Genomic DNA, 56910 nt, shown 5'->3' with positions numbered 1-56910 from the left:
CGCGCCGGCCGAAGCGACCGTGCCTGATCCGGAACCTCAGCCGATCGAGGAGCCGGCCAGAGAATCGGTCAAAGAACCGGCCAAGGCGGAGGTTGAGCAGGCGGAGGTTCAGAAGGCGGATGCTGCCGCGCCCGTCGTTGAAGAGCCGATCGATGCCGTGCCGGCTGCTGCTTCGGTCGCCGAGTCCGTGCTGCTCGACCGCTCGGTCCCCCGGCCGGCTCCCGCTCCGACGACCGGCTGGGTCGCGGAGGCAAAGGAGACCGAGACCGCCTCTCCGGGCGCTCCAGAGCCGCCCAAACCCGACGCGCCGAAGCCCTGAGGCGCAGGAGCGCGCCGCTCAGATCATTTCTCGGGTCCGGCCGCCGGCACGCGTGACCGGCTGAAGCCTCGCCGCATAGGCACTGTGGACGTCGGCAACCGCCGCGCGCCTGAGCGTGCGGGTTTGCGGCAGCTGCTCGGCGGTCGCGATCAGATGGGTCACGAAGCCGGCGTCGGGGCGTGCTGCGCGAACGATCCGCGCGCGAAGGTCATGGCTCGCATCGCTCGGCAGCAGCGTCACGGAGCGGGAGGTCTCCTCCGACCCATCCAGGCGATCGCCGTCCTGATCAATCGTTAACATTGTCCAACCACCGCCGGCGCGATTGTCACGTTCTGGGACGCCGGAGCCTTTCGCTCCTCGATCTCGCAAGAGCAATGCCGTTCCAAGCGCTCTGGAGCGCTGCATGTTCCAAACATGGTTGACGCGTCTCCGACACGCGCTCGTCGCCTCGGCATGCTCTCCGTTAACCAGAGATGCGTAGTCTGATTCGCGAACTCGGCCGCCGCCGCTCGCGCGGATGCGCGCTGGCCGTTCCCAAATCAGCGCCGGTCCTGCCGGCCTGTGCCGAAACGAGGCGACCTTGACATCCGAATTGCCACAGACCGCGATGATCCTGGCGTCCCTGGGCCAAGCTGCCTTTGTCTGGGATCTGGCGAGCGACGTGATCGTCTGGAGCGATCACGTCGGGGCGGTGTTTGCCGACGTTCCGCTGCCGCAACTCTGCAACGGCGCCGAATTCAGCAAGCTCATCGAGCCGGACCGCAGCATCCGCTCCGAGATCCTGCACCAGGCGGCGCCGCTGCATGGCGCCGCCGGCACGCCGTACCGGATCGAATATGGCGTGCGCACCCACGCCGGTGCGCCATTGATCTGGGTCGAGGAGACCGGCTGCTGGTTCGCCGGCCCCGATGGGCGGCCCTTGCGTGCCCAGGGCATTGTGCGGATCAACAACGAGCGCCACGCCCGCGAGGAGCAGCTGCTCAAGCTGTCACGGCACGATCCGCTGACCGGCGAGCTGAACCGAACGCATCTGCTGGCGACGCTTGCCGAGGTGATCGAGGAGTCGCAGCGGTTCCGCTTCTCCTGCGCCTTCATGCTGGTCGGCATCGATCATCTCGCGCGCATCAACGACGCCTTCGGCTTCGACGTCGCCGACGGCGTCGTGCTGGAGATCGCCCAGCGCATCCGGGGCCGGCTCCGCGGTGGCGACACGCTCGGGCGGTTCTCGGGCAACAAGTTCGGGCTGATCCTGAAGAACTGCACGATGGACGACATGACCACCGCGGCCGAGCGCTTTCTCGCGACCGTGCGCGACGAGGTGGTGCCGACCAAGTCAGGTCCGGTCGCCGTCACCGCGACGATCGGCGCCGTGAGCGTTCCCCGTCACGCGCGCTCGGTCGAGGAAGCGGTCAACCGCGCCCATGAGACGCTCGACGCCGCCAAGCGCCGCCGCATCGGATCGTTCTCGACCTGGCGGCCGAACGTGGAGCGCGACGCACAGCGCAAGGTCAACATCCGCGTCACCGACGAGATCGTGACCGCGCTCAATGAGCGGCGCATCGTCACAGCGTTCGAGCCCGTGGTGAATGCCAACACGCTTGCGCCCGCCTTCTATGAATGCCTGGTGCGGATGCGCCAGGATGACGGCCGGGCCTTGCTGGCGCCGGACGTCGTCCCAGTCGCCGAACGGCTCGGTTTGATCCGTCTGGTCGATCACCGCATTCTGGAGCTGGTGGTGGCGGAGCTCGCGAGCACGCCCGACGTCACCCTGAGCCTCAACATCTCGCCTGAGACCACCATGGATCCGGACTGGTGGGCCTCGATCGAGTCCATGATGCGCGCCCATCCTGGGGTCGCCGAACGGCTGATCGTCGAGATCACCGAGACGGTCGAGATCCAGGACGTCGACGATCTCCGCGGCTTCGTGACGCGGCTGAAAGATCTCGGCAGCCGAATCGCCATCGATGATTTCGGCGCCGGGCACACCTCATTCCGCAATCTGCGCAAGCTCGGCGTCGACATCGTCAAGATCGACGGCGCCTTCGTGCAGAACCTCGTGCGCTCGGCTGACGACCGCGCCTTTGTGCAGACGCTGGTCGAGCTGGCGCGACGGCTGCAGATCAAGACGGTCGCGGAATGGGTGCAGGACGAGGCGTCGGTCGCGCTGCTGCGCGACTGGGGCTGCGATTACATTCAGGGCCGGGTGATTGGCCTCGCCTCGGTCGATCGGCCGTGGATCGGTAACGGCAGGGTGGAGCTGCCGGCGGCGGGTTGATCAGCCGCCGGCCTTCGGCGTCAGCCTTGCTGCTCGTCCTTCTTCGGCTCCGACATGCGATCGAGCCGGTCCTGCATTTCCTTCATCTGACGGCGCAGCTCGTCGATGTTGTCGTCGGCGGCCGGGGCCGGCTCGGCGGCCTTCTCGTCGGCGCGCACCGGCGGCGTGAACGGCTTGAACATCGAGAACGTCTGCTGGAACAGTTCCATGTTGCGGCGCACCTGCTCCTCGAGCGGCGCGAACGGCGTCCCGCTGAAGGTGTCGGCGATCTGCTTGCGGAATTTCTCCTGCTCCCGGGTCAGGGTATCGATCGACTGCTCAAGGTACTTTGGCACCACCATCTGCATGCTGTCGCCGTAGAAGCGGATCAGCTGGCGCAGGAACGTGGTCGGCAGCAGGTTCTGACCGGCCTTGTTCTCCTGCTCGAAGATGATCTGCGCGAGGACCGACCGCGTGATGTCGTCGCCGGTCTTGGCGTCGTAGACCAGGAAATCCTCCCCGTTCTTAACCATCGAGGCAAGATCTTCGAGGGTCACGTAGGTACTCGTCCCGGTATTGTAGAGCCGCCGGTTCGCGTATTTCTTGATTGTGGTGGGTTGGTCAGATTTCGCCATGAGCTCACACATGCAAACCGAGAACAGGGAACCCGGCGGCGTCGCCGCAGGGCGAAGAGCTACGCAATGCAATAACGTAATCACTTTCGAGCGAGTTCGGCTACGGTTTTGTGCGGAACGGTTAATCCCGCAGCAGAAATCTTGCTCACGAAACGGCCAAGCATCCCAATTTGAATGCGCTGCAGCAGGAATTGCTGATGCCGCCAATTGACATGTCGCAACGACGTTAACAGGATGAAGGACGAAGGTTGCGCACTCGCCAATCCGGGGCTTGCGGAGGGCCGGCACGACCGTGAACTGAAAAGATCATTTTCATTTCAAATACCCTCGAGTCTCAAGCCCTCGCTTTCACGTCCAAGATCAAGAACCCCAGGAGATGCTCATGTCAGACGATGTCGTCATCGTCAGCGCCGCCCGCACCGCGGTTGGAAGTTTCAACGGTGCCTTCGCCAGTGTCCCGGCTCACGAATTGGGGGCGGTGGCCATCAAGGCCGCGCTGGAGCGCGCCGGCGTCGAGCCGGGCCGCGTCTCGGAGGTCATTATGGGCCAGATCCTCACTGCGGCGCAGGGCCAGAACCCGGCGCGCCAGGCTTCGATCGCCGCCGGCATTCCAGTCGAGAGCCCGGCCTGGGGCATCAACCAACTGTGCGGCTCCGGCCTGCGCTCCGTGGCGCTCGGCTACCAGGCGCTCGTCAATGGCGACTCCGATATCGTGGTCGCCGGCGGCCAGGAGTCGATGAGCATGGCGGCGCATGCGCAATATCTGCGCGCCGGTGTGAAGATGGGCTCGCTCGATCTGGTCGACACGATGATCAAGGACGGCCTGTGGGACGCCTTCAACGGCTATCACATGGGCAACACCGCCGAGAACGTTGCGAAGCAATATCAGATCACGCGCGCGCAGCAGGACGAGTTCGCGGTTGCATCGCAGAACAAGGCCGAGGCGGCTCAGAAGGCCGGCAGGTTCAAGGACGAGATCGCGCCCGTGACGGTCAAGAGCCGCAAGGGTGACACCGTGGTCGACACCGACGAATATCCGCGTCATGGCGCGACGATCGAGGCCATGGCCAAGCTGCGTGCGGCGTTCGAGAAGGACGGCACGGTCACCGCCGGCAACGCGTCGGGCATCAATGACGGCGCGGCTGCCGTGGTGCTGATGACCGCCAAGCAGGCGGCCAAGGAGGGCAAGACCCCGCTCGCGCGGATCGTGTCCTGGGGCCAGGCGGGCGTCGATCCGAAGATCATGGGCACCGGCCCGATCCCGGCGTCGCGTTCGGCGCTGAAGAAGGCCGGCTGGAACATCGCCGACCTCGACCTGATCGAAGCCAACGAGGCGTTCGCCGCGCAGGCTTGTGCGGTGAACAAGGATCTCGGCTGGGATCCGGCCAAGGTCAACGTCAACGGCGGCGCGATCGCGATCGGCCATCCGATCGGTGCGTCTGGCGCGCGCGTGCTCGTGACTCTGCTGCACGAGATGCAGAAGCGCGACGCGAAGAAGGGTCTTGCCACGCTGTGCATCGGCGGCGGCATGGGCATCGCGCTGTGCGTTGCACGCGACTAAAAAGCCGGCAGTGACTGCGAACCGTTCAGTCTTCGCAATCGCGTCCAGCTCAACTAAAGATCAACGCCCGGCGATCTCGCCGGGCGTTTTGTTCTTGATGTCCGTCAAACACGTCGCATAATCGACCACTAAAAAATGGAGTTGAGCGAGCATGGGTTGTCGTGCGGCAAGTTGATCGTCGCGCGGAGGTTCATGATCCAATAACAACGGCAAGCGCGGCGACAGCCAGAGGTTGTCCTGTGCGATCAGTCATCGAGGGAAGGATTCGACATGGCACGTGTGGCGTTGGTGACGGGGGGAACGCGCGGTATCGGAGCGGCGATCAGCAAGGCGCTGAAGGCGGCGGGATACAAGGTCGCGGCGAATTACGGCGGCAACGATGCCGCGGCGGAGAAGTTCAAGAGCGAGACCGAGATCCCCGTCTACAAATGGGACGTCAGCTCGTTCGAGGCCTGCGGCGAAGGCATCAAGAAGGTCGAAGCCGATCTCGGTCCGATCGATGTGCTGATCAACAATGCCGGCATCACCCGTGATACGGCCTTCCACAAGATGACGCTCGAGCAGTGGAGCGCGGTGATCAACACCAATCTCGGCTCGCTGTTCAACATGACCCGCCCGGTCATCGAGGGCATGCGCGCGCGCAAGTTCGGCCGCATCATCAACATCTCCTCGATCAACGGCCAGAAGGGCCAGTTCGGCCAGGTCAACTACTCCGCGGCGAAGGCCGGCGACATCGGCTTCACCAAGGCGCTCGCGCTGGAGACGGCCAAGGCCGGCATCACCGTCAACGTGATCTGCCCGGGCTACATCAACACCGAGATGGTGCAGGCGGTGCCGAAGGACGTGCTCGAGAAAGCCATCCTGCCGCTGATTCCGGTGGGGCGCCTCGGCGAGCCCGAGGAGATCGCGCGCGCCGTGGTGTTCCTCGCGGCTGATGAGGCCGGAGCCATCACCGGCTCGACGCTGTCGGTCAATGGCGGCCAGTACATGGTGTGAGCCTCGAAGGCGGCGTTGCCTCCGGCCACCATCTGCGGTTAAGGAAAACCTGATGCCCGCGCTCGCCGCGGGCATTCACGTCTTGGACGCTCCCCGCACGGACGCAGGCGTGGGTGGCCGGCATGAGCCGGCCGTGACGGAGCCTGCCGCCTGATGTCCCAGCGCAATGCGACCCTGATCGGTCTGACCGCGATCCTGATGTGGTCGCTGCTCGCCTTGTTGACGGTGGCAACTGGCACGATCCCCGCCTTCCAGCTTGCGGCGATGACCTTCGCGATCGGCGGCGCGGTCGGCCTGCTCAGTCTGGTCCGCCGACCGGACGGGCTACGGGTGCTGCGGCAGCCGCTGACGGCGTGGGCCGTGGGCGTCGGCGGGCTGTTCGGTTATCACGCGCTGTACTTCCTGGCGCTGCGCTTCGCGCCGCCGGCAGAAGCCGGGCTGCTGAACTATCTTTGGCCGCTGCTGATCGTGCTATTTTCGGCGTTTCTGCCGGGGGAGCGGCTCGCGGTTCATCACGTGACCGGCGCCGTGATCGGGCTTGTCGGCACCGCGCTGCTGTTGCTCGGCAACGGTGCGAGCTTCGCTGCGAGCCAGTTGCCGGGGCTCGCGGCCGCCTTCGTCGCGGCGTTCGTGTGGGCGATCTATTCGGTGCTCTCGCGCCGTCTGAAGGCGGTGCCGACCGATGCCGTCGCCGGCTTCTGCATGGCGACGTCCGCGCTCGCGGCCCTGGTCCATGTTGCGGTCGAGCGAACGGTCTGGCCCGACGGCCCGACGCAGTGGCTCGCTGTTGCCGGTCTCGGCATCGGCCCGGTTGGCGCCGCGTTCTATGCCTGGGACATCGGGATGAAGCGCGGAGACATTCGCGTGCTCGGTGCCGCATCCTATGCGACGCCGCTGCTGTCGACGGCTTTCCTGATCGTTGCCGGCTATGCCCGCCCGAGCGCCGCCCTGGCGGTGGCCGCACTGCTGATTGCCGGCGGCGGTCTGGTCGCGGCCAAGGACATGTTCCTCCTGCGCAAGCGCTGACCGCGTCAGGTCGAGCGACGTCAGGCGGGGCCGGCTCGCATGCGGACTGGGCACGGCGGTCCGAATCCGCCGGTTATCCTTGCTGCGCACTTAACCGTGCGCAAAACCGGCACGCCGGCCGGTAGCTTACAACCGCCGATTACAGTTTGGCGCGGTCTGCACCTAACCCGCCCTTTACCCGTGCTGAGCGATAGTCCCTGCGAAATGGTGCTGACAACGGGGCGGCAATGCCGGACGTGAGACGTTACATGGCCCGCGCAGGGGAGTTGTTTCGCGTTCCCGCCGACAGTCCCGAGCTGACGCGCGCGCAGTTCCAGGCGTTCTCCAAGCAGGTGCCGCTGCTCTATTTCATTCTCATCACCAACAGCCTGGCGCTCGCCTACACGTTCCTGCCGCTGGCGCCGACGTGGCTCACGATCTCGGTGCCGGCGTTGCTATCGACGATTACCGGCGCGCGCATGCTGTGGTGGCTGCGGCAGGGCGAGGCCGCCAGCAGCGACGCCGAGGTGCTGCGCAACCTGCGTGTCACCAACCGGATTGCCGGCCCGATCGGGGCGCTGTTCGTCGTCTGGTCCTTCGCGTTGTTCCCCTACGGCGACCCATTCGCCAAAGGGCAGGTCGCGTTCTACATGGCGGTCACGGTCATCGGCATCATCTTCTGCCTGATGCACCTGCGCTCCGCAGCCCTGATCGTGACCCTCGTGGTCATCGTGCCCTATGTCATCTTCTTCATGTCCACGGGCGTTCACGCGCTGCGGGCGATCGCGGTCAATCAGCTGCTCGTGTCCGGCGCGATGGTCACGGTGCTGTTCATCTATTATCGGGATTTCGCCGCGCTCGTCGCCAGCCGCAAATCGCTGCTCGCGGAGCAGGCGGCGACGCAAGCGCTGTCGGATGAAAACTTCCGCCTCGCCAATCTGGATTCGCTGACCGATCTGCCCAATCGCCGTCGCTTCTTCTCGGAGCTCACGCAAGCTTTCGCCGAGGCCGACCGGGACGGCACGCGGCTCGCCGTCGGCATCATCGATCTCGACGGCTTCAAGCCGATCAACGACACCTATGGGCACACGGTCGGCGACCGCGTGCTGATCGAGGCCGCGCGCCGCATCCGCGACGCCTGTGCCGGCCATGGCGGCCAGGTCCATCTCGCCCGGCTCGGCGGCGACGAGTTCGGACTGGTGGTCGCCGGCAATCCCACGGACGACGATCTGCTCAACCTCGGACGGCAGATCACCGACCTCATCAAGCTGCCCTATCAGTTCGACACGACCCATACGGGCCTGTCGTGCTCGACCGGCTTTGCGTTGTATCCGCGCTCGGCCATGGTTGCGGATGCGCTGTACGAATGCGCCGACTATGCGCTGTACCACGCCAAGCGCCGCGCCCGCGGCCAGGCCATCATCTTCTCGACCGAGCTCGAGGCGGAGATCCGCAGCCGCAGCGTGATCGAGCACCTGTTGCGCACGGCCGATTTCGACGCCGAGATGGACCTGGCGTTTCAGCCGATCATGGACGCGACGAATTCGCGCACCACCGGATTCGAGGTCCTGGCGCGCTGGCACAGCCCCAAGCTGGGTACGGTGTCGCCCGCAAGCTTCATCCCGGCCGCCGAGCGGATCGGCGTCATCCGCAGCCTGACGCGTTGTCTGCTGGTCAAGGCGCTCGCCGCCGCGCGGACCTGGCCGGACGACATTCGCGTGTCGTTCAATCTCTCCGCGCACGACATCTGTTCGCCGGATGGCGTCCTGCCGCTGCTGGCGGTCATCCATGCCAGCGGCGTGCCGCCGCGCCGCATCGAGTTCGAGATCACCGAGACCGCCGTCACCTTCGACTTCGCCCGCGCCGAGCAGTCGATCGCGGCATTGAAGGCGATCGGTTGCGGCATCTCGCTGGACGATTTCGGCACCGGCTACTCGTCGCTCAGTCACGTCCACCGGCTGCCGCTCGACAAGCTCAAGGTCGACCGCAGTTTCGTGAGCGACGTCAATGCCAACCCGATCAGCCACAAGATCATCAAGTCGCTGACCGGCCTCTGCGCCGACATGGAAATTTCGTGCGTCGTCGAGGGTGTCGAGACCAAGGAGCAGCTCGACAGCCTGCGGCGTCTGGGCGCGGACTACATCCAGGGCTACTACTTCGCGAAGCCGATGCCGGCCGACGCGATTTCCGGCTTCCTCGCCCAGGAGCGCCAGCGCTTCGCCGAGCCGGCCGCGAAGGTCGCCGGCGCGAGCGCCTGACTCAGACCTCCGGCTCCCAGCCGGGCGGCGCAAGCTCGAATCCTTCGAACATGAAGCCCGGCGCCACCGTGCAGCCGACGAGCGTCCAATCGCCGGCGCTCTCGGCGGCCTGCCAGGCATGGGCGGGCACCACCGCCTGCGGCTGCTGGCCGGCTGCGAGGTCGATGCCCAGCGTCGTCGTTTGCGGCGCCTGGCCCTCGGCGGCGATCCGCAAGGTCAGCGGCGCACCGGCATAGAAGTGCCAGGTCTCGACCGCGTCGACCCTGTGCCAATGCGAACGCTCGCCGCGCGCGAGCAGGAAATAGATCAAGGTCGATGCGGCGCGGCCGGAGGCGTCGACGGCCGGATCGCGGAAGGTCTCGCGAAAATGTCCGCCCTCCGGATGAGGCTGCAGGCCGAGCCGCGCGATGATGTCGGCAGCCGAGAGCGTGGCCATCGTCGTCCTCGCCGTTACGACTTGTTCTTGCGCTCGCGCAGCTCGCCGAACACCTGCTCGGCGCTGGCGCCCTTCATGCGCAGCCGCAGTGCGACGGCCGGATCGTCGGCGCGCAGGAACACGTTGGCGGTCTTCTCGTCGCCCAGCAGCGACGGAATGGTCGGCCGGTTGGCGGCACGCAGCCGCGTGACCTCCTCGGCGCGAGCCTTCAGCGCCGCGTTGTCGCCGTCGACGGTGAGGGCGAATTTGACGTTCGAGGCTGTGTATTCGTGGCCGCAATAGAGCCGGAAGTCGTCCGGAAGCGCGCGCAGCTTGAGAAGCGAGTCCCACATCATCGGATAGGTGCCCTCGAACACCCGGCCGCAGCCGACCGAGAACAGCGTGTCGGCCGCAAACAGCGCCTTGTCGGCATCGAACACGTAGGAGACGTGGTCGAGCGTATGGCCCGGCGTCTCCAGCACCCGCGCGAGCAACTCGCCGATCTTCACGACATCGCCATGGGCGACTCGCAGATCGACGTTGGCGATCGCCGTCGTCTTGTCGTGGGGCGCGACCACCCGGCAGCCATATTTCTGCTTGAGCTCGGCGACGCCGCCGACATGGTCGTGATGATGGTGCGTGATCAGGATGTCGGTGAGCGTCCAGCCTTCGGCGTCCAATTGCCGGACGATCGGTCCGGCCTCGGGGGCGTCGATCGAGGCAGTCGCACCGGTTGCCGGGTCATGGATCAGATAGCCGAAATTGTCGGACAGGCAGGTGAAGGCGCGGATGTCGGCGGCCATGATGTCTCCGTCGGCGGGACCGGGCGAGGCACGATGGTCGCGCTCGCGATGCCAGAAGGTCGTGGAAGCGGAGCCCGGGCGCAGCGCTGCGGGGCGGCCTCCGATGTCCCGCGCAGAGATATGGCGTTAACGCTGGAGGCGCAACGCAATATTCGGCGCGCGGCAGCGCGCGCTCGCATGATACATTGACGTCATGGACGTGATCGATCTGCGAAATTTCTATTCGGGTCGCCTCGGGATCGTCGCGCGGCTCTTGATCAACCGCGGTATCCGGGCGCGCTGGCCGAGCGCGGCCGGGCAGCGGGTGCTCGGCGTCGGCTATCCCACGCCTTATCTCGGCCTGTTCCGCGAGGATTCCGAACGCTGCATCGCCTTCATGCCGGCGGCGCAGGGGGTGCTGAAATGGCCGACGGCGCGGCCGACGCTGGCCTCGCTGGTGGACGAGTTCTCGCTGCCGCTGCCCGATGCGGCGATCGACCGCATCCTGATCGTGCATGCGCTGGAGATGTCGGACGACCCGGCCGGGCTGCTGCGCGAGATGTGGCGGGTGCTGGCGCCGGCGGGACGCATGATCATCGTGATCCCGAACCGGCGCGGCGTCTGGACGCGGACCGACAACACGCCGTTCGGCCATGGCCGGCCCTATTCGCGCTCGCAGATCACGCAACTGCTGCGGCAGACCTGGTTCACGCCGACCGGCTGGGGCGAGGCGCTGTTCATGCCTCCGGTCGGCGGCTGGTTCCTGAAATCGGCGATGGCCTGGGAGCGAGTCGGCGCGGCGCTGTCGCTGCCGTTCGCCGGTGTCCACATCGTGGAGGCGACCAAGCAGGTCTACCGGGTGATCCCGGCGCGCCGCGAGCGCATCCGACTGATCCCGCGGCTCGAACCGGTGCTGGCGCCGTCACCGTCGGCCCCCGGATCCGGTGGCGCCGGTCGCCGCGAGGTCGGTCCGCCGTCGCACGAAGCATGATCCCGGGCCGTTTTCCTGCGCGCTTCCCGCGCAAAAAAACGGGTGGGCTCAGAGCCCACCCGTTTCGTGTTTCACGACGGAGCGAAATCGCTATTCGCCCGGATTGAGGTCCTCGCTCGGCGCCGGCGCAGCAGCGGCTGCTTCAGCGCGCGGACCATGCGGACGCCGGCGGCGCCGCGGATAGCGCTCGGCAGCGCCCTCGAAGGCGGCCGGGGGATTGGCGATCTGCGGCTGCGGACCGGTGATGAAGGACGGCAGCCGATCGACGCCGCTGTCGGCGATGACGGGCTGGGGTTGCGGCTGCGGCTGGTACTGGACGGGCTGCGGCCGCTCCCGGTGCTCGCGCGGCTCCCGCTCGCGATGTTCGCGGGGTTCACGGTGTTCCCGCGGCTCGCGGTGTTCGCGCGGCTCGCGATGCTCACGCGCTTCGCGGTGCTCGCGCGGCTGCTGCTCGCGCTGATAGGGCTGGTTGTCGCCGCGCTCGCGCTGGCCGCCTTCGCGGTCGCGCATGAAGGGTTGGGGCTGAGGCTGCGGCTGGGCCGGAACGAAGCCGGGCTCCTGGCCGAAATGCGAGAAGCTCTCAGCGTCATCGTCGAGGTCGTCGACGGTCAGGTCCTCGGTGTTGCGCGGCTGCTGCGGCTGATTCTGTCGGAACTGCTCCTGCGCGGCGGCAATCAGGCGGAAATAATGCTCGGCGTGCTGGTAGTAGTTCTCGGCGGCTACGGGGTCACCCGAAGAGCGGGCGTCGCGGGCAAGCTGGACATATTTCTCGGCGACATGAGAGGCAGTGCCGCGGATCTTGATGTCCGGTCCATTGGACTCGAACACCCGGGTCAGCGGATTCTGGCCGCGCCGGTTATTGTTGTTGTTACCGCCGCTGTTCCGGTTGCGCATCCGCTTGTTGTTCTGACCGTTTCTCATGTCCTGCCTTTATTCCAACCCTGCGTTAGGAGCACCGATTGTCTGAGCACTGATTGTTATCGGAATACCGAGAGTGTATTGAAATACCTTCGCCGGGCTCGGACGCCTCGCGCGCGGTCCAAATGGTCCCATCCGACCCATGTCGGTTCCGACATGCCGGTTTGACCCATGCCGATGTGATCGACAGCCGATTCTCTCGACAAAAGCGCGTTCAAAACGCGTTCCCCACCCGCCAGCCCCTGGGACCGGCGAACCACGTCATTCAGCCAGCCAAGGCGACATGCGCCACGACCGACCCAGTTTGCTTAGCGTAAGACCTCAAGTGCAAAGTCAGGCTTTCGTTCGCTTTGCAGTCGCGGGCTGCGCAGCCATCCGGGCTCTCGCGCTCAGCAGATCTGCGTTCTGGAACCTATCGCCCGGCGCGGCTCTCTGGCATCTGACCGCGGCGGTGTTCCGTGAATACCGCTCGTCGTGGCCTGCACCGGTGCTATGGATGGAACGTAGTCGCTCCCGGGGGATATTCCAAGAGCTTTTTCTGCATTCCCCGACCTTTACCGGAGCTTTTTTAGGCCCATGACGGTTCGGGGAATACCGGCCAGATCGGCCCGGATCGTCGAGGAATCGGCCGTCAGGCCAGCCCTCACCATCAATGCAGCGACCTCGTCACTCTGGCCAAGCCCGACCTCCACGATGACAGCGCCGTCCGGCCGCAGCAGGGCCGCCGCCTGCGGGATCAGCGCGCGGTAGGCGTCGAGCCCGTCCTTGCCCCCGTCCAGGGCGCGCAGCGGATCATGAGTGCGCACCTCGACGTTGAGCGCACCGATCTCGGACGACGGGATGTAGGGCGGGTTCGACACGATCAGGTCGAAACCCGCAGACAGCGCTGCGGCGTAGGAGCAGGCGACGAAGCCGGCGCGGTCGGCCAATCCGAGCGCGCGCGCATTATCCCGCGCGGTGGTCAGCGCGGCCAAGCTGATGTCGGTACCGAGTCCAAAGGCCCCCGGCAGCTCGGACAGCAGCGCCAGCAGGATCGCGCCGGAGCCCGTGCCGAGATCGGCGATGCGCAAGCGACGCTTCAGGTCGCCGCCGGCCGCGAGATGTTCCAGTGCCAGCTCGACGACAGTCTCTGTGTCCGGCCGCGGCACCAGCGTGTCGGCCGACAATCGCAGGTCCAGGCCCCAGAACTCTTTGGTGCCGAGGATGCGGGCGACCGGTTCGCCGGCCAGCCGGCGCCGCACCAGCGTTTCCAGGCGCTGCGCGTCGTCATGGGAGAGCTGTCGTCTCCCGTGCATCACGAGCCCGGTGAGGTCGAGCTGCAGCGCATGGCCGACCAGCAGCCGCGCATCGAGCTCGGGCGAGTCGAGGCCCGCATCTGCAAAGCGCGCGGCCAGGGCACGGCGGGCGGCATCGATCGTCACGCCGGCGATGAGGCCGGTCATCGCGCAAACTCCCTCCACGCGTCATCCCCGCGAACGCGGGGAGCCATACGCCGTGCCGTGGCGGGACGGGCGGTCGGAGTTGCCTTCTGTGACAGCCACGAAGGCCGGTGGTTAGGGGTCCCTGCGTTCGCCGGGACGACACCGTTTGCGTCGGGGCAGCGTCGCATCGCCTCCTGCAATGCGCCGGTGCGCATCACGCCGCAGCACCTTGCGCGGCGAGCTGCGCGGCCTGGTGCTCGGTCGTCAGCGCGTCGATGAGTTCGCCCAGCGCTTCGCCGGCGATCACCTGCGGCAGCTTGTAGAGCGTCAGGTTGATGCGGTGGTCGGTGACGCGCCCTTGCGGAAAATTATAGGTGCGGATGCGCTCCGAGCGGTCGCCCGAGCCGACTTTCTCCTTGCGCTCGGCCGAGCGGGCCGCGTCGACCTTCTGCCGCTCGGCGTCGTAGATGCGCGAGCGCAGGATGTTCATCGCGGAGGCGCGGTTCTTGTGCTGCGAGCGGCTGTCCTGCATCATCACGACGATCCCGGTCGGGATATGGGTGATGCGGATCGCCGATTCCGTCTTGTTGACGTGCTGGCCGCCGGCGCCTTGCGCGCGCATGGTCTCGATGCGCAGGTCGTCCGGCTTGATGTCGACGTCGACATCCTCGACCTCGGGCAGCACGGCGACCGTCGCCGCGGAGGTGTGGATGCGGCCCTGCGTCTCGGTATCGGGCACGCGCTGCACGCGGTGCACGCCGGATTCGAATTTCAGCTTGGCGAACGCGCCGCGGCCCTGCACCTCGGCGATGATCTCCTTGTAGCCGCCGACGGTGCCTTCGGAGGCTGAGACCACCTCGACCTTCCAGCCCTGCAGGGCGGCGAAGCGCTCATACATCCGGAACAGGTCGCCGGCGAACAACGAGGCCTCGTCGCCGCCGGTGCCGGCGCGGATTTCGAGCACGACGTTGCGGTCGTCCATCGCATCCTTCGGCAGCAGCGCGACGCGGATCTTCTGCTCCAGCTCGCCGCGCCGCGCGATCAGTTCGTTGCGCTCGGCCTCGGCCATCGCGCGCATTTCGGCATCGGTGGCGGGATCGGCGATCAGCGCCTCGGTGTCGGCGAGCTCCTTGACGCCGGCGCGATAGGCCTTGACCGCGTCGATCAGCGGATTGAGCTCGGCCAGCTCACGGGTGATCTGCACGTAGCGGTCGGAATTGACCTGGCCGAGCAGCTCCGCCTCGAGCGAGGCGTGATGCGCAAGCAGGACATCCAGTTTGGCTTGGGGAAGCGACGACATGATGCAATCTGTTCTAGGAGCAAACGATACGAACGGAAGACGCGCAGGCCGCGACAGACCCGCTACAGCGCGAGGCCTTCGCTCTCGGCGAACTCGGTCAGCTTCTGCCGCATCGAGAAGCTGCCGGCCGGCGCGGCCAGCCATTCGGCCATCTTCGTCGCCGCCTTGCCGGCGTCGAGTTCGAGGATCATCGCCTTCACAGGGCCGTGCGCGGTGGCCGACAACGACAGCGAGCGGTAGCCGAGCGCGATCAGTGCCAATGCGCCGATCGGCTTGGAGGCCATCTCGCCGCACAGTGACACCGACCGCTTGGCGGCCTTGGCCTTATGCACGATCTGCTGCAACGCCCGCAGGATCGGCGTCGACAGCGTGTCGAAGCGCTCGGAGACCTTGGCATTGCCGCGATCGACCGCGAACAGGAACTGGAACAGGTCGTTCGAGCCGACCGAGATGAAATCGACCTTCGAAAGCAGCTCGTCGAGCTGATACAGCAGCGCCGGGACCTCGAGCATGGTGCCGACGTCGACGCGCTCCGGCAGCGTGTGACCGTGCTGGCGCAGATAGGTCAGCTCGCGCTCGACGATCGCTTTCGCCGTGTCGAACTCGGCGACTTCCGAGATCATCGGGAACATGATGCGCAGCGAGCGGCCGCCGCCGGCGCGCAGCAGCGCCCGGATCTGGCCGCGCAGCAGGCCCGGACGGTCGAGGCCGAGGCGGATCGCGCGCCAGCCGAGCGCCGGATTCTCCTCGATGACGGTCTCCATGTACGGCAGCGCCTTGTCGCCGCCGATGTCCAAGGTGCGGAACGTGACCGGCTTGTGGCCCGCGGCGTCGAGAACCGTGCGATACAGCGCCAGCTGGTCGCTCGAGCGCGGCAGGCTGGCGGACACCATGAATTGCAGCTCGGTGCGGAACAGGCCGATGCCGGCGCTGCCGGTGTCCTCGATATGCGGCAGGTCGATGACCAGGCCGGCATTGATCATCAGCTCGACCGGCTGGCCGTCCTTGGTCACGCAGGGCTTGTTGCGCAGCTCGCCATATTGCGCCTGACGGCGGGCGCGGAAGCGCACCCGCTCGGCATAGGCGGATTCGATCTCCGACGACGGGCGCACATAGATCGATCCTGAGGTGCCATCGACGATGATGGCGTCGCCGGGATCGGCGATGCCCGGCGCGTTCGGCACCTCGCCGACGGCGGGAATGCCCAGTGCGCGCGCCACGATCGCGACATGCGAATTGGCGGTGCCTTCCTCGAGCACGAGGCCGCGCAGCCGCTTGCGGTCGTAGTCGAGCAGCGCCGCCGGACCCATCGCGCGTGCGATCAGGATGGCGTTGTCCGGCAGGTGCTCGCGCCGCGGCGCGTGGTCCTGGCCGACGAGCTGACGTAGCAGCCGGTAGCCGAGATCCTCGAGGTCGTGCAGTCGCTCGCGCAGATACGGATCGGTCGAGCGCAGCATGCGGGCGCGGGTGTCCGACTGCACGCGCTCGACGGCGGCTTCCGCCGTGAGGCCGGTCGCCACCGCCTCGTGCAGCTTGTGCGACCAGCCCTGGTCGTTGGCGAACATGCGATAGGCTTCGAGCACCTCGCGGTGCTCGCCGCCATCGGCGACGTCGCCGCGCTCCAGCATGCGGTCGAGGTCGGCGCGCAGCTTGAGCAGCGCGGCGTCGAGCCGCTTGATCTCCTTGGGCAGGTCCTCGGCGATGTAGTTGTTGATGACGACGCGCGGCTCGTGCAGCACGACATGGCCGAGCGCGATGCCATCGGACAGCACCGTGCCGGTCTTGTGGATCGAGTGCCGCGCCGCCGGCTCGGCGCCGGGCTGCGCCAGCGCTGCGAGCTCGCCGGAGGCGATCATCTCGGCGAGCACCATCGCGGTGGTCTGCAGCGCCTCGACCTCTTCCTCGACATAGGTGCGCTTGGCGCGGTTCTGCACCACCAGCACGCCGAGCGTGTTGCCGGCGCGCAGGATCGGCACGCCAAGGAAGGAGTGGTAGATCTCTTCGCCGGTCTCCGGCCGATACGAGAAGGCGGGATGGCTCTGCGCGTCGTTCAGGTTGAGCGGCGTCGCTTCGCTGGCGACGAGGCCGACGAGGCCTTCATGCGCGCTCAGCACGGTCATGTGCACGGCGTCGCGGTTCAGACCTTCGGTAGCGTAGAGCTCCAGCGTGTTGTCGACGCGCAGCACATAGACCGAGCAGACCTCCGCGACCATGTTGGCCGCGATCAGCACCACGATCTTGTCGAGCCGCTCCTGTGCCGAGACCTGCTCCGCCATGGTCTCGCGAAGCCGTCTGAGCAGGACGCGGGGGCCTCCCGACGCGCTTCGCATGTGGCACAATCCCCCTTCCTGGGGCCAGCCCGGCACGCGGCCGGATCTGGCGCTAAACTCGCGGCATCGAACAGCTTTCTCGATTCGGCACTATCGCACGCTCAGAGTGCCGGCCCGAACCAGAACAACCTTCACTGGAGCACAGTTTGCGGCTGCCATCCTGCGATGGCGTATAGCGAATTAGGGCTTGTTTTGCCAAGCAAAACGCCTGCCACCGCGGGCGGCGTCAACGGCTTTCGAACGATCTCCGGCCCGTCCCGCTGTCACAGAACGGGACAGGTGTGGTCGCGGAGGAGGATTTTCTAGGCCTGGTCCAGTCCGTAGAGCGTATGCAGCGTGCGGACGGCGAGCTCGGTGTAGGCGGCGTCGATCAGCACCGAGAACTTGATCTCGGAGGTCGTGATCGCGCGAATGTTGATGTTGCGGGCGGCGAGCGCGGCAAATCCCTTGGCGGCGACGCCGGCATGGCTGCGCATGCCCGATCCGATCACCGAAACCTTGGCGACGTCGGTCGCGGTATCCAGGCGCTGATAGCCGATCCTGTCCTTGGCCGCGGTGATGGTCTCGCGCGCGCGATTGTAATCGGTGGCCGGCACCGTGAAGGTGAGATCGGTGGTCTTGCCGTCTTCGGAGACGTTCTGGACGATCATGTCGACGTTGATATTGGCATCCGCCAGTGGTCCGAAGATCGAGGCGGCGACGCCCGGCTTGTCCTCGATCTGGCGCACCGAGATCTGGGCCTCGTCCTTGGAGAAGGCGATGCCGGTCACGACGTGATTTTCCATGATTTGTTCCTCGCTGCAGATCAGCGTCCCCGGCGGCTGGTTGGCGTGCGGGTCGATATCCTCGGGCTTGTCGAATGAGGAGCGGACGAAGATCGGCATGTTGTGCACCATGCCCAGTTCCACCGAACGGACCTGCAGCACCTTGGCGCCCTGCGACGCCAGCTCCAGCATGTCCTCGAAGGCGATCTTGTCGAGCCGCTTGGCCTTCGGCACCACCCGGGGGTCGGTGGTATAGACGCCGTCGACGTCGGTATAGATGTCGCAGCGGTCGGCCTTGATGGCGGCCGCGATCGCCACCGCCGAGGTGTCCGAGCCGCCGCGGCCGAGCGTGGTGATTCGCCCGGTTTCGGCGTTGATGCCCTGGAAGCCGGCGATGACCGCGACCTCCTTGCGGTCGCGAAAGCGCTGGATCAGCTCGGAGCCGTCGATATCGACGATTCGCGCCGAGGCATGGGCATCGCTGGTCTTGATCGGGATCTGCCAGCCCTGCCACGAGCGGGCCTGGATGCCCATGCTCTGCAGCACGATCGCCAGCAGGCCGGACGTGACCTGCTCGCCCGAGGCCACGACGGCATCGTATTCACGCGCATCGTGCATCGGCGACGCCTCGGTGCACCAGGCGACCAGTTCGTTGGTCTTGCCGGACATGGCCGAGACCACGACGGCGACCTCATGACCGGCGTCGACCTCGCGCTTGACGTGGCGCGCGACGTTGCGGATGCGGTCGATGTTGGCGACGGATGTGCCGCCGAATTTCAGCACGAGGCGACCCATGACGACGCGCTCATTCCCATCAGGAGGATAAGTTGACCGGCTGGGCGCGAAACCGGAGGCGCGCCAGCCGAAACGCGCGTATACATAGCGCCGCGGCTGGGGGCAAGACGGTTCCTTGTGGTGACAGGGTCAGGTAGAGGCTTTGGAATGGCGCGTTACATCGACGAAATCCTGCAACCCGGCGAGAAGGTGCTGTATTCGACCAATGCACATTGGATGTTCTACCTGCCGGCGATCGGGGCCTGGATCGTCGTGTTTGGATTGCTCGTCCTCTCCCGCATGACCGTGAACGACAATCTGGTTCTGCTGTGCCTGGCCACCGCCGCCGTCATCGCCATTGTTGCCCTGTATTGGACGGTCCGGGCCTGGTTCCATCGCCTGACCACCGAGACGGACGTCACCAATCGCCGTGTCGTGCACAAAACCGGTTTCATCAAGCGCCGTACCTTCGAGATGGCTCTCGACAAGGTCGAGAGCGTCGACGTCAACCAGACCATCATGGGACGGGTTCTCAATTACGGCGATGTCACCATCTTGGGTGTGGGCGAGGGCAAGGAAACCATTTCGACCATCGCGGAGCCGCTGGCGTTCCGGAACGCCATCACGGCGCGTTAGCCCGGTACGGCGCCGCAGCTTCGATCATTGAGTATTCAGCGATGACAATGCCTCAGGATTCCCGCAGCACTTCTGTTCCCTCCGGCTCGACCGTCGATCCGGCCGAGATCGCGAAGTTCTCGAAACTGTCCGAGACGTGGTGGGACCCCAAGGGCAAGATGGCGCCCCTGCACAAGATCAACCCGCTGCGCCTGACCTATATCCGCGATGCCGCCTGCCGGAAATTCGAGCGCAACGCCAAGAGCCTCAACTGCCTGTCGGGGCTGCGCATGCTCGACATCGGCTGCGGCGCGGGACTGCTGTGCGAGCCGTTCACGCGGCTGGGCGCGCAGGTCGTCGGCGTCGACCCCTCGGCCAGCAACATTGCCGCCGCCAGGCTGCATGCCGAGAAGGGTCATCTGTCGATCGACTATCGCTGCACCACGATCGAGGAGATGGATCCGCGCGAGCGCTTCGACATCGTGCTGGCGATGGAGGTCGTCGAGCACGTCACCGACGTCAGCGCCTTCCTCGGCCGCTGTGCCGCGGTGCTGAAGCCGGGCGGCATGATGGTGGTCTCGACCCTCAACCGCAACTGGAAGAGCTTTGCGCTCGCCATCGTCGGCGCCGAATACGTGCTGCGCTGGCTGCCGCGCGGCACGCATGAGTGGAGCAAGTTCGTCACGCCGGACGAGCTGACCAAATACCTGCTCGACAACCGCCTGGTCATCACCGAGCAGAGCGGCGTGGTCTACAGCCCGTTCGCCGACCGCTGGAGCCTGTCGACCGACATGGACGTGAACTACATGATGGTCGCCGAGCAGATGGTTTAGCGCGCGGCCATTCATCGGCTTGACCCGTCTGCCGCTCCATAACCGGTGTCGTCCCTGCGAACGCAGGGACCCATAACCACAGGGAGGGGTTTGAGGCACGCTAGGAGATCAGGTCGCTGAGATCGCGCCATTCAAGATTGTCGCGCTCGATCAGTTCGATTTTCCAATCACGCTTCCAGCGCTTGAGCTGCTTCTCGCGGGTGATCGCTTCCGCAGCAACAGTGTAGATTTCGACGTAGACCAGCCGAAACACCCCGTACTTCTTCACGAACTCCGAGCCTTCGCCCTTGCGATGCTGCTCGAGCCGAGTCCGTAACGAGTTGGTCACACCGATGTACAGCGTACCGTGACGGCCGCTGGCGAGAATATAGACATAGTACATCGCCGCACCATCGCGTGGATGGATCGCCTAACCCAATTGAAGCCGGTGGTTATGGGTCCCTGCGTTCGCAGGGACGACACCGGATGTGTGGCGCGAGCTTACCACAAGACGCAATCCGTCCTGGCCCTTCCGGCGAGAGCTGCAATCCTGACATGCGGCTGAACCGCCTCACCGCTGTTGACCCAGCGCCCCGTGGTCGTCACGGTGCCAATCTCACTACTGCATTGTGCCGCATGCTCCCCATCACCTCGCTCTGGATTCCGTTCACGTTGGTTGCCGCCGCCGGCCAGGTCGCGCGCAATGCGATGCAGCGGTCGCTGACGGCGAAGCTCGGCACCTGGGGGGCGACCAATATCCGCTTCCTGTTCGGCTTTCCGTTCTCGCTGGTGTTCCTGACCGCGGTGCTGCTGGCCACCGGCGACCACCTGCCGTGGCCGCCGGCGGTGTTCTGGCCGTGGCTGCTGCTCGGTGCGCTCAGCCAGATCATCGCCACCGGGCTGATGCTATTGGCGATGACCGACCGCTCCTTCGTCGTCACCACGGCCTATCTGAAGACCGAAGCGATCCAGACCGCGATCTTCGGCTTCATCTTTCTCGGCGATCCGCTCTCGCTTCCAAAGATGATCGCGATCCTGATCGCCACCATCGGCGTCGTCATCACCGCGCTCAGGCCCGGCGGTGAGAAAAGCTTTGCCGAGTTGAGGCCGACCGTAACCGGCCTGGTTGCCGCGGCGTCGTTCGCCTTGTCGGCCGTCGGCTTCCGCGGCGCCATCATCACCGTCGACGGCGTGTCCTTCGTCACCGCCGCGTCGTACACGCTGGTCTGGGGCCTATTCGTGCAGACGGCGCTCCTCACCGTCTATCTGCTGGCGCGCGCGCCCGACATCCTGCGCGGAATCCTGTCGCTGTGGCGGCCATCGATGATGGCCGGCTTCGTCGGCGCCTTCGCGTCGCAGTTCTGGTTCCTGGCGTTCGCGCTGACCGCGGCCGCCAACGTCCGCACGCTCGCGCTGATCGAGGTACTGTTCGCGCAGGGCGTGTCGTACTATTCGTTCAAGCAGCCGGTTTCGCTGCGCGAGATCGGCGGCATCACGCTGATCGTCGCCGGCGTGGCGCTGCTGGTCGCCGTGTAGTCAGCCCTTGATCGCGATCAGCACGGCGCCGGTCGCGATCAGGGCGATGCCGATCCAGCCCTGCAGGCTCGGTCGTTCGCCGAGAAACACGACGCCGAACAAGGCGACCAGCACGACGCTGAGTTTGTCGATCGGCGCGACCAGCGTCGCTGGTCCGAGCTTCAGGGCGCGGAAGTAGCACAGCCACGAGGCGCCGGTGCCGAGCGCCGACAGTGTGAGGAAGACCCAGCTCTTCATCGAGATCGGGCCGGGGCTCGTCAGCTGGCCTGTCGAAAACAGGATCAGCGCTAGCGTCACCAGCACGATCGCCGTGCGGATGAGCGTAGCGAGGTCGGAGTTGAGCCCCTCGACGCCAACCTTGGCGAAGATGGCGGTGAGGGCCGCAAACAGCGCGGAGAGGAGAGCCCAGAGCTGCCAGGAGGAGGAGAGGGGGGACATCGCTATCGCTCAGACCAAGAAGGCAGTTCGAGACAAGGTATTTCAACCGTCATTGCGAGCGAAGCGAAGCAATCCAGAATCTTTGCCCGGCGCTGGATTGCTTCGCTTCGCTCGCAATGACGGAGAGGGCGTCTCTATTGCTCAATTCCGGTCGTCCGGCAGCACCGGGATCGGCGCGACCTCGATGCCTTCCTCGATCAGTTCGCGGGCCTCGTCGAGCGAGGCCTCGCCATAGATCGGCCGGTGCTCGGTCTCGCCGTAATGCATCTTGCGGGCTTCGGTCGGGAATCGTTCGCCGACATCGTCGGCGTTCTTGACGATGTGGTCGCGCAGCTCCTTGAGCTTGGCGCGCAGCTCGCGCTCCTGCGCCATCATCAGCGCGGTCGATCCCGGCGGAATCACTTCCTGCGCTGGCGTCGGTGAGGCCGGTACCGGCACGGCCTCGCGGCCCTTCTTGTTGACGATGCGCGGCGCCATGATCGCCTTCTCGACCTTGGTCGAGCCGCAGGTCGGGCATTCCACCAGCTTGCGCTTCACCTGCGAATCGTAGGCCGAGGAGCTCTGGAACCAGCTTTCGAACGTATGGTCACGCTCGCAGCGCAGCGCATAGCGGATCATGCCGAGCCCCGCACCAGGTGCAGATAGTCCGGACCCGCGTTGGGGTCGGCGATGCCGAACCGGCGGCCGTGCTGCAGCGAAGGAATGGTCTGGCGCACGCTCTCGACCCGCGACGGATCGATGCGCGCCATGATCACGCCGGGCTCGACGCCGCCCTCGGCGAGAATCTCGCCCCATGGATCGATGATCAGCGAGTGGCCGAAGGTCTCGCGCTTGTTCTCGTGCAGGCCGCACTGGGCGGCGGCGAACACGAAGCATCCCGTCTCGATGGCGCGGGCGCGCAGCAGCGTGTGCCAGTGCGCCTCGCCGGTCTTGCGGGTGAAGGCGGAGGGCACGCTGATGAAGGAGGCGCCGCTCTCGGCCAGCGCGCGATACAGCGCCGGGAAGCGCACGTCGTAGCAGATCGTCAGCCCCAGACGACCCCAGGGCAGATCCGAGATCACGGCCGTCTCGCCCGGCTGATAGTTGGCGGACTCGCGATAGCTCTCACCGCCCGGCAGGTCGATGTCGAACATGTGGATCTTGTCGTAGCTCGCCAGCACGTTGCCCTCGGGCCCGATCAGGAACGAGCGGTTCACGGCCTTGTCTGCCGAGAAGCGCAGCGCCAGCGATCCGATGTGCAGATGGATGCCCAGCTCCTTGGCGAGCGCCTGATAGGCTTTGAGAGAGGGATCGTCCGCCTCGCTCTTGAGCTGCTCGAACAGCGCCGTCCGGTTGAGCTGCATCATGTTGCTCACTTCCGGCGTCTGGACGTACTCCGCGCCCTGCGCGACCGCTTCCCGGATCAGCCTGATGCCCTGCTCGAGGCTCGGCTCGGGCAGGAGCGAGGTGCGCATCTGCACCATGGCGGCGGTAAAGCTGCGGTCGTTGCTCATGATGTCGCCTTGTCTCCCGCCAGCATGGCGTCGAGCCTGCCCTCGCGATCGAGCGCATAGAGGTCGTCGCAGCCGCCGACATGGGTGTGGCCGATGAAGATCTGCGGAAAGGTCGAGCCCGGGCCGACACGATCATACATCTTCTGCCGAATCGTCGGATCCTTGCCCGCGTCATGCTCGGTGAAGGCAACGTTCTTGCGGGTCAGAAGCGATTTGGCGGCCGTGCAGTAGCCGCACCCCGGACGGGTATAGATTTCGATCGCAGCGGTCATGTCGCGCTCAGCTGTTTCAGAACGATAGATTATATGGGAGCGCGGGGCGCATCGACAACCCGGGCGAAAACCAGCACGCTGACCTCGGCCGCCTTGGCGCGCAGCAGAGCGCGGGCGCAGGCATCCACCGTCGCGCCGGTGGTCAGCACGTCGTCGACGATCACGATGCGGCGCCCCTGCACGTCATGCAGGCGGTCTGAAGATACCTGGAATGCGCCCTGCACATTGCTGGTGCGCTGGGCGCGCGACAGCCCGACCTGCTGCTCGGTTGCCCGCACGCGGCGCAGCGCATCGCCGTGCAGTCGGACGCCGCTGGACCGGGCGATCACCCGCGCCAGCGCGCCGGACTGGTTGTAGCGGCGGCTGAAGCCGCGCCGCCAGTGCAGCGGCACGGGCACCACGAGGTCGGCCTCGGCCAGCAGCTCGCGGCCGGCGCGCGCCATCCAGCGGCCCATGATCGGCGCCAGATCAGTGCGGTCCTGATATTTCAGCTGATGCACCAGCGCGCGGGCGACCTCGTCATAGCGCACGGCGGCGCGGGCGCGGGCATAGGCCGGTGGCGCCGCGATGGCTTCCATCGACAGCAGCTCGGGGCCCGGATCGTAGACGAAGGGGATGCCGAGCTTCGGGCAATACGGCCGCTCGATGAACGACAATTTGCCCCAGCAGGCCGCACACACGCCCTCGCCGTCGACCGGCTCGCGGCAGCAGATGCACAGGGTGGGAAGCGCGACGTCGAGTGCGAGCTTCGCAACGCGCGCGAGACTGCCATGCAGCGCGCCCACGGCTGCACGAAGTCGTCCGACGCTGATTGGAGCAAACGTCACACCCATGTGTTGAGGCTAGCGCCGCAACCCACGCGGCTCAAGCGGTGCATTGCCCGGCCACCAGGATCGGCGTAACCAGCCCCCATGACTCAGCCCGTCACCGCTCCCGTTCTGTTCGATCGCAGCTTGCTCGCGCTCAGGCTGCGGCGGGCTGCGCGCGCGCCCGAGACCTTCCTGCTGGAGCGCGTCGCCGAAGATATCGCGGATCGCCTTGCCGCGGTGAACCGGTCCTTCACCGCGGCCGCCGACGTCTGGACGCCGGCCGCCGGCTTGAAGCCGTATCTTTCGGGACGCCTCTCGCAGCTCGCGCATATCGCCGCGCCCGCCACCGCGGACGAGCGGCTGCCGTTGGCCGCGCAATCGCTCGATCTCGCGCTGTCGGCGCTGGCGTTTCAATTCGTCAACGATCTGCCCGGACTGTTGGTGCAGATTCGCCGGGCCTTGCGCCCCGATGGTCTGCTGCTGGCGGCGCTGATCGGCGGCGATACGCTGACCGAGCTCCGGCAGAGCTTCGCGGCGGCCGAAGCCGAATGCGAGGGCGGCGTCTCGCCGCGTGTCGCGCCGTTCGCCGATCTGCGCGACATCGGCGGTCTGCTGCAGCGTGCCGGCTTCGCGCTACCCGTCACCGACGTCGACCGCGTCGTGGTCCGCTATGCCAGCGCGCTCGGCCTGATGCAGGATCTCCGCCGCATGGGCGCGACCAACAGCCTGGTCGAGCGCCGTCGCACGCCGACGCGCCGCGCCACCCTGCTGCGCATGGCCGAGATCTATGCCGAGCGCTTCGCCGATCCCGACAGCCGCATCCGCGCCACCTTCGACATCATCTGGATCTCCGGCTGGGCCCCGCACGAGAGCCAGCAGAAGCCGCTGAAGCCGGGCTCGGCGACGACGAGCCTCGAGGCGGCAGTGAAGCGGAGCCCGCGCGAGGAATAAAACCGCTCGTCATCGCCGGGCTTGACCCGGCGATCCATCCCTCTCGAAGAGTCCGAAATGTAGATGGATGCGCGGGCCTTCGCCGCGCCGAAGGGGCTACGGCCCCGCAGGCGGGTCAAGCCCGCGCATGACGAGTGAGCGTGAGGCTATCGCGGCGCCTCACATCAACAGATCGATCAGATGCGGCAGCAGCGGAATGTCCGCCGGGGGCATCGGGTAGTCGCGCAGCTTGTTCGGCCGCACCCAGGCCAGTTGCTGTCCCTCGCGCGCGGTGACCACGCCTTCCCAGCGCCGGCAGATGTAGAGCGGCATCAACAGATGGAACGTCTCATAGGCGTGGCTGGCAAACGTCAGCGGCGCGAGACAGGCCTCGCGCACGATGATGCCGAGCTCCTCGTCGAGCTCGCGGATCAGGCTGGCTTCGGGGCGCTCGCCGGGCTCGAGCTTGCCGCCGGGAAACTCCCAGAGTCCCGCGAGCGTCTTGCCGGGCGGCCGCTGCGCCAGCAGCACACGATTGTCGGCGTCGACGAGCGCGCAGGCGACCACGAGCGTGAGTTTCAGGTCGGGCATGGTCCGATCGGTTTGAGAGGGATGCGCCGGTACGAGAACCAAGTGCGCCTGTTGAGGGAATCTTAACCTAGGCCGTTTCGAGCCCGGTTTCCACGGTCGAAATAAGCCAACCTTAATGGCCGGCCGCGTATTTTCACGGGTGAACGCCATGGCCTCCTCATGGTTTGTTAGGCATCATTCATGCGAATTTTATCCAGCCTGCTCGGCCGCCTGCGGCGCGACGTCAGCGGCAACGTCGCGGTGACGTTCGCGATCGTCTGCGTCCCGCTGATCACCGCGGTCGGCTGCGGCGTCGACTACAGCCGCGCCAACCAGATGCGCGCCAAACTGCAGGCGGCGGTCGACGCCGCCTCGGTCGGCGCGGTGTCCCGGACCTCGCCGGCCTTCATCGCCGCAGGCACGATGACCTCGGACGGCGTGATCGCCGCCGGCAATGACGACGCGGCGAAGATCTTCAACGGCAACATGTCGGGCACCTCAGGCTATACGCTGACCAGCCTGACGCCGGAGGTGAAGAAGGCCGGCTCGGTGCTGAGCGCCACCGTGTCGTTCACGGCCACCGTGCCGATGATGTTCATGAACATCGTCGGGTTCAAGACCATGACCCTGCAGGGCTCGTCGACGGCCAAGGCCTCGATGCCGAAATACATCGACTTCTACCTGCTGCTCGACAACTCGCCGTCGATGGGCGTGGCGGCGACGCCGGCGGACGTGACCAAGATGGTCAATGCGACATCGGACGCAAGATACGGCAGCAACCGCTATTGCGCCTTTGCCTGCCACGACTACAACGATTCGAACAACTTCTATAACCTCGCGAAGAGCATCGGCGTCACCACCCGGATCGACGTGCTGCGCAGCGCCACCCAGCAGCTGATGGACAAGGCGCAGCAGACCCAGACCTATCCGAACCAGTTCCGCATGGCGATCTATGATTTCGGTGCGGCGTCGAAGACGATCGGGTTGCGGTCGCTGTTCTCGCTCTCGTCGAGCCTCTCCAGCGCCAAGAGTGCCGCCGGGAACATCGACCTGATGGGCGTGTATGGCAACAACGATTCCTATACGGCAGACAAGGATACGCCGTTCACCAGCGTGTTGCCGGCGATCAACAACGAGATTGCGACACCGGGCGACGGCACGTCGGGTTCGCCGCTGAAATACCTGTTCTTCGTCTCCGATGGCGTCGCCGACGAGAGCAATGCCGCGTGCCTGAAGCCCAAGGCCGGCGGCAACCGCTGCCAGTCGCCGATCAATCCGGCGCTGTGCACGGCGCTGAAGAGCCGCGGCATCAAGATCGCCGTGCTCTACACGACCTACCTGCAGCTGCCGACGAACAACTGGTACATGAACTGGATCGATCCGTTCAACAAGGGGCCGTTCGGCCCCTCGCCGAACAGCGAGATTGCGCAGAACATGCAGGCGTGCGCGTCCGATGGGTTCTATTTCGAGGTGTCGCCGACCCAGGGCATCTCGGATGCGATGCAGAAATTGTTCGACAGGGCGGTCGCCGACGCACGGATCGCGGGTTGAGTTGGCGCGGATTGCAATCAAAAATGGCGTTGATCGCCGTCACGACCTGAGGTGAAATCCCATCGGGTGCTCGACCCGATGGGAGGTTCGCGTGATCAAGGCTGCTGCGCTGGCATGTGTGCTGACTGTGGCGTTCTCGGCGGGGGCTTCGGCCGCCAATTGCATCGTACCGCCGTTCTCGACGCTGGAAAACCAGACGGCTCAAGGGCACATGTACGCTAAAACCGGCAAGCGCTGCAGCATCGCAGTCCTGCACTCGCGCGGACCGATTTTCGGCGTCCGCGTGCTGTCTGCTGCGAGCCACGGCGTGGTCTCCGTGCAGGGGGCGCAGATCGTGTACGTCTCGAAGCCGGGCTTCGTCGGCGAAGACCACTTTGCCTACGTCCGGCACGGGGCCGATATGCTCAATCGGCCGGTGACCAAGGGCGTCGAGGTCACCGTCCATGTCAGCCAGCAGCTCTGATCCCGGCGGCTACGAGCGGTAGTCGCCGTTGATCGCGACATACTCCTTGGTCAGGTCGCAGGTCAGCACGCGGTCGCGGCCCTTGCCGAGGCCGAGCGCCACCTTGATCTGCACCTTCTGCGCCTTCATCGCCTCGGAGACTTCCGTCTCGTCATAGGACGGATCGCGCGCGCCCTTCGATGCGACGCGGATGCCGTTGAAGGAGATCGAGAGCTTGTCGCGGTCGGCCGGCTCGCCGGCCTTGCCGACGGCCATCACGACGCGGCCCCAATTGGCGTCCTCGCCGGCGATCGCGGTCTTGACCAGCGGCGAGTTGGCGATCGACATCGCGATTCTGCGCGCCGACGGCTTGCTCTTGGCGCCCTCGACGATGATCTCGACCAGCTTGCGGGCGCCCTCGCCGTCGCGCGCGACCTGCTCGGCGAGGTCGGCCAGCACGGCATTGAACGCCTTCACGAACGCTTTCGCGCGCGGATCGCTGGCGCGGCTGATCTTCGGCGCGCCCTTCGCCGCGGCGGCCCCGGTGGCGAAGGCGAGCAGCGTGTCGGATGTCGAGGTGTCGCCGTCGATCGTCACCGCGTTGAAGGTGTCCTCGACGCCGGCCTTGAGCAGGGCCTGCAGCGCGGGGGCCGAAATCGGCGCATCGGTGAAGATGAACGACAACATCGTCGCCATGTCGGGCGCGATCATGCCGGCGCCCTTGGCCATGCCGTTGATCGTCACCTTGGCCTTTCCGAGCTTGACGGTGGCGGTGGCGACCTTGGGGAAGGTGTCGGTGGTCATGATGGCGCGCGCTGCGCCCATCCAGTCCTCGGGGGCCGCGGTGCCCGCCAACCCTTCGAGCACGCCGTCGAACTTGGTCGCATCCAGCGGCTCGCCGATCACGCCGGTCGAGGCGAGGAAGATCTCGTCCTGCTTGCAGCCGACCGCCTTGGCGGCGATCGCCGCCGTCAGGGCCGTCGACTGCTTGCCGGTCTTGCCGGTGAAGGCGTTGGCGTTGCCGGAGTTGACCACCAGCGCGCGCGCCTTGCCGCCCTTCAGCTTGGCCCGGCACCATTCGACCGGCGCCGACGGGCATTTCGACAGGGTGAACACGCCGGCCACGGTGGTGCCGGGATCGAGCAGCGCCAGCAGCACGTCGGTGCGGTTCTTGTAGCGGATGCCGGCCGCCGCAGTCGCGAGCTTGACGCCCGCAACGGCGGGCATGTCGGGGACATCGGTGGGGGCGAGCGGGGAGACGGCTGAGGACATCGGAGAGGCTTCCGGCAGGAATGAGCGGGAAGCGCTCTGTATCATCTCGGTCGTCGTTGTGGGAGTGGATGTCACTGCACCCACTGCTGTCATCCCGGCGAACGCCGGGATCCATAACCACAGGGTCCAGTTGGGAGCCCCGGTATCGGCCGCGTGCCTGTTTCAAACATCACGCGGCATGGGTCCCGGCTTTCGCCGGGACGACACCATTTATGACGCGACCATGTCCCGTCTCAAGCCAAGTAGCCGAGCCGCTTACTTCTTCGCCGGCTCGGCCGGCTTCGCGTCGGCCGGCTTCGCGTCCGCCGGCTTGGCGGCGTCGGCGGCCGGCTTGTCCAGGCGCTCGATCTTGGCGGCCTCGCGCAGCTTGCCGACGTAGTCGGCCTGGGCCTTGCGGGTGACGTAGGTCTCGATCTGGCCCTTGACCTGGTCGAACTCCGGCGGCTTGCGGCTGCGCTTTTCCTCGACCTTGATGACGTGCCAGCCGAACTGGGTCTTCACCGGATCGGAGATCTTGCCCGGCTCGAGCGAGAAGGCGACGTTGGCGAATTCCGGCACCATCTGCTCCTTGGTAAAGAAGCCGAGGTCGCCGCCGTCCGAGGCGCCAGGATCCTTGGACTTCTTCTTGGCGAGTTCGGCGAAATCGGCGCCCTTGGCGAGCTCGGCCTTGACGGCCTTGGCGTCGTCCTCGGTCTCCACCAGAATATGGCGGGCGTGGACCTCCTGCTCGCCACCGATCTGCTTGGCGGCCTCCTCATAGACCTTCTTCATCGCGTCCGGCGTGGTCGCGGCCTTGCCCTCGCTGGCCAGCAGGCTGTCCATCAGCAGCCGGTTGCGGGTGAAGGCGAGGCGCTTCTTGAACTCCTCGCTGTCGGCGACCTTCTTGTCCTCGGCCGCCTTGGCGACCAGCTTCATGTCGATCAGGAACGACAGCACGTTCTCGTCCTTGGTCGCCGGATCCATCTGCGCGAGGCTCTGTCCGAGCTCCTCCTCGGCGAGCGTCACGTCGCTCTTGCGGATCTCGGCGCCGTTCACCTTGGCCAGCACCGGGTTGGCATCGTCGGCGGCGCGTGCGGGCGCGGCAAGCAGGGACAACGCGAGACTTCCGGCGAGAGCGGTGGCAAGGCCGAGGCGCAGGCCGGTTTTCGTAACCGGGAACGACGTGGTCATGGAAAATCCTTGTTGAGAAGAGGGGGCTCGAGGGGGAGGCCTCAGGGCGGCCGGGACACTCGCCCAATCGCCGTGCCTTGGCAACGCGAAAAGTCTGTCAATTTCGTGAAATCGGCGACAGGTTGGCAACGACGGCCCCGCTGTCGGGCGCCGTTGACAACGTTCCCCCCCAGCCATATCTCTGCCCGGTCGCTTCAAGGGCGATGGCGCTTATTTTGCTGCGTTTTTGGCCGTTGAACCCTGGTTTGCCTGTCTCCCACTCATCTGGCGGGCGCCGCCCGGCGCCGAAGGTCGAGGCTGGCGCGGGTGCTGCGGTGCATCACGTCGGGAACAGCAAACCCAAACCATGAGTTACGGCTGCAACGCAGACCCATAGAGGCAGGATTTCAGCAATGATCGGCGCGCTCGCCCGTAAGCTATTCGGCTCCGCCAACGACCGTCGCGTCAAGGGTTACCAGTCCCGTGTCAATGCCATCAATGCGCTGGAGCCGGAGCTCGCCAAGCTGACCGACGAGCAGCTCAAGGCGCGCACTGAGGAGTTCAAGAAGCAGCTCGCCGACGGCAAGACGCTCGACGACATCCTGGTCCCGGCCTTCGCCACCGTCCGCGAGGCCTCCAAGCGCACCCTCGGCCAGCGCCATTTCGACGTCCAGCTGATCGGCGGCATGGTGCTGCACGAGGGCGACATCGCCGAGATGAAGACCGGCGAAGGCAAGACGCTGGTGGCGACCCTCGCGGTCTACCTCAACGCGCTCGCCGGCAAGGGCGTCCACGTCGTGACGGTGAACGACTACCTCGCCCGCCGCGACGCCGGCTGGATGAGCCAGATCTACGGCTTCCTCGGCCTGACCACAGGTGTGATCGTGCACGGCCTCGACGATGCCGAGCGCAAGGCGGCCTATGCCTGCGACATCACCTACGGCACCAACAACGAATACGGCTTCGACTATCTGCGCGACAACATGAAGTACCGGCTGGAGGACATGGTCCAGCGCGGGCACTTCTTCGCCATCGTCGACGAGGTGGACTCCATTCTCATCGATGAAGCGCGCACGCCGCTGATCATCTCCGGCCCGCTCGACGATCGCTCGGAGTTCTACAACACCATCGACACCTTCGTGCCGAAGCTCGACAAGACCGACTACGAGGTCGACGAGAAGCAGCGCACGGTGACGCTCACCGAAGCCGGCATGGAGAAGATCGAGACCCTGCTGCGCGATGCCGGCCAACTCAAGGGCGAGTCGCTCTACGACGTCGAGAACGTCTCCGTCGTGCACCACATCAACCAGGCGCTGCGCGCGCACACGCTGTTCACCCGCGACAAGGACTACATCGTCCGCGACGGCGAGGTCGTGATCATCGACGAATTCACCGGCCGCATGATGCCGGGCCGGCGCTATTCGGAAGGCCTGCACCAGGCGCTCGAGGCCAAGGAGCACCAGCCGGTGCAGCCCGAGAACCAGACGCTGGCCTCGATCACCTTCCAGAACTACTTCCGGATGTACGAGAAGCTCGCCGGCATGACCGGCACGGCGGCCACCGAGGCCGACGAGCTGTTCGACATCTACAAGCTCGAGGTGCTGGAGATCCCGACCAACCTGCCGGTCGCGCGTCTCGACGAGGACGACGAGGTCTATCGCACCCAGCAGGAGAAATACGCCGCCATCCTGGCCGAGATCGAGCGGGCGAATTCGCGCCTGCAGCCGGTGCTGGTCGGCACCGCCTCGATCGAGAAGTCCGAGGTGCTGGCCGCCTATCTCAAGCAGCACGGCTACAAGCAGATCGATTTCGGCAGCGAGCGCGCGCTCGACAAGCTCTATGCGGCGGCTCGCGCCGGCAAGCCTGCGAAACTGTTCGCGGTGCTGAATGCGCGCTTCCACGAGCAGGAAGCCTATATCGTGGCCGAAGCCGGCGTGCCCGGTGCGATCACGATCGCGACCAACATGGCCGGCCGCGGCACCGACATCAAGCTCGGCGGCTCGCTCGAGATGCGCCTGCAGCAGGAGACCGCCGGGATCACCGACGAGGCCGAGAAGGCCGCCAAGATCGAACAGATCAAGGCCGACATCGCCCGCTTCCGCGAGATCGTGCTGAAGGCCGAGGAGACGGTCGAGATCGAGCCCGCCAAGGGCTCGAAGGCGGCGAAGACCGTGACCAAGCCGGGCGGCCTCTACATCATCGGCTCCGAGCGCCACGAATCCCGCCGCATCGACAACCAGTTGCGCGGCCGCTCCGGCCGTCAGGGCGACCCCGGCCGGTCGAAATTCTTCCTGTCGCTGGAAGACGACCTGATGCGCATCTTCGGCTCCGACCGTTTGGACAGCATGCTGACCCGGCTCGGCCTGAAGGAAGGCGAGGCCATCATCCATCCCTGGATCAACAAGGCGCTGGAGAAGGCGCAGCAGAAGGTCGAGGCGCGCAACTTCGACATCCGCAAGAACCTGCTGAAGTTCGACAACGTCCAGAACGACCAGCGCAAGGTGATCTTCGACCAGCGCGTCGAGCTGATGCAGGACGAGAGCGTGGTCGAGACGATCACCGACATGCGTCACGCCTTCATCGACGATCTCGTCGCCAAGCACGTTCCCGAGCACGCCTATGCCGAGCAGTGGGACGTTGCCGGCCTGAAAGAAGAGCTGAAGCGCGTGCTCGACATCGACCTGCCGGTCGACGAATGGGCGAAGGAAGAGGGCATCGCCGACGAGGAGCTGCTCAAGCGCATCGAGACCCACGCCGACGAGCGCATGGCCGCCAAGGTCGCGCAATGGGGCCCCGACGTGATGCGCTACGTCGAGAAGACCATCCTGCTGCAGACGCTCGACCACCTCTGGCGCGAGCACCTGGTGATGCTCGACCATCTGCGCCAGGTCATCGGCCTGCGCGGCTACGGCCAGCGCGATCCGCTGCAGGAGTACAAGTCGGAAGCCTTCACGCTGTTCGAGGCGATGATCGCGCATCTGCGCGAGGCCGTCACCGCGCAGCTGATGCGGGTCGAGATCGTGCCACCGGAGGAGCAGCAGCCGGTGCTGCCGCCGATGCAGGCGCACCACGCCGATCCCAGCACCGGCGAGGACGAGATGGCCTTCGCCAACGTGTCACTCGTGCCCTCTTCGGGCGCCGCCCCGGTCCCGGCCGAAGCGCGCAACCCCAACGACCCCACCACCTGGGGCAAGATCGGCCGCAACGAGGACTGCCCCTGCGGCTCCGGCAAGAAGTACAAGCACTGCCACGGCAGGTACGCGTAAGCGCGGGCCGGGCAGTAACATTCGACGTGCTCGCGTGAAAGGAGCGAAGCGACGGATGGGTGGAAAGACCCGAATGTCGCTCCGCCGATCGAGCTAGATTTAAGAGCCGTCGAGTTCCGAAACTGCCCTTGATTCAGTCAGTTCATTTGGCAACAAAGAAATAGTCTTCGTTACCTGAGAGCGAGCCATAAGAGAACGGCTGTTGCCGGCGATTGGTCGCTAGGAGCACATCGTCTCGCACGAGATCAAACAAGCGACGGACCTCAAGACCGGCGACTTTCAGCCGGCTTGCGAGCGCTATCGCAAACGGGCTGTTGGAGCCATCTCCGTCGAGGGCAGTCTCTCCGTGCTTTGCCGAAAATATAACTAGCGATCCCGGCTCCGGCTCGACGGCAGCCAAGCCGCGCCCTAACGAGCGGGTGGCGATGGTCCGTTTCATCTGACTCAGAAACGGATTGCTGCGACAGGCATCCATGATCACCATGCGCAGCTTCCTTGCACCGTCCGCAGCAGAGATTGCCAAGGAGAGTGGAACGGTCTCAAAATCTACATCTCTGTCAGATTCGAGGTGAGCGTCGACGGGGATCATGTAGTCGGCGCCACCCACTTCGATGCCATGTCCCGAGTAGTAGATGACCGACCAGTCGGCCTCCGAAGACTTCTTCGAGAACTCCAACAACAACTTGTGTAAAGCATCGCGCGACAGGTTCTTTCCTGCGATTACCTCGTCAAACCCGATAGACTTCAGCGTTTGTGAAATGAGGTCCGTGTCTCTCACAGGATTTGGAAGCTCCGGAACGGAACTGTATTTCGAGTTGCCGATCACGAGGGCAACCCGACGGCTGGGTTTAGACCAAATAGGTAGAGAGGCGCCACCGGAAGGCCTCGTAGAGGTTTCAGAAGAAGAAGGTTGATTTAACTTTTCTGCTGTCTGAGCTGAAAGAATTCTCAGCTCTTCGGTGGCTTCTGAGCTGCTCGGTTCAATAGCGAGAGCTATTTGGTATTCCGCTCTGGCTCGATCGAGCTCACCGAGCCCAGCGAGTGATCGGGCCAGATTTAGATGGGACCAAAAGAACCGAGGCTTTAGCTCGATAGCCTTCCTCGCGGCGTTGGCAGCTTCCCCAAAATTCTTCAATCCCAGGAAAGCCGAGGACAGATTGTTGTAGGAGTACGAATAGTTCGGTCGAAGCGATATGCTTGCCCTGCAGTCTGCAACGGCCAGTTCATACAGTCCCTTGACGTGGTATGCCCAGCAGCGCCCGTCCAAAGCGTCGGCAAGCCGAGACTTAGGACGTCTACCTTGAGAGACTACTTCGCTGCAGCCGGATATCCGCTGGTCGGCATCCGACGATTGGCAGCGTTTCCAAGCATCGCTCTCGATAGGCCGCGCATGTACTGAGCATACAGCGGCCGACCACGCACATACCGCTAAGCAGATCAACAAAAATCTGGCGCTTAGACACAAGTTAATGACTCCCCCCGCTTCGATCTCGCTGGATGCTCATCGCCTTTAGTCCACGAACACGGGCATACGACCGTTTGACCAGATCCAACGGGAGCTCACGTGAGCAAGCGGCTGCTGTCAACGCGCTGTTGATCTCGCGGCCGACGTCGGACGTCTGGTCCTCGTCGCTCAGCTTGGTGAACATGATGATATCGGCGCCTGCCTTGACGGCATCGATGGCGGCGGTGGCCGGCGGCTTGGCGTCGAGAATGGCCTTCATGGCGAGGTCATCCGTCATGACCACGCCGTCATAGCCGAGCTCGCGGCGCAGAAGACGGTCGATCGCGTGCGCGCCATTCTGCGTTGCGACACCGCCCCAGCGGCGGGTATTGGCGAGATGGCCGACCATGATCGCCTCGGCCATCCCCCGCCGAATCAGGCGCCTGTACGGCTTCAGCTCCGCCGATGACCAGGTGGTCGTGACGTCGGCGATGCCGGCGTGGCTGTCGGCGGTGGACGATCCATGCCCCGGGAAATGCTTGAGCACCGTCAGGATGCCCTGCCTTCGGTGCGCCCGGATGAAGGCTGCCGCGTAGCGCGCCACCGTGTCGGCGTCGCGGCCATAGCTGCGTTGCCGCTGACCGATGATCGGGTTCGACGGGTTGGTGTTGAGATCGACCACCGGCGCGAGATTCATGTTGATGTGCAGCGTCGCGAGCTTCTCGGCGAGTGCCGCGTAAGCGCGGCGCGCCGCCGGGACGGAGCCGCGGGCGATCTCCGCGGCCGACGGCGTTTCCGCAAGGCCGACATTCGATCCGAGCCGCTCGACCGTTCCGCCTTCATCGTCGATGGCGATGAACGGAGGAGCCGCGCATTTGCAGGACCGGAGTCGATCGATCATCGCGGCGAGATCATCTGACGTTCCGACATTGCGGCCGAGGATCACGACACCGCCGATCAGCCCCTCCTCGAGATCGGACAGAATCTGCTGAAATCCGGCATCCGATGCCTTGGTCCCGAAGAAGCCGGCCATGATCATCGGGCCCACGAGCCGCGACGTTGCCGCTGTGTTGCGGCAGCCGGCGGCAAGGCCGGCGTGCCCCGAGTGCATCAGGAGTGCGAGGGCGAGGGACAGTCGGCCCAGTCGTCGCAGCATTGCGATCACGCCTCGCGGCTGTGGAGGTGACTCGCTCATATGCACGGGGTCAGATCGCCGCGAAGGCAAATCTCAGGTTGTTGACAGGCTCGCGACCGTCGCCCCCTCGGCAATGGTCCGCGGCGCGGCATTGAGCTGCTCGATGGCAAACCCTGCCGCCTTCTTGTAGCCGGCCATGAACGCGTCGCGCTCGGCCGGTGGGATGACCTCGTCAATATTGGTGAAGGTCCCGCCGCAGCGCTCGTCGACCAGATTGAGCAGGCCGAACGGGCCGGCGCCGCGGTTGCGCAGGATGACAGCCGAAATCGGGCCGCACAGTTTCTCGTCATAGGCGGCGAGCGCCGCCGGCGTCACGCCGTGCGCCAGCAGGCAGGTGCCGAGCACGCGGGCGTCGACGATCGCCTGGCTCGCGCCATTGGAGCCGGTCGGGTACATCGCATGCGCGGCGTCGCCCATCAGCGCGACCGGGCCATCGACCCAGGTCGAGACCGGATCGCGGTCGATCATAGGGTTCTCATAGGCGCCATCGGCGCCGGCGATCAGCGCGGGCACGTCGAGCCAGTCATAGGTCCAGCCGGCGAAGTGATGCGCAAACTCCTGCACCGGGACCTGGCGGAACCAGCCGGTCTGCTTCCAGCCCTCGGTGTTGTCCATCGTCACTTCCGCGATCCAGTTGATCAGCGCCAGCCCCGTCTTCGGGTCGGGATGCGAGATCGGATAGACCACGACGCGATGGCGGTGAGTACCCAGCCCGACGAAGGACGAGCCGGTGCGCATCGGCTTCGCCCAGGTGACGCCGCGCCACATCACCGCGCCGCCCCAATGGATCGGCGGCTGCGCCGGGTGCATCTGCGCGCGCACCGCCGAGTGGATGCCGTCGGCGCCGATCAGGAGCCGCCCGCGCCGCTCGGAGCGCGACCCATCGGCATGCTCGACGCGTGCGGTCACGGAGCCGTCCGCATGCTTCTCATAGCCGCTGACGCGGCTGCCGAGCCGCACGCAATCAGCGCCAGCCCGCTGTACCAGCCGGCTGTAAAGCAGCATGTGCAGCCTGCCGCGGTGAACCGCATATTGCGGCCAATTGTAGCCGGCAAGCAGCCCGCGCGGCTCGGAATAGATGTCGTTGCCGTTCAGCCCGACCAGCGCCCATTCCTTCGCGGGCACGCCGACCTGATCGAGATCGTCGGCGCCAATGCCCAGATCATACAGCTCGCGCACGGCATTGGGCTGCAGGTTGATGCCGACCCCGAGCGGCCGCATCTCGCGCACGCTCTCGTAGACGACGCAGGGCACGCCGATCTGCTGCAGGGTGAGTGCGGTCGCAAGGCCGCCGATGCCGCCGCCGGCGATGATGACAGGAAGGTCGGTCATGGGCATGGGTCCGTCGCGCCTGAACTCGGGAAACAAAGCTCGAAAGGAGGGTCGATAGGGATGCTGGCACGACGCGTGCAGCGCGCGGATCGCCTCCCTCGATCCATCCGTGGCCAGCGTTATCCGCCGGTCTGTGGCAAAGGCCTAATTCAGAAGGCCAGCCGAAACAAGGGGAATGGGCAATCCGCGCCGTCATGGTAGGCTGGTGCCATGCACCGTCCAACTCTCTCCCTCTGTGCGGCCCTGTTGCTGGCCGGCCTGGCGAGTCCCGCGACCGCCTTCGACGTCGAGGCTCATCGCGGCGGGCGGGCACTGCATCCGGAGAACACGCTGCAGGCCTTCGCCGCAGCGCTCGCGTTGGGCGTCGATACGCTGGAGCTCGATGTCGGCGCCACGGCCGACGGCGTGCTGGTCGTCTCGCACGAGCGGCGGCTCAATCCCGATCTCGCCCGCGACGCTTCCGGCAACTACGTCGCGCCGCCCGGACCGCTGCTGATCGACCTGCCGCTGGCCGAGGTGCAGTCCTACGATGTCGGCCGGATTCGCCCCGGCAGCGACTATGCCAGGCAGTTTCCGGAGCAGCAGCCGCTCGCAGGCGACGTGCCGCCGCGCATTCCGACCCTGAAGCAGCTGTTCGATCTCGTCAGGCGCTCGGGAGACGACCATGTGCGTCTCAACATCGAGACCAAGCTCGATCCGGCGTTTCCCAACGAAGCGCCTGACCCGGCGCGGTTCGTCAGCCTGCTGCTCGGCCTGATCGATGCTGAGCAGTTCGCGGATCGCGTCATGATCCAGTCGTTCGACTGGCGCACCCTGCAGTTGGTACAGCAACGCGCACCTCGGATTCCAACCGTCTATTTGTCACTGCAGCGGGGCAAGGCGCCGACGGTGTCGTTGACCGCGGCCACCCGCTGGACCGCCGGCTTCAATCCTGCCGATCACGGCGGCTCGCTGCCGCGCACGATCAAAGCGGCCGGGGGCAAGGTGTGGTCGCCCTATTTCGCCGACGTCACGCCGGAGTTGGTCGCCGAAGCGCATGCGCTCGGGCTGCAGGTCGTGGTCTGGACCGTGAACAAGCCGGAGGACATGGCGCGGCTGATCGACACCGGCGTCGATGGCATCATTTCCGATCGGCCGGATGTGCTGCGCAAGGTTGCTGCCGACAAGGGGGTGGCAAATCCAACGGGGGAGCTGCGGCTGCAATCGACGAAGCCAAGGGCGCATCCGGACTAGCGGAGCCGAGAGCTCTCACGCGTCGGAATCCGTGGCTCCTGACAGGATCATAGGCGATGAGTCGCGGCATAGACAGTCGGCTCCCTCTCCTCGTTCTGACGAGGGAGGAGGCCGGGGTGAGGCGCCGCCGCGCGGGGATACTTTGTTGTCCGACCTGTCGTCACTCCCCCTGACTGCACGTTCGATGCATCCGGACACCCAAGCACCGTTCGCGCCAGCCTGGTCAAGCCACCAGCCGTTTGGTCATGAACAGGCTGAGCGGATCGAGTCGGTAGATCCCGAACGGCCCGCAATCCTGATAGCCGGAGCTGCGATAGAGCTGGATCGCCTGCGGCTGTCTGATGCCCACTTCGAGGCTCACGCGGCCAAGCCCGCGACCTTGGGCCTCGTCTTCCAACGTCATGAGGAGCCTGCGTCCGAGCCCACAGCCGCGGGCGGTTTCGCGGACGAACAATCGCTTGATCTCGGCGTGTCCTGGACCAATGAGCCGAAGGGCGATCGACCCGAGCAGCGTCCCGTCACGACGGGCGGCAAAAAATGCGGCCCCGGGCACCGAAAGCGCGTGGGCATCGACGGGATGATTGCTTTCAGCAGGGTATAGCGTCCGCAGAAAGGCATTGGCCTCCGCGATGAGGTCGGCCACATCAGCCTGTCTGGCATCTTCGATCGCGATGGTGATGTCGGTTGGGTTCATCCGTCCCGGCCTGGCAAACGTGACGAAACGCGTCAGCATCGTGCCAGAGCACCACCGTCCCGATCAAATGCCGAGACGGCTGTCTCACCCGGAATCGCGGCTCACTCCATCACCACCTCGTGCCGGATCACGAACGGCGCCAGCAATGTGTGCACCTCGTTCTCGACCGCCTCGCGGGTCTCCGCCGGCACGTTGCGCAAGGTCACCGTCGCGATGCTGCCGTGGCTGCCGTGCGGTCCGACCTTGACGCTGCAATCGATGCCGCGGTCGGTCAGTTGCGACAACACCTTGGCGAACACCCGCGTCGCGGCGTCCCAGCGCAGTTGCGGCTTGAACACCTTGCCGACGCCGGTCACCGGCATCGGATCGATCGGGATGATCTGCACCGGCACCGCGGCGCGCTCCGGAGTGCGGGCGCGCACCCAGTCCTCCAGCTCGCCCGGTTGCACGCTCGCGCCGGGCTTGAGCTGCACATAGCCGATCGGCAGCTCGCCCGCATAGGCGTCGGGCTGACCGACCACCGCGGCGAAGCCCACGGCCGGATGCTGGAACAGGATCTCCTCGATCGGCGCCGGATCGATGTTGTGGCCGCCGCGGATCACGAGGTCCTTGGCGCGGCCAGTGATCCACAGGAAGCCGTCGGCATCGAGCCGGCCGAGATCGCCGGAATTGACCCAATGTCCCTGGACGAAGGCGCCCTTGTTGTGGGCGTCGTCGAGATAGCCGGAGAACACGCCGGGCCCGGCCATGATGACGACGCCGATCTCATCCGTTGCGCAGTCGCGCTCATAGCGCCCGTCGGCATCGAGCTTGACGATCCGCACCTTCGCGTAAGGCAGCGGCAGGCCGACCGAGCCGAGCCGGATCGGCTGGTCCGGATAGGCCATGGTGTGCACGCTCGCGGTCTCGGTCATGCCGTAGACCTCGATCACCGGCAGCTTGAGCTTGTCCATGATCGCCTGCCCCACGGCGACCGGAATCGCCGAGCCGCCGCCCGCGGCATAGCGCAGACTGGAGATGTCGGCGGCGCCTTGCGGCACCGCGAGCGTCGCCGCCAGCACCGTCGGCACGCTCGACAGCGTCTCCGGCTTGAAGCGCTGCACCAGACCCCAGATGTTGCGCACCGCATTCGGATTGCGCCAGCCGGCGCCCGACAGCACGACGAGGGACCCGCCCGCCGACAGCGTCTGCAGCGCCTGGGTCAGCGATCCCCCGACATGGAATAGCGGCATGCCGAACAGCAAGGTGCCGCCGGGCTTGGCCTTCAGGACCAGGTTGATCCCCCAGGCCTGATAGACCTGGTTGCCATGGCTGTGGCGCACCAGCTTCGGCGTGCCGGTCGTGCCGCCGGTGTGGAAATAGGCGGCGGTGTCGCTGGCCTTGATCTGCCGGCCGCTGACGAGATGGTCGCTCGGCTGCGCTCCGATCAGGTCATTGAACGCGTGAATGCCGTTGGCGGGGTCCCCGCCGCCGCCATGCACCTGCACGATCGCCTTGAGGTGCTTGAGGCCGCCGCGCACCTTCTCGACCTTCTGCCAGATGTCGGTGCCGGGCAGGGGGCCGAGCGCCACCAGCACCTTGGTCCTGGCGGCATCGAGAATCTCGGCGATCTGGTGCGGCTCGAGCAGCGGATTGACCGGGTTGGCGATGCCGGCGGCCTCGGCGCCGAACAGCGTGACGAAGGCGTCGGGCACCAAAGGCAGCATGAAGCTGACGACGTCGTCGGGGCCGACGCCGAGCGCATGAAACATGTTCGCCGCCTGCGTCACCCGGGCGATGAAGTCGCGATAGGAGATCACGACCGGCGTGTCGGCCGGATCGGCGTTGGGCAGAAACTGGATCGCCGGCGCATCCGGGTTGACCGAGGCGCCGCACTTCAACGCCTCATAGGTGCTCTGCGCGGCGATCCGTTCGCCATACGGCGTCTGCTCGAAGGCGCGGATGTCAGCGGTGCTTGCGAATGTCGGATAATTGCTGCCGATGGCGCGATCGAGCAGGTGAATGCCCATGGCCTGTCCTCCCTGTGTCGTGTCCTCGTCCGGTCGATTGCGGCCGGCGACTGCGCGCGGGCTCTATGCGGCCCGTTCGTCGCGATCGTCACAGGACAGGATGAGGGAGGATTCGTCTTGCGTCTATCCCGGCGTTGCCGGGCGGACCGCCCGATTTGCCGCAGGCGAGGAGACGAGGCGTGGTCAAGTCGTCTTGATGCGACGCGAAGACCGCTCCGATTTCCGCGTCATTGCGAGCGCAGCGAAGCAATCCAGGGTGGTGGGCGGGGCTCTGGATTGCTTCGCTGCGCTCGCAATGACGGGAGGATAGAGCTTAGCCCTGATGTCGGCCGCGCAGCGTGCCTCAGCTCGCCGCGTCGATCAGATTTTCCAAGAGCCGCTTCAGCTCGCCGGTGGCCTTGTCGCCGTAGTTCTCCAGGATGTGCGCCTCCTGGCTGGCGGCCAGCGAGTTCAGCCGCTTGCATAGCGCCTTGCCATGATCGCTGATGAACATCAGCACCTTGCGCCGGTCGTGGGCGTCCTGGCGGCGGTAGACCAGCGAGTCGGAGACCATGCGGTCGATCATCTTGGTCAGGGTCGGGTGGTTCAGCAGGACCGCGTCGGCGAGATCGCCCATCGAGTGCCCCTCGCCGTCGGAGAGCACCTTGAGGATGCGCCACTGCTCGACGGGCACGCCCTCGGTGCTCAGGCGCGACTCCAGCTGCCGGTTGATCTCCCGGTTGGCCTGCGCGAGCAGGTAGGCGAGATGTTCGGTGAGGGGGCTGTTGGGATGGGGCGGTTTGGCCACGGTGAACTTCGCTTGCGGTCCCGACTTGAATGAATGTCCGGCAGTAGCTGCCCGATCTATATGCATCCTAATTCTTGAACATTCAACATTTTCGAATAGGATATTTGCCGAACGCGTGCTGATTTTGACGGCGTATGACCGCCGGCCCACAATGGGCCAGGCACGGTTGCGGCCAAGGAGTGGGTGTGCTCTCGACAGGATCTGTCACGGCCGGGCGTCTCCGTCTGCCGCCATCCCTGCTGTTCAGGAGCCCGCCCCGGCGGGCCGGCCTTCCTGCACTCGCCCCCTTCGATCCTGACCGTATCCAGCGGCGCGGCTCCCACAACAGGCTGCGCATCGGCAACTTCCTCACCTTCTCCGGGTCACCCGGCATCTGGGGGCCGGCCGCGACCAACAGCGCGCTGCTCGCGGTGTCCGACATCAACCGCCACGGTGGCATTCTCGGGCGCGAGATCGAGTTGTCGTTCTACGATTCCGGCGGGCCGGCGGACGAGGTGGCCGAGCGCGCCAGGGACGCGCTCGAATTCGACGACATCGACGTGGTCATGGGCTCGCATATCAGCGCGGTGAGGCTGGCGCTGCGCCGGCTCACCCGCGGGCGCATCCCGTATGTGTATACGCCGGTCTATGAAGGCGGCGAGCGCACGCCCGGCGTGATGGCGATCGGCGAGACGCCGCACAGCCAGACGCGCCCCGCCATCCACTGGCTGGCGGAGAACAAGCGCGCCCGGCGCTGGTATCTGATCGGCAGCGACTATGTCTGGCCGTGGCAGTCGCACCTCCAGACCAAGACCTTCATCACCGAGGCCGGCGGCCAGGTGGTCGGCGAGGAGTTCGTGCCGGTGGGCGAGGATGACCACGAGGCGCATCTGGCGCGGATCCGCGCCGCCAGGCCCGATGTCGTGCTGATCTCGCTGATCGGCACCGACAGCATTACCTTCAATCGCGCCTTCGGCGAGTCGGGCCTCGCCGCGACCACCCTGCGTCTCGCCGGCGCGGTGGACGAAACGGTGCTGCTCGGCATCGGCGCCGACAACACCGAGAACCTGTATTCGGCCTCCGGCTATTTCAGCTGCATCGGCTCCAAGGCCAATGACGCGTTCATGAGCCGCTACACCGCGATGTTCGGCGCCGATGCGCCGCCGGTCGGATCGGTCGGCCAGTCGAACTACGAGGGCCTGCGCTTTCTCAAGGCGGCCGCCGAGCGCGCCGGCTCGCTGTCCCTGCGACCGCTCGCTGCCGCCGGCCGCAACATCGTCTATTCCGGCGCGCGCGGCGAGGTGACGATCCGGCAGGGCCGCGCCGGCATGGCGATGCATCTCGCCGCGGCCGACGGGCTCGACTTCAAGATCATCCGAACGTTCTGAGTAACGCTGCGCCGAGCTTGGCCGGGCTGCGTGCCGCGGTCACCCTCCCCTGGAGGGGAGGGTCGCCTCACGGGGCGCGAAGCGGCGCGTGAGGCGGGGTGGGGTGATCTCTCCTCTGGAGCCGGCGCGTGGAGACGTCACCCCACCCCGCTCGCCCGCTTCGCGTGCGATCGACCCTCCCCCTCCAGGGGAGGGTGAGCCATCACATTCGCGGCCGTCTGTTCAGTTCAGCCGCAAGGCAATCACGATGACAAGATCTGCCGTCACGCGGCCGCAGCCTTCTTGGCCTGTACGTCGACGGCAGCCGCCGGCGTACCTCCGACCTCACGAATCATCCGGCTGATCGCCTCCTGCGGCATCGGCTTGCCGAACAGGAAGCCCTGTACGCTGCTGCAGCCTTCCTCGCGCAGGAAGGCGAGATGCTGTTCGGTCTCGACGCCTTCGGCGAGCACCGGGATGTTGAGGCTGCGCCCGAGCAGCAGGGTCGCCTTGACGATCGCCGCGGCGTGCACGCTGGTCTCGACCGACTGGATGAAGCTCTTGTCGACCTTGATCTTGTCGAATGGAAACACCTGCAGGGTCGACAGCGACGAATAGCCGGTGCCGAAATCGTCCATCGCCACGGTGACGCCGATCGCCTTCAAGGCCTGCATCACCTGCAGCGCATGCTGGCGGTCGGCGATGATACCGGTCTCGGTCAGCTCGATCTCCAGCCGCTCCGGCGCCAATCCAGTCTCGCGCAGCACCTCGGCGACGCGCTTCGGCAGGTCGTGGTTGAGCTGCATCGGCGCGACGTTGACGGCGACCCTGAACGGCTGGCTCCAGGTCGCGGCGGTGGCGCAGGCGGTGCGCAGCACCCAGTCGCCGATGTCGACGATCAGCCCGGTCTGTTCGGCCATCGGAATGAAATCATTCGGCGGCACGCGGCCCTTCACCGGATGGTTCCAGCGCAGCAGCGCCTCGAAGCCGACGATGCCGCCGCTCTGCGTGTCGTTCTGAACTTGGTAGTGCAGCTCGAACTCGTTGCGCACCAGCGCGCGCTTGAGGTCGATCGCGAGCTCGGCGCGGCGCCGGCTGGCCTCGTCCATCGACGGCTCATAGGTGCAGATCTTGCCCTGGCCGAGACTCTTGGCGCGGTACATCGCCAGATCGGCGCGGGTAAGAAGCTCGTCCGAGGTCAGGCCGTGGTCGGGATGCAGCGCGATGCCGATGCTGCAGCCGACCGAGAGGCTGCGCTCCTCCCACTCGACGGGCGCCAGCACCAGCGCGCGCATCCGCTCGGCGAACTTCGCCGCCTCGGTGCGCGCGAAGATCTCGCTCTTGACGGCGACGAACTCGTCGCCGCCGATTCGCGCCAGGAACTCGCCCGGCTGCAGCGTCGATGCAATACGCTGTGCGATCACCGTCAGCACCGCATCGCCCGCGGCATGGCCGTGCGCGTCGTTGACGTCCTTGAAGCGATCGAGGTCGATCGCGAGCACCGCCAGATGCGCGGTCTCGTCGCCCTCGGTCAGCAGCGGCGCGAGCCGCTGGCCGAGGCCGCTGCGGTTCGGCAGGCCGGTCAGCGGGTCCTGCAGCGCCAATTGCCGATAGCCTTCGACCGCTTCCTGCGTCGCCTGCATGTCGATCATGTAGGCCGAGGCGGCCATCGCCATGATCAGGCCGATGCCGGTGACCACCGTGACCAGCATCAGGCTGTCCGACAGCGACTGCACCGGCGCGCTGCTGGCCGCCATGGGTGCCAGGGTCAACGCGAGCATGCCGGTGAAGTGCAGGCTCAGGATCGCAAGCACCATCGCGAGCGAGCTGCCATATTTGCAGAAGCGGGTGACCGGCCGCGCGATGCGGTTCGCCGCGACGGCGCCGAAGCCCATCGCGAGCGCGATCGAGAGCCACACCATCGGCACGTTCCAGGTCAGCACGCCGTCGAGCTTGAGCGCGCTCATGCCGCTGTAATGCATGGCGGCGATGCCGAAGCCGAACACCGCGCCGCCGGCCTCGATCAGCGGGCCGCGCTGGGTGCGTGTCGTGATGAAGAAGCCGAGCCACGCAAAGGCGACCGCCAGTCCGAGCGAGGCGAAGGTCATCGCCGGCTCGAACGAGCGGTATCCTGGCGTGTCGTAGCCGAGGACCGCGGCGAAGTGCGTGGTCCAGACCGTGCCACCGGCCACGAGTCCGGCCAGAAACAGCAGATGGAAGCGGCGGAGGCCGGCGTTGCGACGGACCCGCGCGAGCAGCCGCATGGACAGAATCGAGCCGAGCACGCAGACGAGCAGTGCGGCGGCGACGTAGCGCAGATCATGATCGGCGGGCAGGCAGGACAGGATCGTCAACATCGGCAATATACCCTCGCTCAGCCGAGCTACGGTCCGCGGCGGGACCGGTTTTGGCACGCGCGATTCGCGGTTAGCGAAGCGTCAACGCGGGCAGCACCTCCGCCCGCGCCGATCCACGCAAGAGGTTTGGAATCCGACCATCGAGGCGCAAGGGCCGCCCCGCTGCAGGGAACTCGGGACATCGTGACGAAACTCCCAGTGCAGGCCGCAGGGCTCGCCGGCACACGGCCTTTTGCGATCCTCCGTGGCCGGAATGGGTTGCCGCTGCATGACGGAATTAATACGATCCCATGTCGTTCACATGAAATTTGGAGTGCCCGGATGCGTGCGCAGTCGCGAGCCCTGTCGAACCCGGTCGCCCTGTGGTGGGCGATGCTGACGCTCGTCAGCCTCGCCAACATCGTGTTCTGGTTCATCCTGTACCGCCAGCTCAACGGCGGCAGCAGTTCGTCGGGTCAGGCGTCCCAGACCAGTTCGATGCTGGCGCTGTCGGCGGCCTATGTGTTCGGCTGCGCCTTCCGCTCGGTGCTGCCGCGCGCCGACGTGCAGCGTATCTGCCTGGTCGACAGCTGGCTGTCGAGCGTGTTCATCGGCCGCACCGTCGCGACCATCGCCGAGATCGCCTTCGCGGCGCAGTGGGCCATCATCCTCGCGCAGCTCGGCGCGATCGCCGATGCCGAGACCGCGGTTAACATGGCCCGCATCATCGTGCCGCTGATCGTCGTCGCGGAGATCTGTTCCTGGTACGCCGTCGTCACCCGGAATTTCCTCTACAACGCGATCGAGAACTCGCTGTGGGCGGTGGCCTTCCTGTTCGTCGGCATCGGCCTCGGCCGGCTGCTGCCGGAGTTCGACGGCCTGGTGCGCGGCCTTCTGATCGCGGGCCTCGTCGGCATCGCCTGCTATCTCGCCTTCCTGGTCGTGATCGACGTCCCGATGTATGTGAAGCGCTGGCGCATCGAGCGCGCCGCCGGCACGCCACTCCTGCATCCGCTCGCCGGTCTGCGCGACTCCGCCACGCGTTGGACCGTCACCCACGAGTTCGAGCACTGGAAGGAAGAGATCGCCTGGATGTCGCTGTATTTCAGCGCCGCCGTCTGGGGCTCGCTGGCGCTATGCGCGCTCTCGGCGATGAACGATCCCCTGCCGCGAGATCGCGCGCAGGCCACCGGTGCACCGCCGGCCATCGTCCAGCACGACGCCGATCGATCCTGACGCGACATCCCGCCGTGACGATCACGGCGGGATGCCTGCCGGCCGAGCGCGTTGCCTCAGCCATGCATCGCGAAGTGATGCGCGTCGTCCATCTGGACGATGTGGCTGTAGTCGGCGTGCGGCGCGTCGTGCACGGCCACCGGCGCGTGGTCGAAATTCGGCGGTACGATGCCGGTGTTGCCCGCATGGCCATGGTCGCCGAAATTGTCGACGATGATCGGGTTGTGCGACGAGCCCTCGCCGTGCAACGGGCCGGGGAAGCCGGGGCCGGGGCCCTGGCCGCCCTGGGCGTTGTCGGCGGACTGATGGATCGCCTGCGCGATCGAGTCCCAGAACCCGCCATGGCTGCCGCCGTCCTGTCCCGCATGAGCGATCTGGATGCTGCCGTCGCTGCGCAGGCCGTCCTGGGCCAGCTTGAAGACGTCGCCGATCGCCGCGCCGAGATCGCCATGGCTGAGGTCGTTGACCAGCGAGCCCAGGTCGTGGCCGATCGCGTCGAGCTGCTGCCCCAGAGAGTGGCTCAACTCGCCGGCGGTCTGTGCCAGCCCGTTGAGACCCTCGCCGACGAAATGGCCGACGCCATCGACGATGCCGGTGCCGACCGCATCGGCGCCGTGGGCGATGCCGGAGATCGCCTCGCCGATCGGTCCGCCGATCAGGTGGCCCGCGGCCGACGCCGTGTCGGTGACCACGCCGATGGCGCCGTCGGCCACCGCTACGCCGGCGTCGAAGCCGCCCTTCACCACGGCGCCTGCAGCGTCGAGCGCGTCCATGCCGACCTCGCCGGCCGTTCCGACGATGGTGCCGGCCATGCCGAGCGCGCCGTGGCCGACTGCGCCGGCCGCCTCCAGCCCGGCCTCGCCGAGGCCGACCGCGGTGTGTGCGAGGTCGCCGGCGACGTCGAGGGCGCCATGCGCCACGTCGCCACCGACCTTGAGCCCGCCGTCGACGATGTCGCCGCCGATATGCTTGACGTCGTTGATGACGCCGTCGATGTCGCCATGTACCAGGTGGCCGACCCCGGACGCCACGTCGCCGGCGACGTTGATCCCGGTATGGAGGACGTCGCCGCCGACATGGACCACGGTCGACGCGACGTCGCCTACGGTGTGAAGCAGGCCGCCGCCGATCGCCTCGGCACCGTGCCCGATCGCGCCGAGTACGCCGCCCACGGTATGGATGGCCTCGCCGCCGAGCGCGCCGATGCCATGCACCACGCTGCCCACGGCATGGGCCGCATCGCCGGCGACGTGCTCGACCGTATCGACCACGGCGCCCGCCGCACCGCCGACCGCACCCGCCACATCCTTCGCGACGTCCTTCACGTCGTCCACGGCGGAACTGACGGCATCTCCGATATCATCCCAAAAGCTCATGACCTGCTCCTCTCGGTTGCGTCACCTCGCCTCGGGTGACGCGCCGTTTGTCGCAGATCGCGTCCCGGCGCTCCGTGCGCGACATCACGCAGGCTGAGACGTGGCACGGCTCCGGCGCGAAGCCTGTCCGCGAGCCGCGTCATCCACCTCTTCGGGGGCCGCGGGGAGGGACATGCGTGGATGCCGGCGCAGGCCGGGCAACTAATTAGCAGGCCCTGATCGCGATCGTTCAGGGCGCATCGGTGTGATGCTCGGCGGCGGTTCAGGCGTGGCCGATCCAGCCATGCCAGGTCAGCGCTGTGAAGAATGGACGGGCATCGCGAAAGCCGCCGTCACGCAGGATGGCTTCATCCTCCCCTGGGCTCAGCATGTTGACGCTGGCATCGACGGTCGCGCGCATCGTCCTGGCCTGCTCGGGGTCTGTGCCGGACGCAACGGCATAGGCCGCGTACCGATCCAGCCACAGCGATCTCTCGACGGGCTCGTTGGGCAGGCAGCTATGGGCCACCACGAAAGGCGCTCCAGGGTGGAGCCGGTCGTGCACGGCGCGGACTGTCCGCAACCGTTCCGATGCTGCCAGAAAATGCAGCGTCAGCAGGCATGTCGCCGCGTCAAACGGGCCGGCCGGCGCATCGTCGATGGTGCCCTCGATCAGTTCGACCCGACTCGTCCGCGCGCCGAGCGTGCGTTCGGCGAGTCGCAGCATCTGCGGCGCCGGATCGACGCCGACGAAGGTCCACGATGGTTGCGCTTCCGCCAACGCGTTGAGCTCGAGCCCGCCGCCCGCGCCCAGCACGAGCACCCTCGCATGTTCGGGCGCCCGCTCGGCCAGCAGGACCGCCGTCATCCGGTGCAGCCCGTCGAGACCGGGCACGAAGCGCCGTGGACCATCCGTGTAGCGCGCGACGAATTCGGGATCGGAAAACGCGCGGATGAACTGCTGAGCGCCGTCGGCAATGTCAGCCGGCATGACAGATGTCTCCTTTGCGAGGTCGCTTGCGTCGTTCGAGGCGGTCGTGGAAATCGGCGCTCAGCGCCGCCAGCGTGATGGCGCCGAGACGGGACAGCAGCAAGGTCTCGGCGGCCCGGATGGAGCTGTCGAGCGCCGCATTGACCGCCTGCTCGACGAGGCAGTCGGGAGTCTCGCTCCGATGGCCGATGGCGAACGCCGATGGACGCCCGAGGGAATCGTAGACGTCGCGCAGGGTGACGGTCGCCAGATCGCAGGCGAGCGTCCAGCCGCCGCCATGGCCTTTCTCGGAGCGCACATAGCCGCTGTCCCGGAGGCCCGCCATGATTCTGCGGATCACGACCGGATTGGTCTGCATCATCGCTGCGAGGGCCTCGGACGTCACCGGACCGTCGTGCTCCGCCATGTGGAGCAGGACGTGCAGGATGCCGGACAACTGGCTGTTGGGTCTCATGTAACTTTTAATATGACATGATATTCCAGCCGTCAACCGGCCGGCTTGGCCATGAAGGCTTGGGCGACGACGCTGGCGCCTTCTGCCCGTCGGGCGATTCGGTCCTGCGTCCCGCATGCGGCGGGCGGGTCCATGCCTCGCAGCGATGAGAAACGCGCTGCGCGGAAAAACTGAATTTGCCCGCGCGTTCAAGCTGATTTGGGCTGTCCAGTCCCATCAGCAAAAATATGCCGCTTCCAAATTTCGGAATTTCGTGATCTATTCCGTCCGTCCCGCCTCATCGACGAGGGGCGCTGCGCGGTCGTCACGAAGCGTGGAGTGCGGGATGTGATGGGCGGGCCGGTTTGCAGCGTGATCATTCGCGCGGACGAACAACATCGGCTCGCACGGTCAAGTCGCGTGGTCCTGGCCTCCCGATGCTGAGGTCAAGCCGGCGGATGATGCCCCGCGCATCTCGCCGGTGATGGGGGCAAGACAGCCCGGTCCCCAGGGAGATCGCGAAGCAGCCGTTAAAACTATCGCGCAGGGAGGGCCGGAGGCGGATTCAATTGGTCGTCGCAACACTCGATGAGGAGGTTGCGATGGGCATTCGAAAGAAACGGTCAACGCGGGGCAAGCTGGGATCATTGGGGCGCCCACCAGTTGCGGGGCGTGCGGAACAGCAGAAATTTTGGCGTGGGATTGCCGCTGGGTTGAACAGCGAGAATGCTGCGCTGGCTGCTGGATTATCGGATGCTGTCGGCCCCCGATTATTTCGAAAAGCGGGCGGCGTGGCACCGGCAATGTTCCGACCTTCAGCGAAGCCGCTCTCCGGACGGCACCTCTCTTTTTCTGAGCGCGAAGAGATTGCGCTGCTGAATGCGCAGCGCCATTCTGTACGAGAGATAGCGCGGCGTCTCAATCGATCTCCCTCGACCATCTCCCGTGAACTCGATCGCAATGCGGCCACGCACGGCGGCAAGATGGCCTATCGGGCGACGGCCGCCCAGTGGCATGCAGATCGATCGGCCCGGCGTCCTAAGCCGAGCAAGCTTGCAAGCAACGCCGCCTTGCGCGCTTATGTTGAAGAGCGGCTTGCAGGGTTTGTCGCACCTCCAGGCGGCGTTCGGCGGAAGGCCGGTCGTGCGGGCTCTAGCCAGGATCAGGGGTGGACGAAAGCGTGGAGTCCCGAGCAGATTGCCCGGCGCTTACCGATCGACTTCCCGGATGACGAGGCGATGCGCATCAGCCACGAAGCCATTTACCAGGCGCTTTTTGTTCAGGGCCGAGGAGCGCTGAAACGCGAGTTGTCGTCCTGTTTGCGAACGGGACGTGCGCTGCGCGTGCCCCGAGCGCGTACGCGGAAGCGCAGCAAAGGCTTCATATCGCCAGAGATCATGATCAGTGAGCGTCCGGCCGAAGTCGCGGATCGAGCTGTGCCGGGACATTGGGAAGGAGATCTGATCGTCGGCTCCGCCAGCTCGGCAATCGGCACGCTGGTCGAACGCAGCACGCGGTTTACAATGCTCCTGCACCTTCCACGGCTGCCGGGGTTTGACGATGGCCCACGTACGAAGGATGGGCCTGCGCTCTCCGGACACGGAGCTGAAGCGGTACGCGATGCGATCACGCGCACCATCGTCACCTTGCCCAAAGAACTCCGCCGCTCGCTAACCTGGGATCAGGGGACCGAAATGGCTCAACACAGTGACCTCAAGATCGATACAGACCTTCAGATCTACTTCTGCGATCCAAGAAGCCCCTGGCAACGTGGCACGAACGAGAACACGAATGGCCTGCTGCGGCAGTACTTCCCGAAAGGTACCGATCTGAGCGTCTACGATGCTGACGAGATCGCCGCCGTGGCCGCAGCGCTCAATTCCCGACCGAGAAAGACGCTAGGATGGAAAACTCCAGCAGAAGCGCTTGACGAGCTGCTGTCACGAATGAAAACACTTGGTGTTGCGACCACCGCTTGAGCCCGCCGGATCGTCCGGCTGGACCTGTGGTACCTGCCGCCTGCATTTTTTTCGCAGGCGGGCCACGGGCCTCAGTCGAGGTCCGGCCTTCCCTGCACCCTCGCTTCGGAAAGAGGGTGAGATCGATGCATCACTCGGACGCCAAGCGCGCCGCGAGGATAAAAGCGCATGTCCAAAGCTGCCGTTGAGATTGTTCGCCGCGGCGCCGCTGCGAGCACGGTGCTCACCCTCCCCTGGAGGGGGAGGGTCGCCTCACGAGGAGCGAAGCGAAACGTGAGGCGGGGTGGGGTGATCTCTCCTCTGGCACCGGCGCGTATGGAGAGATCACCCCACCCCGCTCGCCCGCTTCGCGTGCGATCGACCCTCCCCCTCCAGGGGAGGGTGGCACCGCGCGTGCGGCCCGACTCTGGCGAAGCGCGGGCAACGATTCAGAACTGCCCGCCGCTGGACGAGGCTTACTTGAACCCTGCGAAGCGGCTGTCGAACGAGTTCGACTGCAGCACCGGGACGGCGCCGGAGACCAGCGCGGTCTGGGTCTGGGCCGGGGCCGAAGCGGTGGTGGCGGGCGCCTCGCTCGTGGCCGGCTTGAACGGCGGCCGCGCGGCAGCTTGCCGGGTCTCGGACGGCTTGGCGGCGACCGGCCTCGGTGCAGGCTTGGTCTCGGCGGGCTTCGCCTCTGCTGTCTTGCTCGGCGCAGGCTTGGCTGTCGCTGTGCTCTCCGCCGCCGCATTGCCGCCGATCCCGACCTTACGGGCGAGGCTCGACATGAAGCTCGGCTTCTCGGGCGCGCTGACGGCCGCCACGCGGGTCGAGGGAGCCTCCGCGGTGCTGGTCGGCATCGCGACCTCGTCGGCGCCGGGTGCGCGCGGCGGGTTGACGTGACCGGGGATCGTGCCTGGCGCGGCCTGGAAGTTGGCGAGCGACAGGCCCGGCGCCTCGCCGGCGTCGGACAGGCCGGTGGAGGCGCCCGGCACGCGGCTGGCGAAGATGGGGTTCATGCCGCCATCGATGCCGGTGTTGAGCTTGGCGACCGGCGTGCCCTTGGAGACGAGCTTGGCATATTCCGCCTCGTCCGCCTGCTGCTTGTCGCGCACGGCGGCGGTGATCTCGTCGGGCACGACGTAGGCCGGGCACTTGGCGGAGGCGTCGAACACCGGATCGTGCGTCGCGCCCGGCGGCTTCTGGGCGTCGAAGACGTACTTCTTCTCGCAGAAGTCGACCTTCGGCTCCTGCCGGGTGACTTCGAAATGGTCGTAGCCTTCCTTGATCATGCGCCAGAACGGCATGTTCGGATTGTTGCGGTGCCTGGCCATGTTCACCGGCGTCATCCGGAACGGATAGGCCTGGAACTGGAAGGCGCGCTGGCCGCCGAAGAAGGACTCGCGCCCGAGCGCATAGATCTCGGCGATCTGCTCGTCGGTCATCGCGAAGCAGCCGCGCGAGGAGCAGTCGCCATGCACCATCAGCTGCGAGCCGGTGCGGCCGAGCGCCTTGTCGAACGCGTTCGGATAGCCGGTGTTGAAGGACAGATAGTAGGCCGATTGCGGGTTCATCTGGCTCGGATTGATCGAGTAGAAGCCCTCCGGCGCCTGGCGGTCGCCCTCGCGCACCTTCGGTCCGAGATCGCCGGACCAGCGGCAGATCGGATAGGTCTTGAGCAGCGCGAACTTGCCCGAGCGGTCCTGCTTCCAGACCTCGAGCTCGGCTTCCTGCTTGAACACGCGGACCAGGATCGGCGACTGCAGATCCATGTCCTTCTCGCCCATCGTCGCGACGAGCTTCGGCGGCACCGGCTGGTTGGCCTTGGCGTTGGTGGCGAGCGCGACCTGATCGCTGTTGCAACCCGTCAGCAGCGCGCCGGCGGCCAACACCGCCGAGGTCATCAGAACCCGGACGAAAGCGCGGTTGATCAAAGCAAAGCTCCCCGCAAACCCGGCATGCCGCAACACCCCAGTCTCATCTCACGCGATCGGCCCGAAAGCTGGATAAATCACGGGTCGACCCTGCGTCATGCCGTCAAACCATTGATTAAAATTGTAGCCTTTGACCCCAAGCCTCGCAACCCGCGCTCCGGCGATGCCGAAAGGCCCCGGCCGCTTTGGTCAACAACTCCTAAACAGCAGACCCCGCCGGCGGGGCCGAAATGCGGCCAAACGGCTGGAAAGACTCACAAAACCGCGAGCGCCGGGAGCTCGGCTCCGGCCCGGTCAGCCGAGCTTGCGGCCGATCTCGATGAACTTCTGCCGGCGCTGTTTGCGGATGGCGTCGGCGTCGAGCCCCTTCAGCTCGTCGAGCGCCTGGGCGATCGCCTCGCCGGTGGCGGCGATCATCGCCGCCGGGTCGCGGTGGGCGCCGCCGACCGGCTCCTTGAGGATGGTGTCGACCACGCCGAAACGCAGCATGTCCTGGGCGGTGATCTTCATGCTGTTGGCGGCTTCCTGCGCCTTGGTGCCGTCGCGCCAGAGGATCGAGGAGGCGGCCTCCGGCGAGATCACGCTGTAGATCGCGTGCTCCAGCATCAGCACCCGGTTGGCGGTGGTCAGCGCGATGGCGCCGCCCGACATGCCCTCGCCGGTGATGATCGCGACATTCGGCACGCCGAGCGCCAGGCAGGCGTCGGTCGAGCGGGCGATGGCCTCGGCCTGGCCGCGCTCCTCGGCGCCGATGCCGGGATAGGCGCCGGCGGAATCGACCAGCGACAGCACCGGGATGCCGAACCGTTCGGCCATCTCCATCAGCCTGACAGCCTTGCGATAGCCCTCCGGGCGGGCCATGCCGAAATTGTGCTTGAGACGGGATTCGGTGGTGGCGCCCTTTTCCTGGCCCATCACGCAGATCGGCTCGCCGCGGAAGCGGCCGAAGCCGCCCAGCAACGCGGCGTCCTCGCCGAACTTGCGGTCGCCTGCGAGCGGCGTGAACTCGGTGATCAGCCCGCTGACGAAATCGGTGAAATGCGGCCGCTGCGGGTGGCGCGCGACCATCGTCTTCTGCCAGGGCGTCAGATTGGCGTAGAGCTCGGCCAGCGCCTGGCCGGCCTTCTCCTCGATCCGGCTGACCTCCTCGCCGATGTCGGTGCCGGAGGCGGCCATCGCCCGGAGTTCATCGACCTTGGAATCGAGCTCGGCAACGGGCTTTTCGAAATCGAGGTAGCTGCGCATGGGATCCGGCATGGAAGAGCTGAAGGAAGAGCGCTGGGAGACGAAATCGGTTCGGCCTTCGGACCTGAAGATGAAGGACTTCAGGAGCTTAGGGTGCGATCGGTGCGCCGCCCCCAGGCGTCGTGCCGGGAGAACGGGCAGGATGGCGCTCTTTCGGGGCAGACGGGCGCGAAGTCAAGCCGGCCGGGCGTCACGCCGGCGGATTTGGTTTCGGGAAGGTGTGAAGCGAGGTCAGGTCTCGGCCAGCGGGTGCAGGTCCCGCACCAGGCTCTTGAGCCGCTCCTCGACCACGTGGGTGTAGATCTGGGTGGTCGAGATGTCGGTGTGGCCGAGCAGGGTCTGGACGATGCGCAGGTCGGCGCCGTTGTGCAGCAGATGGCTGGCGAAGGCGTGGCGCAGCACGTGCGGCGACACCAGCCGGGCCGGCAGGCCGCTCGCCACCGCGAGCTCCTTGAGGTCGCGGGCGAAGTGCTGGCGGGTGAGGTGGCCGCTCTCGCCGAACGAGGGAAACAGCCATTTGCCGAAGGTGGCGCTGGCCTTCTTCTCGGGCTTCAGCGCATCCAGGGCGGCGAGATAGTCGGCCATCGCCTGGCGCGAGGCCTGGTTCAGCGGCACCAGCCGCTCCTTGTTGCCCTTGCCGCGCACCACGATCATGCGGGCGTCGTTGCGCGCCGCGGTGCGCGGCAGCGCCACCAGCTCGGAGACGCGCAGGCCGGTGGCGTAGAGCACCTCGAGCAGGCAATACAGGCGAAGCGCGCGCAGCCGCTGCGCCGGCGAAGCGTCCGCGCCCTCGCTCAGCTCCTTGGCGCGGGTCAGCATCCGGTCGACATCGCCGATCGACAGCACCTTGGGCAGCGGCCGGCCGCGTTTCGGGCCCGACAGGATGGCAGCGGGATCGTCGCTGCGGATGCGCTCGCTCAGCAGGAAGCGAAACAGGTGCCGCATCGCCGACAGCCGCCGCGCCACGCTGGAGGATTTGAAACCCCTGGTGTCGAGATCGGCGAGATAGTCGCGCAAGGCCTGGGTGTCGGCCGTGGCGAAGCCGTTGGCCTTGCCGCCGAGAAATTCGGAGAGATCGGTGAGGTCGCGGCGATAGGCGTCCAGCGTGTTCTGACCGGCGCCCTGCTCGGCGGCCATCATGTCGAGGAACAGGCTCATCAGCCCGGCGTCGGAGGCCTTGACCTTCATGTCGTGAAATCCGCTGCGTCCGAGGCGATCGAATCACTACGATGTATTCGTGCCGGCACGGCGAGCGGTGACTGCAAATCTGGCCGATATCGCGGCGCCCGGCCGCCTCAGACAACCGCAAAATTCTTAATCAATGCCCTGTGGCTTTTCGGTTGGTCGCAGCGCCGCCGCTCATCTCTTCTGGAACCTGTCCGGCGGGATCGTCACCGTCATCTCGCGCGGCTTCGGATTGACGAAATTCGCCAGCGCGTAGATCGCGCCATAGACCACGCCGACGATGACGGCGATGACGGTCAGGAAGCGGAACAGGCTGGGC

The 56910-nt window shown here is 66.1% G+C and carries 50 protein-coding genes (2 of these 50 cut by a window edge); 18 read left to right on the top strand and 32 right to left on the bottom strand.

Features of this window, described 5'->3' with window-relative positions:
• Window positions 1-319: the final stretch of a hypothetical protein gene (locus QW863_RS17175; protein ID WP_315715174.1), read on the top strand. 407 nt of this gene lie to the left of the window's left edge; the window shows 319 of its 726 coding nt (coding positions 408-726); its start codon lies beyond the left edge, outside the window; its stop codon occupies window positions 317-319.
• An 18-nt stretch (window positions 320-337) separates the two neighbouring features.
• Here QW863_RS17175 and QW863_RS17170 read toward each other — a convergent pair whose 3' ends face one another.
• A complete protein-coding gene (locus QW863_RS17170; protein ID WP_315715175.1) occupies window positions 338-559 on the bottom strand; it encodes a hypothetical protein in 222 nt (73 codons plus the stop codon).
• Between the two features lie 367 nt (window positions 560-926).
• On the opposite strand from QW863_RS17170, the gene QW863_RS17165 reads away from it, so the two are divergent.
• A complete protein-coding gene (locus QW863_RS17165; protein WP_315715423.1) occupies window positions 927-2594 on the top strand; it encodes an EAL domain-containing protein in 1668 nt (555 codons plus the stop codon).
• Between the two features lie 20 nt (window positions 2595-2614).
• On the opposite strand, the gene phaR is transcribed toward QW863_RS17165, so the two are convergent.
• The gene (phaR, locus tag QW863_RS17160) at window positions 2615-3208 is read right to left on the bottom strand and encodes a polyhydroxyalkanoate synthesis repressor PhaR (RefSeq protein WP_315715176.1); all 594 of its coding nucleotides are present in this window, start codon (window positions 3206-3208) and stop codon (window positions 2615-2617) included.
• 382 nt (window positions 3209-3590) lie between these two features.
• On the opposite strand from phaR, the gene QW863_RS17155 reads away from it, so the two are divergent.
• From QW863_RS17155 to QW863_RS17140, 4 genes are all read left to right on the top strand, one after another.
• Window positions 3591-4769, top strand: a complete 1179-nt coding sequence (locus tag QW863_RS17155) for an acetyl-CoA C-acetyltransferase (RefSeq protein ID WP_315715177.1) — start codon at window positions 3591-3593, stop codon at window positions 4767-4769.
• A gap of 270 nt (window positions 4770-5039) precedes the next feature.
• On the top strand, window positions 5040-5765 hold the full coding sequence (locus tag QW863_RS17150) for a beta-ketoacyl-ACP reductase (RefSeq protein ID WP_315715178.1): 726 nt from the start codon (window positions 5040-5042) through the stop codon (window positions 5763-5765).
• 153 nt (window positions 5766-5918) lie between these two features.
• Entirely contained in the window at window positions 5919-6791 is an 873-nt protein-coding gene (locus QW863_RS17145; protein WP_315715179.1) for a DMT family transporter, read from the top strand.
• 227 nt (window positions 6792-7018) lie between these two features.
• Window positions 7019-9028 (top strand): putative bifunctional diguanylate cyclase/phosphodiesterase, encoded by a 2010-nt coding sequence (locus QW863_RS17140; protein ID WP_315715180.1) that lies wholly within the window; start codon window positions 7019-7021, stop codon window positions 9026-9028.
• A 1-nt stretch (window position 9029) separates the two neighbouring features.
• Here the strand turns inward: QW863_RS17140 and QW863_RS17135 are convergent, their stop codons facing one another.
• Both QW863_RS17135 and gloB read right to left on the bottom strand, forming a co-directional pair.
• Complete coding sequence (locus tag QW863_RS17135; RefSeq protein ID WP_315715181.1) at window positions 9030-9464, bottom strand: cupin domain-containing protein; 435 nt, start codon at window positions 9462-9464, stop codon at window positions 9030-9032.
• A 14-nt stretch (window positions 9465-9478) separates the two neighbouring features.
• Window positions 9479-10246, bottom strand: a complete 768-nt coding sequence (gene gloB, locus QW863_RS17130; protein ID WP_315715182.1) for a hydroxyacylglutathione hydrolase — start codon at window positions 10244-10246, stop codon at window positions 9479-9481.
• A gap of 193 nt (window positions 10247-10439) precedes the next feature.
• Between gloB and QW863_RS17125 the strand changes: the two genes are divergently transcribed.
• Window positions 10440-11216 carry a class I SAM-dependent methyltransferase gene (locus QW863_RS17125; protein WP_315715183.1) on the top strand — a complete coding sequence of 259 codons (777 nt, stop codon included), beginning with the start codon at window positions 10440-10442 and terminating at the stop codon, window positions 11214-11216.
• A gap of 90 nt (window positions 11217-11306) precedes the next feature.
• Here QW863_RS17125 and QW863_RS17120 read toward each other — a convergent pair whose 3' ends face one another.
• From QW863_RS17120 to QW863_RS17100, 5 genes are all read right to left on the bottom strand, one after another.
• The gene (locus QW863_RS17120; RefSeq protein WP_315715184.1) at window positions 11307-12137 is read right to left on the bottom strand and encodes a DUF4167 domain-containing protein; all 831 of its coding nucleotides are present in this window, start codon (window positions 12135-12137) and stop codon (window positions 11307-11309) included.
• A gap of 551 nt (window positions 12138-12688) precedes the next feature.
• Window positions 12689-13576: a peptide chain release factor N(5)-glutamine methyltransferase gene (prmC, locus tag QW863_RS17115; RefSeq protein ID WP_315715185.1), complete on the bottom strand. Its 888-nt coding sequence runs from the start codon at window positions 13574-13576 to the stop codon at window positions 12689-12691.
• Between the two features lie 193 nt (window positions 13577-13769).
• Complete coding sequence (gene prfA / locus QW863_RS17110; protein WP_315715186.1) at window positions 13770-14855, bottom strand: peptide chain release factor 1; 1086 nt, start codon at window positions 14853-14855, stop codon at window positions 13770-13772.
• 62 nt (window positions 14856-14917) lie between these two features.
• Window positions 14918-17185, bottom strand: coding sequence for a phosphoenolpyruvate--protein phosphotransferase (gene ptsP / locus QW863_RS17105; RefSeq protein ID WP_315715187.1), 2268 nt, complete (start codon window positions 17183-17185; stop codon window positions 14918-14920).
• Between the two features lie 302 nt (window positions 17186-17487).
• Window positions 17488-18744: an aspartate kinase gene (locus QW863_RS17100; RefSeq protein ID WP_315715188.1), complete on the bottom strand. Its 1257-nt coding sequence runs from the start codon at window positions 18742-18744 to the stop codon at window positions 17488-17490.
• Window positions 18745-18891: 147 nt separating this feature from the next.
• On the opposite strand from QW863_RS17100, the gene QW863_RS17095 reads away from it, so the two are divergent.
• Window positions 18892-19359 carry a PH domain-containing protein gene (locus QW863_RS17095; protein ID WP_315715189.1) on the top strand — a complete coding sequence of 156 codons (468 nt, stop codon included), beginning with the start codon at window positions 18892-18894 and terminating at the stop codon, window positions 19357-19359.
• Window positions 19360-19406: 47 nt separating this feature from the next.
• Window positions 19407-20171, top strand: coding sequence for a bifunctional 2-polyprenyl-6-hydroxyphenol methylase/3-demethylubiquinol 3-O-methyltransferase UbiG (ubiG, locus tag QW863_RS17090; RefSeq protein WP_409977941.1), 765 nt, complete (start codon window positions 19407-19409; stop codon window positions 20169-20171).
• Between the two features lie 100 nt (window positions 20172-20271).
• Here the strand turns inward: ubiG and QW863_RS17085 are convergent, their stop codons facing one another.
• A complete protein-coding gene (locus QW863_RS17085) occupies window positions 20272-20553 on the bottom strand; it encodes a GIY-YIG nuclease family protein (protein ID WP_315715191.1) in 282 nt (93 codons plus the stop codon).
• A gap of 233 nt (window positions 20554-20786) precedes the next feature.
• Between QW863_RS17085 and QW863_RS17080 the strand changes: the two genes are divergently transcribed.
• Entirely contained in the window at window positions 20787-21686 is a 900-nt protein-coding gene (locus tag QW863_RS17080) for a DMT family transporter (protein WP_315715192.1), read from the top strand.
• Here the strand turns inward: QW863_RS17080 and QW863_RS17075 are convergent, their stop codons facing one another.
• From QW863_RS17075 to QW863_RS17055, 5 genes are all read right to left on the bottom strand, one after another.
• Window positions 21687-22124, bottom strand: a complete 438-nt coding sequence (locus QW863_RS17075; RefSeq protein WP_315715193.1) for an EamA family transporter — start codon at window positions 22122-22124, stop codon at window positions 21687-21689. It lies immediately after the preceding gene.
• Window positions 22125-22265: 141 nt separating this feature from the next.
• On the bottom strand, window positions 22266-22742 hold the full coding sequence (locus QW863_RS17070) for a DUF1178 family protein (protein WP_315715194.1): 477 nt from the start codon (window positions 22740-22742) through the stop codon (window positions 22266-22268).
• Window positions 22739-23617: a carbon-nitrogen hydrolase family protein gene (locus tag QW863_RS17065; protein WP_315715195.1), complete on the bottom strand. Its 879-nt coding sequence runs from the start codon at window positions 23615-23617 to the stop codon at window positions 22739-22741. Before QW863_RS17065 ends, QW863_RS17070 begins: the two co-directional genes overlap by 4 nt.
• Window positions 23614-23889 (bottom strand): glutaredoxin 3, encoded by a 276-nt coding sequence (gene grxC, locus QW863_RS17060; protein ID WP_315715197.1) that lies wholly within the window; start codon window positions 23887-23889, stop codon window positions 23614-23616. Before grxC ends, QW863_RS17065 begins: the two co-directional genes overlap by 4 nt.
• Window positions 23890-23918: 29 nt before the next feature.
• A complete protein-coding gene (locus tag QW863_RS17055; protein ID WP_315715198.1) occupies window positions 23919-24722 on the bottom strand; it encodes a ComF family protein in 804 nt (267 codons plus the stop codon).
• 78 nt (window positions 24723-24800) lie between these two features.
• On the opposite strand from QW863_RS17055, the gene QW863_RS17050 reads away from it, so the two are divergent.
• The gene (locus QW863_RS17050) at window positions 24801-25649 is read left to right on the top strand and encodes a methyltransferase domain-containing protein (RefSeq protein WP_315715199.1); all 849 of its coding nucleotides are present in this window, start codon (window positions 24801-24803) and stop codon (window positions 25647-25649) included.
• A 159-nt stretch (window positions 25650-25808) separates the two neighbouring features.
• Here QW863_RS17050 and QW863_RS17045 read toward each other — a convergent pair whose 3' ends face one another.
• The gene (locus QW863_RS17045; protein WP_315715200.1) at window positions 25809-26219 is read right to left on the bottom strand and encodes a (deoxy)nucleoside triphosphate pyrophosphohydrolase; all 411 of its coding nucleotides are present in this window, start codon (window positions 26217-26219) and stop codon (window positions 25809-25811) included.
• Between the two features lie 180 nt (window positions 26220-26399).
• Here QW863_RS17045 and QW863_RS17040 point away from each other — a divergent pair, with 180 nt between their 5' ends.
• Together QW863_RS17040 and QW863_RS17035 are read left to right on the top strand one after the other, a co-directional pair.
• The gene (locus QW863_RS17040) at window positions 26400-27749 is read left to right on the top strand and encodes a TadE/TadG family type IV pilus assembly protein (RefSeq protein WP_315715201.1); all 1350 of its coding nucleotides are present in this window, start codon (window positions 26400-26402) and stop codon (window positions 27747-27749) included.
• 91 nt (window positions 27750-27840) lie between these two features.
• Complete coding sequence (locus QW863_RS17035) at window positions 27841-28212, top strand: hypothetical protein (RefSeq protein ID WP_315715202.1); 372 nt, start codon at window positions 27841-27843, stop codon at window positions 28210-28212.
• 9 nt (window positions 28213-28221) lie between these two features.
• On the opposite strand, the gene argJ is transcribed toward QW863_RS17035, so the two are convergent.
• Together argJ and QW863_RS17025 are read right to left on the bottom strand one after the other, a co-directional pair.
• Window positions 28222-29463, bottom strand: coding sequence for a bifunctional glutamate N-acetyltransferase/amino-acid acetyltransferase ArgJ (gene argJ / locus QW863_RS17030; protein ID WP_315715203.1), 1242 nt, complete (start codon window positions 29461-29463; stop codon window positions 28222-28224).
• 255 nt (window positions 29464-29718) lie between these two features.
• Window positions 29719-30633: a peptidylprolyl isomerase gene (locus tag QW863_RS17025; RefSeq protein WP_315715204.1), complete on the bottom strand. Its 915-nt coding sequence runs from the start codon at window positions 30631-30633 to the stop codon at window positions 29719-29721.
• A 392-nt stretch (window positions 30634-31025) separates the two neighbouring features.
• On the opposite strand from QW863_RS17025, the gene secA reads away from it, so the two are divergent.
• Complete coding sequence (gene secA / locus QW863_RS17020; RefSeq protein WP_315715205.1) at window positions 31026-33878, top strand: preprotein translocase subunit SecA; 2853 nt, start codon at window positions 31026-31028, stop codon at window positions 33876-33878.
• Window positions 33879-34020: 142 nt separating this feature from the next.
• On the opposite strand, the gene QW863_RS17015 is transcribed toward secA, so the two are convergent.
• From QW863_RS17015 to QW863_RS17005, 3 genes are all read right to left on the bottom strand, one after another.
• The gene (locus tag QW863_RS17015) at window positions 34021-35145 is read right to left on the bottom strand and encodes a caspase family protein (protein ID WP_316203125.1); all 1125 of its coding nucleotides are present in this window, start codon (window positions 35143-35145) and stop codon (window positions 34021-34023) included.
• 199 nt (window positions 35146-35344) lie between these two features.
• Window positions 35345-36478 (bottom strand): glycoside hydrolase family 3 N-terminal domain-containing protein, encoded by a 1134-nt coding sequence (locus QW863_RS17010; RefSeq protein ID WP_315715207.1) that lies wholly within the window; start codon window positions 36476-36478, stop codon window positions 35345-35347.
• Window positions 36479-36550: 72 nt separating this feature from the next.
• On the bottom strand, window positions 36551-37849 hold the full coding sequence (locus tag QW863_RS17005) for a flavin-dependent oxidoreductase (protein WP_315715208.1): 1299 nt from the start codon (window positions 37847-37849) through the stop codon (window positions 36551-36553).
• Window positions 37850-38059: 210 nt separating this feature from the next.
• On the opposite strand from QW863_RS17005, the gene QW863_RS17000 reads away from it, so the two are divergent.
• Window positions 38060-39082, top strand: a complete 1023-nt coding sequence (locus QW863_RS17000) for a glycerophosphodiester phosphodiesterase (protein WP_315715209.1) — start codon at window positions 38060-38062, stop codon at window positions 39080-39082.
• 223 nt (window positions 39083-39305) lie between these two features.
• On the opposite strand, the gene QW863_RS16995 is transcribed toward QW863_RS17000, so the two are convergent.
• The 3 genes from QW863_RS16995 to QW863_RS16985 all read right to left on the bottom strand — a co-directional run bounded on the left by QW863_RS16995 (window position 39306) and on the right by QW863_RS16985 (window position 42572).
• Window positions 39306-39815 carry a GNAT family N-acetyltransferase gene (locus QW863_RS16995; RefSeq protein WP_315715210.1) on the bottom strand — a complete coding sequence of 170 codons (510 nt, stop codon included), beginning with the start codon at window positions 39813-39815 and terminating at the stop codon, window positions 39306-39308.
• Between the two features lie 62 nt (window positions 39816-39877).
• On the bottom strand, window positions 39878-41785 hold the full coding sequence (locus QW863_RS16990) for an acyl-CoA synthetase (RefSeq protein WP_315768032.1): 1908 nt from the start codon (window positions 41783-41785) through the stop codon (window positions 39878-39880).
• Window positions 41786-42128: 343 nt separating this feature from the next.
• Complete coding sequence (locus QW863_RS16985; protein WP_315715212.1) at window positions 42129-42572, bottom strand: MarR family winged helix-turn-helix transcriptional regulator; 444 nt, start codon at window positions 42570-42572, stop codon at window positions 42129-42131.
• Between the two features lie 185 nt (window positions 42573-42757).
• On the opposite strand from QW863_RS16985, the gene QW863_RS16980 reads away from it, so the two are divergent.
• Window positions 42758-43939: a substrate-binding domain-containing protein gene (locus QW863_RS16980; RefSeq protein ID WP_315715213.1), complete on the top strand. Its 1182-nt coding sequence runs from the start codon at window positions 42758-42760 to the stop codon at window positions 43937-43939.
• A 263-nt stretch (window positions 43940-44202) separates the two neighbouring features.
• Here QW863_RS16980 and QW863_RS16975 read toward each other — a convergent pair whose 3' ends face one another.
• Window positions 44203-46275: a putative bifunctional diguanylate cyclase/phosphodiesterase gene (locus QW863_RS16975; RefSeq protein WP_315715214.1), complete on the bottom strand. Its 2073-nt coding sequence runs from the start codon at window positions 46273-46275 to the stop codon at window positions 44203-44205.
• Between the two features lie 321 nt (window positions 46276-46596).
• On the opposite strand from QW863_RS16975, the gene QW863_RS16970 reads away from it, so the two are divergent.
• The gene (locus QW863_RS16970) at window positions 46597-47490 is read left to right on the top strand and encodes a hypothetical protein (RefSeq protein WP_315715215.1); all 894 of its coding nucleotides are present in this window, start codon (window positions 46597-46599) and stop codon (window positions 47488-47490) included.
• Between the two features lie 56 nt (window positions 47491-47546).
• Here the strand turns inward: QW863_RS16970 and QW863_RS16965 are convergent, their stop codons facing one another.
• The 3 genes from QW863_RS16965 to QW863_RS16955 form a co-directional block, all read right to left on the bottom strand.
• A complete protein-coding gene (locus QW863_RS16965; RefSeq protein ID WP_315715216.1) occupies window positions 47547-48866 on the bottom strand; it encodes a hypothetical protein in 1320 nt (439 codons plus the stop codon).
• A gap of 262 nt (window positions 48867-49128) precedes the next feature.
• Complete coding sequence (locus tag QW863_RS16960) at window positions 49129-49836, bottom strand: class I SAM-dependent methyltransferase (protein ID WP_315715217.1); 708 nt, start codon at window positions 49834-49836, stop codon at window positions 49129-49131.
• Window positions 49826-50290, bottom strand: coding sequence for an Rrf2 family transcriptional regulator (locus QW863_RS16955; RefSeq protein ID WP_315715218.1), 465 nt, complete (start codon window positions 50288-50290; stop codon window positions 49826-49828). The genes QW863_RS16960 and QW863_RS16955 overlap by 11 nt, the downstream gene beginning before the upstream one ends.
• Window positions 50291-50871: 581 nt before the next feature.
• Here QW863_RS16955 and QW863_RS16950 point away from each other — a divergent pair.
• Window positions 50872-52248: an IS30 family transposase gene (locus QW863_RS16950; RefSeq protein ID WP_315715219.1), complete on the top strand. Its 1377-nt coding sequence runs from the start codon at window positions 50872-50874 to the stop codon at window positions 52246-52248.
• A gap of 455 nt (window positions 52249-52703) precedes the next feature.
• On the opposite strand, the gene QW863_RS16945 is transcribed toward QW863_RS16950, so the two are convergent.
• The 4 genes from QW863_RS16945 to QW863_RS16930 all read right to left on the bottom strand — a co-directional run.
• Window positions 52704-54161 (bottom strand): L,D-transpeptidase family protein, encoded by a 1458-nt coding sequence (locus QW863_RS16945; protein WP_315715220.1) that lies wholly within the window; start codon window positions 54159-54161, stop codon window positions 52704-52706.
• 294 nt (window positions 54162-54455) lie between these two features.
• Complete coding sequence (locus QW863_RS16940; protein ID WP_315715221.1) at window positions 54456-55418, bottom strand: acetyl-CoA carboxylase carboxyltransferase subunit alpha; 963 nt, start codon at window positions 55416-55418, stop codon at window positions 54456-54458.
• 219 nt (window positions 55419-55637) lie between these two features.
• Window positions 55638-56594 (bottom strand): site-specific tyrosine recombinase XerD, encoded by a 957-nt coding sequence (gene xerD, locus QW863_RS16935; RefSeq protein WP_315715222.1) that lies wholly within the window; start codon window positions 56592-56594, stop codon window positions 55638-55640.
• Window positions 56595-56765: 171 nt separating this feature from the next.
• Window positions 56766-56910 carry the 3' portion of a histidine kinase gene (locus QW863_RS16930; RefSeq protein ID WP_315715424.1) on the bottom strand. It continues 2 nt past the right edge of the window, so 145 of the gene's 147 nt are visible here — the last part of the coding sequence; the start codon is cut by the window's right edge — 1 of its three bases falls inside, at window position 56910; it ends in the stop codon at window positions 56766-56768.

Origin of the sequence: Bradyrhizobium sp. SZCCHNR1017, assembly GCF_032381375.1 — a bacterium.
GTDB lineage: Bacteria > Pseudomonadota > Alphaproteobacteria > Rhizobiales > Xanthobacteraceae > Bradyrhizobium.
Note: the sequence above shows the minus strand (reverse complement) of the source record. Positions and strands in the feature narration are given on the sequence as shown.

Bases quoted from the DNA above. Each gene is read 5' to 3' on its own strand.
- QW863_RS17165 (WP_315715423.1), top strand. From the start codon at position 927: ATGATCCTGGCGTCCCTGGGCCAAGCTGCCTTTGTCTGGGATCTGGCG.
- phaR (WP_315715176.1), bottom strand. From the start codon at position 3,208: ATGGCGAAATCTGACCAACCCACCACAATCAAGAAATACGCGAACCGG.
- QW863_RS17155 (WP_315715177.1), top strand. From the start codon at position 3,591: ATGTCAGACGATGTCGTCATCGTCAGCGCCGCCCGCACCGCGGTTGGA.
- QW863_RS17150 (WP_315715178.1), top strand. From the start codon at position 5,040: ATGGCACGTGTGGCGTTGGTGACGGGGGGAACGCGCGGTATCGGAGCG.
- QW863_RS17145 (WP_315715179.1), top strand. From the start codon at position 5,919: ATGTCCCAGCGCAATGCGACCCTGATCGGTCTGACCGCGATCCTGATG.
- QW863_RS17140 (WP_315715180.1), top strand. From the start codon at position 7,019: ATGCCGGACGTGAGACGTTACATGGCCCGCGCAGGGGAGTTGTTTCGC.
- QW863_RS17135 (WP_315715181.1), bottom strand. From the start codon at position 9,464: ATGGCCACGCTCTCGGCTGCCGACATCATCGCGCGGCTCGGCCTGCAG.
- gloB (WP_315715182.1), bottom strand. From the start codon at position 10,246: ATGGCCGCCGACATCCGCGCCTTCACCTGCCTGTCCGACAATTTCGGC.
- QW863_RS17125 (WP_315715183.1), top strand. From the start codon at position 10,440: ATGGACGTGATCGATCTGCGAAATTTCTATTCGGGTCGCCTCGGGATC.
- QW863_RS17120 (WP_315715184.1), bottom strand. From the start codon at position 12,137: ATGAGAAACGGTCAGAACAACAAGCGGATGCGCAACCGGAACAGCGGC.
- prmC (WP_315715185.1), bottom strand. From the start codon at position 13,576: ATGACCGGCCTCATCGCCGGCGTGACGATCGATGCCGCCCGCCGTGCC.
- prfA (WP_315715186.1), bottom strand. From the start codon at position 14,855: ATGTCGTCGCTTCCCCAAGCCAAACTGGATGTCCTGCTTGCGCATCAC.
- ptsP (WP_315715187.1), bottom strand. From the start codon at position 17,185: ATGCGAAGCGCGTCGGGAGGCCCCCGCGTCCTGCTCAGACGGCTTCGC.
- QW863_RS17100 (WP_315715188.1), bottom strand. From the start codon at position 18,744: ATGGGTCGCCTCGTGCTGAAATTCGGCGGCACATCCGTCGCCAACATC.
- QW863_RS17095 (WP_315715189.1), top strand. From the start codon at position 18,892: ATGGCGCGTTACATCGACGAAATCCTGCAACCCGGCGAGAAGGTGCTG.
- ubiG (WP_409977941.1), top strand. From the start codon at position 19,407: ATGCCTCAGGATTCCCGCAGCACTTCTGTTCCCTCCGGCTCGACCGTC.
- QW863_RS17085 (WP_315715191.1), bottom strand. From the start codon at position 20,553: ATGTACTATGTCTATATTCTCGCCAGCGGCCGTCACGGTACGCTGTAC.
- QW863_RS17080 (WP_315715192.1), top strand. From the start codon at position 20,787: ATGCTCCCCATCACCTCGCTCTGGATTCCGTTCACGTTGGTTGCCGCC.
- QW863_RS17075 (WP_315715193.1), bottom strand. From the start codon at position 22,124: ATGTCCCCCCTCTCCTCCTCCTGGCAGCTCTGGGCTCTCCTCTCCGCG.
- QW863_RS17070 (WP_315715194.1), bottom strand. From the start codon at position 22,742: ATGATCCGCTATGCGCTGCGCTGCGAGCGTGACCATACGTTCGAAAGC.
- QW863_RS17065 (WP_315715195.1), bottom strand. From the start codon at position 23,617: ATGAGCAACGACCGCAGCTTTACCGCCGCCATGGTGCAGATGCGCACC.
- grxC (WP_315715197.1), bottom strand. From the start codon at position 23,889: ATGACCGCTGCGATCGAAATCTATACCCGTCCGGGGTGCGGCTACTGC.
- QW863_RS17055 (WP_315715198.1), bottom strand. From the start codon at position 24,722: ATGGGTGTGACGTTTGCTCCAATCAGCGTCGGACGACTTCGTGCAGCC.
- QW863_RS17050 (WP_315715199.1), top strand. From the start codon at position 24,801: ATGACTCAGCCCGTCACCGCTCCCGTTCTGTTCGATCGCAGCTTGCTC.
- QW863_RS17045 (WP_315715200.1), bottom strand. From the start codon at position 26,219: ATGCCCGACCTGAAACTCACGCTCGTGGTCGCCTGCGCGCTCGTCGAC.
- QW863_RS17040 (WP_315715201.1), top strand. From the start codon at position 26,400: ATGCGAATTTTATCCAGCCTGCTCGGCCGCCTGCGGCGCGACGTCAGC.
- argJ (WP_315715203.1), bottom strand. From the start codon at position 29,463: ATGTCCTCAGCCGTCTCCCCGCTCGCCCCCACCGATGTCCCCGACATG.
- QW863_RS17025 (WP_315715204.1), bottom strand. From the start codon at position 30,633: ATGACCACGTCGTTCCCGGTTACGAAAACCGGCCTGCGCCTCGGCCTT.
- secA (WP_315715205.1), top strand. From the start codon at position 31,026: ATGATCGGCGCGCTCGCCCGTAAGCTATTCGGCTCCGCCAACGACCGT.
- QW863_RS17010 (WP_315715207.1), bottom strand. From the start codon at position 36,478: ATGCTGCGACGACTGGGCCGACTGTCCCTCGCCCTCGCACTCCTGATG.
- QW863_RS17005 (WP_315715208.1), bottom strand. From the start codon at position 37,849: ATGACCGACCTTCCTGTCATCATCGCCGGCGGCGGCATCGGCGGCCTT.
- QW863_RS17000 (WP_315715209.1), top strand. From the start codon at position 38,060: ATGCACCGTCCAACTCTCTCCCTCTGTGCGGCCCTGTTGCTGGCCGGC.
- QW863_RS16995 (WP_315715210.1), bottom strand. From the start codon at position 39,815: ATGCTGACGCGTTTCGTCACGTTTGCCAGGCCGGGACGGATGAACCCA.
- QW863_RS16990 (WP_315768032.1), bottom strand. From the start codon at position 41,785: ATGGGCATTCACCTGCTCGATCGCGCCATCGGCAGCAATTATCCGACA.
- QW863_RS16975 (WP_315715214.1), bottom strand. From the start codon at position 46,275: ATGTTGACGATCCTGTCCTGCCTGCCCGCCGATCATGATCTGCGCTAC.
- QW863_RS16970 (WP_315715215.1), top strand. From the start codon at position 46,597: ATGCGTGCGCAGTCGCGAGCCCTGTCGAACCCGGTCGCCCTGTGGTGG.
- QW863_RS16965 (WP_315715216.1), bottom strand. From the start codon at position 48,866: ATGAGCTTTTGGGATGATATCGGAGATGCCGTCAGTTCCGCCGTGGAC.
- QW863_RS16960 (WP_315715217.1), bottom strand. From the start codon at position 49,836: ATGCCGGCTGACATTGCCGACGGCGCTCAGCAGTTCATCCGCGCGTTT.
- QW863_RS16955 (WP_315715218.1), bottom strand. From the start codon at position 50,290: ATGAGACCCAACAGCCAGTTGTCCGGCATCCTGCACGTCCTGCTCCAC.
- QW863_RS16950 (WP_315715219.1), top strand. From the start codon at position 50,872: ATGGGCATTCGAAAGAAACGGTCAACGCGGGGCAAGCTGGGATCATTG.
- QW863_RS16940 (WP_315715221.1), bottom strand. From the start codon at position 55,418: ATGCCGGATCCCATGCGCAGCTACCTCGATTTCGAAAAGCCCGTTGCC.
- xerD (WP_315715222.1), bottom strand. From the start codon at position 56,594: ATGAAGGTCAAGGCCTCCGACGCCGGGCTGATGAGCCTGTTCCTCGAC.